This window comes from Thermoanaerobacterium sp. PSU-2 (genome assembly GCF_002102475.1).
Taxonomy (GTDB): Bacteria; Bacillota; Thermoanaerobacteria; order Thermoanaerobacterales; family Thermoanaerobacteraceae; genus Thermoanaerobacterium.
Genome location: NZ_MSQD01000010.1, coordinates 57672 through 114327 on the forward strand (window position 1 = coordinate 57672; position 56656 = coordinate 114327).

55 protein-coding genes (1 of these 55 running past the window's edge) are annotated in these 56656 nt (G+C 38.7%); 4 read left to right on the forward strand and 51 right to left on the reverse strand.

The genetic code is table 11. The annotated features are described in order from the left end of the window. Nucleotides 1–249, reverse strand: partial view of an NAD(P)/FAD-dependent oxidoreductase gene (locus BVF91_RS08990; RefSeq protein WP_085113083.1) — the start only. Its footprint begins 1560 nt before the window's first position; the window shows 249 of its 1809 coding nt (coding positions 1–249); the start codon lies at nucleotides 247–249; its stop codon lies off the left edge, out of view. A gap of 130 nt (nucleotides 250–379) precedes the next feature. Between BVF91_RS08990 and BVF91_RS08995 the strand changes: the two genes are divergently transcribed. Further along, nucleotides 380–1261 (forward strand): selenium metabolism-associated LysR family transcriptional regulator, encoded by an 882-nt coding sequence (locus BVF91_RS08995; RefSeq protein WP_085113084.1) that lies wholly within the window; start codon nucleotides 380–382, stop codon nucleotides 1259–1261. Between the two features lie 6 nt (nucleotides 1262–1267). On the opposite strand, the gene BVF91_RS09000 is transcribed toward BVF91_RS08995, so the two are convergent. The 6 genes from BVF91_RS09000 to BVF91_RS09025 form a co-directional block, all read right to left on the reverse strand. Then, nucleotides 1268–1990 (reverse strand): SGNH/GDSL hydrolase family protein, encoded by a 723-nt coding sequence (locus BVF91_RS09000; protein WP_085113085.1) that lies wholly within the window; start codon nucleotides 1988–1990, stop codon nucleotides 1268–1270. An 81-nt stretch (nucleotides 1991–2071) separates the two neighbouring features. Next, nucleotides 2072–3097, reverse strand: coding sequence for a hypothetical protein (locus BVF91_RS09005; RefSeq protein ID WP_045412178.1), 1026 nt, complete (start codon nucleotides 3095–3097; stop codon nucleotides 2072–2074). A gap of 12 nt (nucleotides 3098–3109) precedes the next feature. Further along, entirely contained in the window at nucleotides 3110–4063 is a 954-nt protein-coding gene (locus BVF91_RS09010) for a phosphodiester glycosidase family protein (RefSeq protein ID WP_045412181.1), read from the reverse strand. Between the two features lie 208 nt (nucleotides 4064–4271). Next, nucleotides 4272–4739 carry a PIN domain-containing protein gene (locus BVF91_RS09015; protein WP_045412184.1) on the reverse strand — a complete coding sequence of 156 codons (468 nt, stop codon included), beginning with the start codon at nucleotides 4737–4739 and terminating at the stop codon, nucleotides 4272–4274. After that, nucleotides 4732–4989, reverse strand: a complete 258-nt coding sequence (locus tag BVF91_RS09020) for a UPF0175 family protein (protein WP_085113086.1) — start codon at nucleotides 4987–4989, stop codon at nucleotides 4732–4734. Before BVF91_RS09020 ends, BVF91_RS09015 begins: the two co-directional genes overlap by 8 nt. A 150-nt stretch (nucleotides 4990–5139) precedes the next feature. Further along, nucleotides 5140–6309, reverse strand: coding sequence for an iron-containing alcohol dehydrogenase (locus BVF91_RS09025; protein ID WP_085113087.1), 1170 nt, complete (start codon nucleotides 6307–6309; stop codon nucleotides 5140–5142). A 177-nt stretch (nucleotides 6310–6486) separates the two neighbouring features. Between BVF91_RS09025 and BVF91_RS13160 the strand changes: the two genes are divergently transcribed. Together BVF91_RS13160 and BVF91_RS09035 are read left to right on the forward strand one after the other, a co-directional pair. After that, nucleotides 6487–7608 (forward strand): DNRLRE domain-containing protein, encoded by a 1122-nt coding sequence (locus BVF91_RS13160; protein WP_240495864.1) that lies wholly within the window; start codon nucleotides 6487–6489, stop codon nucleotides 7606–7608. Nucleotides 7609–7685: 77 nt separating this feature from the next. After that, the gene (locus tag BVF91_RS09035) at nucleotides 7686–8765 is read left to right on the forward strand and encodes a tetratricopeptide repeat-containing glycosyltransferase family 2 protein (protein ID WP_085113088.1); all 1080 of its coding nucleotides are present in this window, start codon (nucleotides 7686–7688) and stop codon (nucleotides 8763–8765) included. A 75-nt stretch (nucleotides 8766–8840) separates the two neighbouring features. On the opposite strand, the gene asnB is transcribed toward BVF91_RS09035, so the two are convergent. From asnB to BVF91_RS09115, 17 genes are all read right to left on the reverse strand, one after another. Further along, on the reverse strand, nucleotides 8841–10352 hold the full coding sequence (asnB, locus tag BVF91_RS09040; RefSeq protein WP_085113089.1) for an asparagine synthase B: 1512 nt from the start codon (nucleotides 10350–10352) through the stop codon (nucleotides 8841–8843). A 185-nt stretch (nucleotides 10353–10537) separates the two neighbouring features. Then, nucleotides 10538–12514 (reverse strand): methyl-accepting chemotaxis protein, encoded by a 1977-nt coding sequence (locus tag BVF91_RS09045; protein ID WP_085113090.1) that lies wholly within the window; start codon nucleotides 12512–12514, stop codon nucleotides 10538–10540. 87 nt (nucleotides 12515–12601) lie between these two features. Beyond that, nucleotides 12602–13417: a peptidoglycan editing factor PgeF gene (pgeF, locus tag BVF91_RS09050; RefSeq protein WP_085113091.1), complete on the reverse strand. Its 816-nt coding sequence runs from the start codon at nucleotides 13415–13417 to the stop codon at nucleotides 12602–12604. A 58-nt stretch (nucleotides 13418–13475) separates the two neighbouring features. Beyond that, the gene (locus BVF91_RS13290) at nucleotides 13476–13613 is read right to left on the reverse strand and encodes a hypothetical protein (protein ID WP_168170199.1); all 138 of its coding nucleotides are present in this window, start codon (nucleotides 13611–13613) and stop codon (nucleotides 13476–13478) included. 97 nt (nucleotides 13614–13710) lie between these two features. Then, nucleotides 13711–14829 carry a DUF362 domain-containing protein gene (locus BVF91_RS09055; RefSeq protein WP_085113092.1) on the reverse strand — a complete coding sequence of 373 codons (1119 nt, stop codon included), beginning with the start codon at nucleotides 14827–14829 and terminating at the stop codon, nucleotides 13711–13713. Between the two features lie 14 nt (nucleotides 14830–14843). Beyond that, on the reverse strand, nucleotides 14844–16400 hold the full coding sequence (gene murJ, locus BVF91_RS09060) for a murein biosynthesis integral membrane protein MurJ (protein ID WP_085113093.1): 1557 nt from the start codon (nucleotides 16398–16400) through the stop codon (nucleotides 14844–14846). 16 nt (nucleotides 16401–16416) lie between these two features. Beyond that, nucleotides 16417–16848 (reverse strand): 3-hydroxyacyl-ACP dehydratase FabZ, encoded by a 432-nt coding sequence (fabZ, locus tag BVF91_RS09065; protein WP_085113094.1) that lies wholly within the window; start codon nucleotides 16846–16848, stop codon nucleotides 16417–16419. Nucleotides 16849–16960: 112 nt separating this feature from the next. Further along, nucleotides 16961–17302 (reverse strand): rod-binding protein, encoded by a 342-nt coding sequence (locus BVF91_RS09070; RefSeq protein WP_045412205.1) that lies wholly within the window; start codon nucleotides 17300–17302, stop codon nucleotides 16961–16963. Between the two features lie 24 nt (nucleotides 17303–17326). After that, on the reverse strand, nucleotides 17327–18127 hold the full coding sequence (flgG, locus tag BVF91_RS09075) for a flagellar basal-body rod protein FlgG (RefSeq protein ID WP_085113095.1): 801 nt from the start codon (nucleotides 18125–18127) through the stop codon (nucleotides 17327–17329). A gap of 16 nt (nucleotides 18128–18143) precedes the next feature. Then, complete coding sequence (flgF, locus tag BVF91_RS09080) at nucleotides 18144–18890, reverse strand: flagellar basal-body rod protein FlgF (RefSeq protein WP_085113096.1); 747 nt, start codon at nucleotides 18888–18890, stop codon at nucleotides 18144–18146. 12 nt (nucleotides 18891–18902) lie between these two features. Continuing rightward, a complete protein-coding gene (locus BVF91_RS09085; protein ID WP_045412214.1) occupies nucleotides 18903–19931 on the reverse strand; it encodes a rod shape-determining protein in 1029 nt (342 codons plus the stop codon). A gap of 128 nt (nucleotides 19932–20059) precedes the next feature. Further along, entirely contained in the window at nucleotides 20060–20311 is a 252-nt protein-coding gene (gene spoIIID, locus BVF91_RS09090) for a sporulation transcriptional regulator SpoIIID (protein ID WP_045412217.1), read from the reverse strand. A 135-nt stretch (nucleotides 20312–20446) separates the two neighbouring features. After that, entirely contained in the window at nucleotides 20447–21262 is an 816-nt protein-coding gene (locus tag BVF91_RS09095) for a M23 family metallopeptidase (RefSeq protein ID WP_085113097.1), read from the reverse strand. A gap of 79 nt (nucleotides 21263–21341) precedes the next feature. Then, nucleotides 21342–22409 carry a stage II sporulation protein D gene (gene spoIID / locus BVF91_RS09100; protein ID WP_085113098.1) on the reverse strand — a complete coding sequence of 356 codons (1068 nt, stop codon included), beginning with the start codon at nucleotides 22407–22409 and terminating at the stop codon, nucleotides 21342–21344. Nucleotides 22410–22467: 58 nt separating this feature from the next. Then, a complete protein-coding gene (locus tag BVF91_RS09105) occupies nucleotides 22468–23928 on the reverse strand; it encodes an S-layer homology domain-containing protein (RefSeq protein ID WP_085113099.1) in 1461 nt (486 codons plus the stop codon). A gap of 15 nt (nucleotides 23929–23943) precedes the next feature. Then, nucleotides 23944–26439, reverse strand: coding sequence for an S-layer homology domain-containing protein (locus tag BVF91_RS09110; protein ID WP_085113100.1), 2496 nt, complete (start codon nucleotides 26437–26439; stop codon nucleotides 23944–23946). Between the two features lie 13 nt (nucleotides 26440–26452). Beyond that, complete coding sequence (locus tag BVF91_RS09115; RefSeq protein WP_085113101.1) at nucleotides 26453–31705, reverse strand: IPT/TIG domain-containing protein; 5253 nt, start codon at nucleotides 31703–31705, stop codon at nucleotides 26453–26455. Between the two features lie 400 nt (nucleotides 31706–32105). Between BVF91_RS09115 and BVF91_RS09120 the strand changes: the two genes are divergently transcribed. Then, nucleotides 32106–32396, forward strand: a complete 291-nt coding sequence (locus BVF91_RS09120) for an MTH1187 family thiamine-binding protein (RefSeq protein ID WP_045413201.1) — start codon at nucleotides 32106–32108, stop codon at nucleotides 32394–32396. Nucleotides 32397–32416: 20 nt separating this feature from the next. Here BVF91_RS09120 and BVF91_RS09125 read toward each other — a convergent pair whose 3' ends face one another. The 27 genes from BVF91_RS09125 to BVF91_RS09255 all read right to left on the reverse strand — a co-directional run. Then, complete coding sequence (locus BVF91_RS09125; protein WP_014757257.1) at nucleotides 32417–32560, reverse strand: YvrJ family protein; 144 nt, start codon at nucleotides 32558–32560, stop codon at nucleotides 32417–32419. Nucleotides 32561–32661: 101 nt separating this feature from the next. Further along, the gene (locus BVF91_RS09130; RefSeq protein WP_045413198.1) at nucleotides 32662–32880 is read right to left on the reverse strand and encodes a DUF2922 domain-containing protein; all 219 of its coding nucleotides are present in this window, start codon (nucleotides 32878–32880) and stop codon (nucleotides 32662–32664) included. Between the two features lie 37 nt (nucleotides 32881–32917). Continuing rightward, nucleotides 32918–33142, reverse strand: a complete 225-nt coding sequence (locus BVF91_RS09135; protein WP_085113102.1) for a DUF1659 domain-containing protein — start codon at nucleotides 33140–33142, stop codon at nucleotides 32918–32920. A 110-nt stretch (nucleotides 33143–33252) separates the two neighbouring features. After that, the gene (pepV, locus tag BVF91_RS09140; RefSeq protein WP_085113103.1) at nucleotides 33253–34647 is read right to left on the reverse strand and encodes a dipeptidase PepV; all 1395 of its coding nucleotides are present in this window, start codon (nucleotides 34645–34647) and stop codon (nucleotides 33253–33255) included. Between the two features lie 94 nt (nucleotides 34648–34741). Further along, complete coding sequence (yjeM, locus tag BVF91_RS09145) at nucleotides 34742–36256, reverse strand: glutamate/gamma-aminobutyrate family transporter YjeM (protein ID WP_085113104.1); 1515 nt, start codon at nucleotides 36254–36256, stop codon at nucleotides 34742–34744. A 98-nt stretch (nucleotides 36257–36354) separates the two neighbouring features. Continuing rightward, nucleotides 36355–37182: a 5'-methylthioadenosine/S-adenosylhomocysteine nucleosidase family protein gene (locus BVF91_RS09150; RefSeq protein WP_085113105.1), complete on the reverse strand. Its 828-nt coding sequence runs from the start codon at nucleotides 37180–37182 to the stop codon at nucleotides 36355–36357. Nucleotides 37183–37343: 161 nt separating this feature from the next. Continuing rightward, the gene (murA, locus tag BVF91_RS09155) at nucleotides 37344–38597 is read right to left on the reverse strand and encodes a UDP-N-acetylglucosamine 1-carboxyvinyltransferase (protein WP_085113106.1); all 1254 of its coding nucleotides are present in this window, start codon (nucleotides 38595–38597) and stop codon (nucleotides 37344–37346) included. Nucleotides 38598–38606: 9 nt separating this feature from the next. Next, the gene (locus tag BVF91_RS09160) at nucleotides 38607–39359 is read right to left on the reverse strand and encodes a YwmB family TATA-box binding protein (protein ID WP_085113107.1); all 753 of its coding nucleotides are present in this window, start codon (nucleotides 39357–39359) and stop codon (nucleotides 38607–38609) included. Between the two features lie 199 nt (nucleotides 39360–39558). Further along, a complete protein-coding gene (gene wecB, locus BVF91_RS09165; RefSeq protein WP_085113108.1) occupies nucleotides 39559–40710 on the reverse strand; it encodes a non-hydrolyzing UDP-N-acetylglucosamine 2-epimerase in 1152 nt (383 codons plus the stop codon). Nucleotides 40711–40728: 18 nt separating this feature from the next. Further along, a complete protein-coding gene (locus tag BVF91_RS09170; RefSeq protein WP_085113109.1) occupies nucleotides 40729–41763 on the reverse strand; it encodes an MraY family glycosyltransferase in 1035 nt (344 codons plus the stop codon). A 65-nt stretch (nucleotides 41764–41828) separates the two neighbouring features. Then, the gene (locus tag BVF91_RS09175; protein WP_041592137.1) at nucleotides 41829–42275 is read right to left on the reverse strand and encodes a deoxycytidylate deaminase; all 447 of its coding nucleotides are present in this window, start codon (nucleotides 42273–42275) and stop codon (nucleotides 41829–41831) included. Nucleotides 42276–42287: 12 nt separating this feature from the next. Continuing rightward, nucleotides 42288–42920 carry a uracil phosphoribosyltransferase gene (upp, locus tag BVF91_RS09180; protein ID WP_085113110.1) on the reverse strand — a complete coding sequence of 211 codons (633 nt, stop codon included), beginning with the start codon at nucleotides 42918–42920 and terminating at the stop codon, nucleotides 42288–42290. Nucleotides 42921–42936: 16 nt separating this feature from the next. Continuing rightward, complete coding sequence (gene rpiB, locus BVF91_RS09185) at nucleotides 42937–43383, reverse strand: ribose 5-phosphate isomerase B (RefSeq protein ID WP_085113111.1); 447 nt, start codon at nucleotides 43381–43383, stop codon at nucleotides 42937–42939. Between the two features lie 14 nt (nucleotides 43384–43397). Continuing rightward, nucleotides 43398–43838: a low molecular weight protein arginine phosphatase gene (locus tag BVF91_RS09190; RefSeq protein WP_045413168.1), complete on the reverse strand. Its 441-nt coding sequence runs from the start codon at nucleotides 43836–43838 to the stop codon at nucleotides 43398–43400. A 17-nt stretch (nucleotides 43839–43855) separates the two neighbouring features. Further along, entirely contained in the window at nucleotides 43856–44905 is a 1050-nt protein-coding gene (locus BVF91_RS09195) for an L-threonylcarbamoyladenylate synthase (RefSeq protein WP_085113112.1), read from the reverse strand. Nucleotides 44906–44928: 23 nt separating this feature from the next. Then, the gene (locus BVF91_RS09200; RefSeq protein ID WP_085113113.1) at nucleotides 44929–45648 is read right to left on the reverse strand and encodes a ZIP family metal transporter; all 720 of its coding nucleotides are present in this window, start codon (nucleotides 45646–45648) and stop codon (nucleotides 44929–44931) included. Nucleotides 45649–45957: 309 nt separating this feature from the next. Then, the gene (prfA, locus tag BVF91_RS09205; protein WP_085113114.1) at nucleotides 45958–47019 is read right to left on the reverse strand and encodes a peptide chain release factor 1; all 1062 of its coding nucleotides are present in this window, start codon (nucleotides 47017–47019) and stop codon (nucleotides 45958–45960) included. A gap of 51 nt (nucleotides 47020–47070) precedes the next feature. Then, entirely contained in the window at nucleotides 47071–47910 is an 840-nt protein-coding gene (gene prmC / locus BVF91_RS09210; RefSeq protein WP_085113115.1) for a peptide chain release factor N(5)-glutamine methyltransferase, read from the reverse strand. Continuing rightward, on the reverse strand, nucleotides 47897–48826 hold the full coding sequence (locus BVF91_RS09215; RefSeq protein ID WP_085113116.1) for a DUF1385 domain-containing protein: 930 nt from the start codon (nucleotides 48824–48826) through the stop codon (nucleotides 47897–47899). Before BVF91_RS09215 ends, prmC begins: the two co-directional genes overlap by 14 nt. 24 nt (nucleotides 48827–48850) lie before the next feature. After that, the gene (locus BVF91_RS09220) at nucleotides 48851–49432 is read right to left on the reverse strand and encodes a thymidine kinase (protein WP_085113117.1); all 582 of its coding nucleotides are present in this window, start codon (nucleotides 49430–49432) and stop codon (nucleotides 48851–48853) included. A gap of 87 nt (nucleotides 49433–49519) precedes the next feature. Beyond that, a complete protein-coding gene (rpmE, locus tag BVF91_RS09225; RefSeq protein ID WP_045413159.1) occupies nucleotides 49520–49729 on the reverse strand; it encodes a 50S ribosomal protein L31 in 210 nt (69 codons plus the stop codon). A gap of 63 nt (nucleotides 49730–49792) precedes the next feature. Then, nucleotides 49793–51631, reverse strand: coding sequence for a transcription termination factor Rho (gene rho, locus BVF91_RS09230; RefSeq protein ID WP_085113118.1), 1839 nt, complete (start codon nucleotides 51629–51631; stop codon nucleotides 49793–49795). 350 nt (nucleotides 51632–51981) lie between these two features. Further along, nucleotides 51982–52629 (reverse strand): fructose-6-phosphate aldolase, encoded by a 648-nt coding sequence (fsa, locus tag BVF91_RS09235; protein ID WP_085113119.1) that lies wholly within the window; start codon nucleotides 52627–52629, stop codon nucleotides 51982–51984. A 66-nt stretch (nucleotides 52630–52695) separates the two neighbouring features. Then, nucleotides 52696–53547, reverse strand: a complete 852-nt coding sequence (locus BVF91_RS09240) for a class II fructose-1,6-bisphosphate aldolase (protein ID WP_045413153.1) — start codon at nucleotides 53545–53547, stop codon at nucleotides 52696–52698. A gap of 73 nt (nucleotides 53548–53620) precedes the next feature. Then, entirely contained in the window at nucleotides 53621–53974 is a 354-nt protein-coding gene (locus tag BVF91_RS09245; RefSeq protein ID WP_085113120.1) for a response regulator, read from the reverse strand. A gap of 187 nt (nucleotides 53975–54161) precedes the next feature. Continuing rightward, nucleotides 54162–55592 carry an N-acetylmuramoyl-L-alanine amidase gene (locus BVF91_RS09250; protein WP_085113121.1) on the reverse strand — a complete coding sequence of 477 codons (1431 nt, stop codon included), beginning with the start codon at nucleotides 55590–55592 and terminating at the stop codon, nucleotides 54162–54164. A gap of 207 nt (nucleotides 55593–55799) precedes the next feature. Continuing rightward, on the reverse strand, nucleotides 55800–56656 hold an 857-nt coding region (locus tag BVF91_RS09255), incomplete at its 5' end, for an FAD-dependent oxidoreductase (RefSeq protein WP_143588996.1).

The window sequence follows — 56656 nt, forward strand, 5'->3', positions numbered from 1 at the left end:
TGCTAATTTTTTAAGCCCATCAATCTTATCATCGTCGTCTATCCCTAACTGGTTTTTGAAAAACTTGCCAAACTTATTTACATACGATGCCTCAACTATGACTAAAGCAACATCTTTCGACCTTCTGTCGTAATAGCCTATCTCTTTTTCACTGACAAATCCATCATTTGATAAATTTGTGACAGTTGGCAGCATGACAAATCTGTTTTTCAATCTTACATTTCCTATTTTACCTTCTTTTAAAACCATGATAACGCACTTCCTTTTATCTTTTTAATGCCATTACATCTAAATCTTATTGTAATGCTTGCTTTTATATAAGTAAAATAATATAATATTATAAAATATATAAGTTATTGCTTATGGCTGGTGATTTATTATGAATTTTAGAGAATTGAATATATTCTTATCTGTATGTGAGTATGGCAGCATGTCTGAAGCCGCAAAACACCTTTACATGACACAGCCAGCTATAAGTCAGGCAATTTCCGAGCTGGAAGAAGAGTACAATGTGAAGCTTTTTGATAGGATAGGCAAAAAGCTTGTATTGACACATGCAGGCGAAATTTTAAGAGATTACGGAAAAAAAATCAATCTCTTGTTGATGGAAACTGAAAACACATTACAGAATATATCCGATACCAAGACAGGAAAGCTTAAGCTGGGTGCCAGCAGAACCGTCGGCACATACTTGTTGCCTAAAATAATCGGCAAATTTTTAAAACTATATGCAAATGTGGAATTGCCATTTTGCATAAACAATACCTCGGAAATAGTAAATATGATACTTAATAGCGAAATAGATCTTGGAATAGTAGAAGGTCCAATACACTCCAATAGTATCGAAAAAAAACATTTGTTAGATGATGAACTATACCTTATATGCTCAAAAGAACATCAATGGGCAAAAAAGAATATCATCCAGATGGATGATTTATCAAAAGCTGATTTCATCATGAGGGAAGTTGGCAGCGGCACCAGAGAAGTGTTTGAAAATACAATGAAATCCCACAACGTCGAATACGACATTAAACTGGAACTAAACAGCATCGAGGCAATAAAGAAGGCAGTCGAAGCAAACTTAGGTGTTTCAGTAATATCAAAGTTAGCTCTAAATGAAGAATTAAAAAGTTCGAAGCTTATAAAAATAGAAATAGAAGGAATAAAATTCACGAGAAAATTCAATATCATATATCATAAAGACAAATACTTGTCAGATCTTCATAAGAAGTTTATAGATTTCATTTGCAGTGTAAAATGAGGCATGTTATTTTAAAAGGAATTCGTAATATGTCATGACGTAGTCTTTTATCCTATCTGCAATCGCTTTGTGGCCCTCCTCATTCGGGTGTATTCCATCTTCACATAAAAGCTTTCTGTAATCAGGTCTATCTAAAAACGCGCTTCTCACATCTATTATCTTCGTATCGGTGCTTGAGGCTATGCTCAATATGGCAGAATTGTATCTTTCCTGCCACCAGTATATCTTTGTGACGCTTCCAAGCCACGTCAATATGTTTTTTGCCATTTCTTTATTGCCTTTGCTAATCCAGCTAAAGTATCTGTCTGCATCCAATGGAGGAAGCGTAAGCAAAACCGGTGCTATGTTGGCATTTTTAAGCGAATCTATGAGTTCTCTTAATGTCTCTTTAAACACATTGAAATCAGTGTTTGGCAGATGTTCTTTGTAAGGGTCTTTAGCTACCTCATCCCAATTAAAATCGCAATCATTCCCCCCAAACTCTAAAAGTACAATATCAGGACTTACCTTGTCTAACTCTTTTTTAAGCCTGTCTTTGCCTCTTAATATGGTGCTGCCAAACTTCGATATGTTTTCAACAGTTCCTTTTAAGCATCCATTTAAAAGATTTGCATAAGAATCCTTCAAAACCACATATTTGTTCCTAATTTTATCGAGAACCACGCCTTTGGATATGGAATCTCCGCACACAAGAAAGTTGTAATTTTCTTTTATGTTCAACATCTCCATCATTTAGCCTCCCTAACCTTTTAATCTATTATACCACAAATTAACATATTTATTAACAAAAAAATGCCGAAACATTCGGCATTATTCCAATTTCAATATTACATCATTATCCTTTTTGTAGATTATATAATTTGCGTTGATACCCAGTATATCGCCGCTTCCCGTTATGGTCTCACCTGTATTTACGTCAATCAAATCTTTACCGTCAAAAGTGACAGTCAAAGCATTGTCCTTAGGCAGTATATACACCTGATTTGGATCAATTGCATGATTCAGCTTTATGTGACTCCAGTTTTTGAAGCTTTTATCAATTGTTCCGTAGTATATTTCCACAACTTTATTGTCGCTGTCTAATTTACCTACGTACACATTGTCATTGTTGTCAGTGCCAATAAGCGAGAAGCCACCACTTAAAAATGTGTAGCCACTGCCATTCTTGATGACCCTTATTATCCCGTTTGATGACTCATATAAAAGGACATCTTTTCTCTGAAGCTCGTACATTCTTGTAATCCTCTTAACTGGCAGTCTAAAGTTTGTAATCTGGCCCATTATATCTACACGGTACAGATAGCTATAACCATTGGCATCAACCACATTTATATAGATCATGTTTGTAAGAGGCGACAATGTGACATTTTCTATACGGCTGTTTCTTGGAGCATATATAAGCTTGTCTATCTTTATCTTGTTGTTTATATCAAGGTCATAAGCCTCAAGCTGTATCGCTTCACTGCCACGGCTATACGTCTTATAAAAATATATGATTCTGTTTCTATCGTTAAGCCATGTGTAGTACTGTATATAGTTGCTGGCTGCGATTACCTTCTTTATGCCTTGCGTCTTAGTGTCGACGACTATTATCTGATGGTTTAAAAGATATGAAACGTAACTTCCGTCATAAGAAGCCTCCACACTTTCTCCATCGTTAGGTACCGCAACTTTCATGGTCTTTTGCATCGCGTTTGTATCTGACTCAGTATTGACTTTTTGTATGTGAAACGTAGTTGTTGTAGATAGATATACATTATTTATATAGAAAAGCACTCCCATCTCTATTATCAATGGAAACACTATCCACGTAAAAATTCTTCTTATAGCTTTCATAATACCTCCATCTTATTTTGCATAAAATATTGTAGGAACCATTCTCTCGCCTAAAGGATTTGACGGATTGTTTATGACTTTTCCTTTGTAGTACATGGTGGTTGAGGATCCTCCGTCAAGATTTGTGGCATTTACGGCACCATAATCCAGCATTATGTTTTGCACATCCTTTAACGTGGCTCCGACGCTGGATATTGCCCTTCCGTCTATGACTAAAAATATGACTGTACCATCGGCCCTCTGTCCTATTGCAGTCCTTGGGGCAATACCCCATCCACCGTCACCAGTCTTTATCATAGGCTTTCCATTGACTACGAGAGCAGGACCAAAGCTTACAGCTTCTTTTAAATTTAATTTTTTTATCTCGTCCAACGTGTATTTGCCCACCAGCAGTTTGCCGTCTGTTGTAAATCCTGCAAGGTCGATTTTACCGTCTTTGCTGTAGGCATTGTTGTATATTAGCTTTCCATTGTGTATGATGATTCCGCCTGGCGTTCCTCCACTTCCAGTCCACGCACCATCAACGTATCCAATAAAGCCTCCAGCGTTTATAGCAGCTATAGCCCCATTTTCTTTCGCTATCTCACTGACTGTCTCTCCTTCTTTAGGAAGCTTGCTTGATATGCCTACTTCAACTCTCGTAGGATCGTGAATTAAAATCACCTTTCCTTTGAATCTGCTGCTGCTTATGTCGTTCACTTCAATCGTCGTATCGTGGTTGTTTTTGAAATTCAATAGACTACTTTTGCTGCTGTCTGTAGATATATTTGTCATTTCCTTCATTATAGCGTCAATTTTGCTTTGAGGCAAAAATAATGTGGCAATGTACTTATGGCTAAATGTAGTCATAGCTGTCGCTACCAAAGTATTTCTGATATTTGTAAAAGGACCGTAAAATATGGACATCGGTATAACTATGACAGCCAAAAATACTTGAAATATTACATATGCTATTATCTTTTTCATACAATTTCTCTCTCCCATTTTAACACCTTATAATTTTACACATATTCTATTATACAAGAAAATTATTAATATTTTATTAAAAAAATCGCAAATATATAAAAAAATATATCCTGAATAGCTATTTTTATAGCATAATCAGGATATATTTACTTGTATTGGGTTATTTTGCAAGATTGTATATGTTTATTAGACATTTTTCTACGCAATTTTACTTTTCGCCACAAATATTTAAGATCTCATTATACAATTTTTTGTCGATGTAGAATCCCTTTCGTATCATATCGTCTACAACTGGCTTTACTCTTTTTATGATTCCTTTTTCCTTTGCCTTTACCAAAATCCCCAGCGTGCCACTTACAACAAGTCCTAAGCTTTTTGAATGCTGTCTTGCAAGGTAATCATCAATAATACACAAATCAGCATTAATCTCTTTAGCCAAAATCATCACTTCAACTTCACCCTTATGAAGGCTTGTAGGGAAAAATTGCTTTGCCTCTTCATTTTTTATCTTAACAATTTTTATAAAGTCTTCAATTTGGCAATTTTCAACAATATTCACTTCTTCATATACACCATAAGGGATATATACATTCTCGTAAAGCTGTTTTAAAAGATCCATTCGGCCTATATTTCGAAGAATTATAATCGGTGTAGAGTTTAAAACAACTTTACGCATTTCTTATATCCTCCGCAAGTTCTTCTCCGCCAACGTAAGAAAAAATGCTTATATTAAAACCAGATAAATACTTTATGAAATCTTCCTCACTTACACCAGCAAGTCCAGCACATTGACCTAATGAAAGCTTTTTCTCTTGATAATATCTAACTGCTAAAGTTTTTTTCATCTCATCTATAAGCTCTTCTCCACTTTTTCCAAGACTTAATAATATTTCTTCAGGAATTTCTATTTTCTCTGTAAACTTCATAAAATCACCTTCTGTTTTAAACCTTATGATTATATTATATCACATATAGCTTAAGTTAGTGGAAACATAATGAAAAAATAAATATATAAAAAAATATATCCTGAATAGCTATTTTTATAGCATAATCAGGATATATTTACATATATTGGGTTATTTTGCAAGATTGTATATGTTTATTATGTCATCTTTCGTAAGTTTAACAAACTGCCCGACAGTTGTCGCCCCATTTGACGTGCATTTATCTGCCATCTCCTCAAACCTGTCATAAGGTATATTAGCTTCCTTCAGTGTCACAGGAAGACCTATATTTTTGAAGAAATCCTCAAGTCTTTTTATACCTTCCAGCGCTATCGCTTCTCTGTCGGTAAATGTCAAGTCTACATCCCAAACTTTAACGGCAAACTGGACAAATCTATCCAAGTCGTGTTTATACACGTATTTCATCCATGCTGGGAATATTATAGCAAGACCTGCGCCGTGTGCTATATCGTAGATTGCGCTTAGTTCATGCTCAATCCTGTGTGATGCCCAATCACCGATTCTTCCCGTATCCAGCAATCCATTATGTGCAATAGTACCTACCCACATCACTTCAGCTCTCGCATCATAGTCTTCAGGATTTTCAATAAGCCTTGGAACATTGTTTATCATTGTCTTAAGCGTTGCTTCACAAAGCCTATCTGTAAGATCTACATTGCGGACATTTGTAAAGTACCTTTCCATTATATGAGCCATTATATCCGCTGCACCTGCAGCCGTCTGATACTGAGGAAGTGTGTACAAAAGCTCTGGATTCATTATGGCAAATTGAGGCCTTATGAGATCAGAATGTATACCTTTCTTGTACCAACCATCTTCATTCGTTATGACTGCACTGTCGCTGGCTTCACTTCCTGTTGCAGCCAACGTCAATATTACACCTACTGGCAATGCCTTTTCAATCTCAGCTTTGCCTACAAAGAAATCCCACACTTTGCCATCGTAAAGCGCACCAACAGCGATAGCCTTTGCAGTGTCTATGGCACTACCTCCACCTACAGCCAATATAAAGTCAATGCCGTTTTCTTTGCAAATCTTTATCCCTTCATAAACCAAGCTAAGCCTTGGATTTGGTTTTACTCCTGATAATTCTATGTAATCAACACCATTGTCTTTTAGCGATTTTACGACTTTGTCGTAAAGACCTGTCTTTTTTATGCTGCCACTGCCGTAGACAAACAATACTTTTTTTGAATATTTTTTTGTCTCTTGGCCTACTCTATTTTCAGTCCCTTTGCCAAAGATGATCTTTGTCGGACAAACAAAATCAAAATTGTTCATAAAATCACACCCTCTTTTTAATTTTTCTTTTGAAATAATTATACCACTGGTTTTTTGAAAAACATATTTTGATAGTACACTACGATAACATTTGATATGTAACAACTAATATACAACTTCATATATTAGTTTTAGAACACGATCATATTTAATCGTGCTCAAAATATTCCAAACGAGGTGGTTGTTTTGCCAACTATTCAAATTAACCCTACTGACGATGCTTATATATCGCAGTATTTTCCTACTCAAAATTTCGGCAATTCTATTTCACTATTTACTGGCGAATATTTAAGGTTTGGAAATATGCCAGATGCTTACAGAACTCTATTAAAGTTTGACTTATCAGGAGCTATACCGTCTGGTAATGTGATGACAGATGCTAAACTGTATCTTTATGTAAACAGAAAAGATATGCCTGACAGCGTACTGTATCCACAGAATATTACAATCTATGAAAACTTAAATGACTTCAGTCAATCGACGGTAACTTGGAATACGGCACCTTTTACCGTCGTAACTCCTTATAGTTTTACTGTTACCGACAGCATGGTAGGAAGCTATATAGGAATTGATATAACAAACTTAGCATATAAATGGGTCTTAACACCATCTTTAAACTTTGGCATAACCATAAAGGGAATAGAAAATGTAGTTGACACTATAATAGGATATGAATCAACTAACAATGTAAATAAGCCATATCTTGAAATAACTTATGAACCATGTCCTGTATGTCCTACCGGTCCAACCGGTCCGACTGGTCCTACTGGCCCTACCGGTCCGACTGGTCCTACTGGTCCTACCGGCCCGACTGGCCCGACTGGTCCTACTGGTCCTACCGGCCCGACTGGTCCTACCGGCCCGACTGGTCCTACTGGTCCTACTGGTCCTACCGGCCCGACTGGCGCAGGAATAGCAGCTTACGGATATATTTACAACACAACTGGTAACACCGTCATTCTTGGTGGAGATGTAACATTTGACAGCAATGGACCGTTAGTAGGCATCTCTCACACAGCAGGAACTGCACCTATAACATTTGATGTCGGCGGAACCTATAGAATTAGCTATACTGCGACAGCTTCAGTAGCTATTTTGAATTCGATGGTGTTGACATTAAACGGCACTCCATTACCTGAAACGCAGTATTCTACCATTATCAATGCAACTGAACTAGTAGGTGAAGCTATAATAACAGTATCCGCTGGAGACGTATTGACTTTGAGAAATACAGGCGTCGCCTTGACTTTAGCTTCTGGAGTCGTAAATGCTTCTATCACATTGCTAAAGCTTGACTGATATTAAAAGACATCTAAGGGTTTTGTTTTGCCAACCCTTAGATGTAAATTTATTGAAATCAGATAAGGAGAATGTCTATGTGCCAAAGTATAACTATAAGTCTGTGCATGATAGTAAAAAATGAAGAACTGACATTGGATAGGTGCTTAACATCCATAAAAGATGCGGTAGATGAAATAATCATAGTTGATACAGGTTCTACTGACTTAACAAAAAATATTGCAAAGAAATTTACTGATAAAATATTTGATTTTAAGTGGATAGACGATTTTAGCGCAGCAAGAAATTTTTCATTTAGCAAAGCGACAATGGATTATATATTATGGCTTGATGCAGATGATTATGTGGAACCAGGCGATTTAGAAAAACTTATAAATCTTAAAAACAATTTTGACCCATCTATTGACTCAGTGACGATGAAGTACGTATTGACTAAAACATCAAATGGCAATCCATCTTTCATAAGCATTAGAAATCGCCTTGTTAAAAGGACGAAGGATTTTAAATGGGTTGGCGCAGTGCATGAATACCTTGAGGTCTACGGAAAAATTTACAATAGCGATATACAAATTGTGCATGGTAAAATAAAAAATACGCCCAATAGAAACATTGAAATTTACGAAAAAATGATTGAAAGCAAAAAAGACTTTTCGCCAAGAGATATGTTTTACTATGCAAATGAATTAGCCGAACACAAAAGATATACTGAAGCCGTTCAATATTACAACATGTTTATAGACTCCAAGAAAGGATGGATGGAAGATATACTGTATTCTCTCGGAAAGCTTGCTGACTGCTATGAAGCTTTAGGAGACTTAGACAAAAGGGATAAAGTGCTTTTTAAATCTTTTGAGTACGACGTACCAAGGCCTGAATTCTGTTGCAGATTAGGTTATAAATTTTTGCAGGAAAACAAGATAAAACAATCTATTTTCTGGTATGAGCTTGCGACAAAAGTAGAAAAACCTAATCAAGGCTTTGTAAATATAGCATGTTCAACATGGCTTCCACATATTCAGTTGTGTATATGCTATTATAGATTAGGTGACATAAAAAAATCATATATGCATAATGAAGAAGCGAGAAAGTATGACCCAAATAATCCTATGGTGCTTCAAAACAAAGCATTTTTAGAAAGCTTATTAAATAACAAATGATTATAAGCATAACCTGGTATATTTATTATTGTTATATCAGGTTATGCTTATATAAACTATTTAAGTTATATTGACTTAAGCATATATTTGAAAATCATCAAGGCTTCGGCTCCTACCCATCTCATTAATAAAAGCGTCAACAGCAAATTGCTCTTTTAAAATATTGTAGTAGTACATCTCCTCTTTTGACTTTATCTCAAATCCATTAGCCAATTTCTTATTTTTAACAAAATATCTGTCACTTATCTCTGCCTCTCCCAATGAATTTAAAACTTCATTTGTGCCAGTACCAATCGAAAATTTTTCTTTCCTCCTCCAAACAATTGAATCAGGTAGATACTCTTCCGCAGTCTTTCTAAGAATCCACTTTTCTGTTTTATCTTTTTCGCTTATTTTATAAGATGGCTTTATTTTAAAAGCATAGTGAATCATTTCCGTATCTAAAAAAGGCACTCTTCCTTCTATTGAATTGGCCATTGTCATCCTGTCAACTCTTTGTAAATTACTGTTGTGCAAATTTCCTGTTATACTTCTAAGTTCTGTGTGCATTTCCCAATTATTTGAGTAATTTTTTAAATAATGATAACCACCAAATAGTTCATCTGCACCTTCACCAGATAAGACAACTTTTACATATTTGCTGGCAAGCTTAGATACAAAGTATGTCGCAACAGCACTCCGTACTAAAGCTGGATCACAGGATTCAAGATAATATATAACTTTTGGCAGTATTTTCTTTATATCGTCTTCTGTATAAATTAACTCATGGTGAATTGTACCAATATAGTCTGCAACAATCCTTGCGTTTTTTATATCATTACTGCCTTCCATGCCAACTGCAAAGGAATTTAAATTCTTCTTGTACTTTGCAGCAATGGCAGCTATAAGGCTGCTATCAAGACCACCACTAAGAAATACTCCAACTGGAACATCAGCAACTAATCTTTTCCTCACTGAATCCTCTAATCTAAGCCTTAGTCCATTTACTATATCATCTGCATTTTTTATATTTATTGGATCTTGTTCTATAGAAAAATATTTTGAAAATCCATTTTTTGTCGTATATGTTTGTCCATTAGGAAATTCATTTATATCGTCTGTGACAACTTGCAGCGCCTTAATCTCCGATGCAAAAGCCAAATAACCTTCTTCTGTATAACCGTAATACAATGGCTTTATTCCTAGTGGATCCCTAGCCATAAATATTGTTTTTTCAATAGAATCATAAATAACCAGCGAAAACATGCCATCCAAGTAATTAACACAGTCCTCTTTTAATTCTTCGTATAAATGAATTATCACCTCACTATCTGTATTTGTGGCAAAATTATGATTTTTTAACTCACTTCTTAATGACTTGTAATTGTAAATTTCACCATTAAATATCATCCAATATCTTCCGTCTTCATTTTTCATCGGTTGCCTACCATTATATAAGTCAATTATAGTCAACCTATTATGTCCTAATGTAATATTTGAGTCTGAAAATATACCATGATCGTCTGGTCCACGATGTACAATTTTCTCCAACATCATCTTAACTCTATTTGTGTCGTTCCCATGAAATATACCAGCTATCCCGCACAAAAGATAATCATCTCCTTATAATCAGAATTTTTTGATATAGAATAAAATTACATCAATACCATTATACAATATTATACAGTAAAAATCTAGCCAATGAAGATATTGGTTAGCATTTAATAGTTATAAAATTTAGATTTAAAGTGATAAAAAGAACAGGTCTATTTAATGCCTGTTCTTTTTTATACTTACTCTATTTTAAACATCTTAAGCGATTCCATAAGCTCTTCTGCATACATTTTAAGCTCATTTGCCGTGCTTGAAAGCTCCTCAATTATAGCTGTCTGCTCTTGTGATGATGCCGAAATCTCCTCAGTAGACGCCGCAGTTTCCTCAGATACAGCAGCTATATCCTGCACAGCATCAACGATCTTGTTCTTATTGGCTTCTATCTCTTTTAAAGAGTCGTTCAGGCTGTTTATCATGTCTGTCACAAACTTCAAGGCTTGTATAATGCCTTCAAATATCTCTTTCGTGTTATTGACGGAATTGCTTTGCTCCATGACGATATTATTGGCATTTTCCACCGTTGCCACCGTTTCATTTACGTCATTTTGTATCTCAGATATAAGCTCTGATATGCTTTTAGCAGCAAGGCTTGACTCATCAGCCAATTTTCTCACTTCATCAGCAACAACAGCAAAGCCTTTTCCAGCCTCTCCCGCTCTTGCAGCTTCTATAGCTGCATTTAAAGACAGCAAATTGGTCTGATCCGCTATCTGCCTTATTGTATCCACTATCTTTCCTATCTGGTTTGATTTATCTCTCAAGAAAAGTGTAGATTCTCTTACTTTGTTGTTGGATTCGATGCTTTGCTGCGTCTTAGCTAAAAGGCTTTCAATTATCTCATTGCTGCTTTCCGAAATCATGTTTATGTTTGTGACTTCGTCCAAAATATTGTTGGAGTCGTTCATAGCCGTATCTATAAGCTTTCCAAGCTCCAGTGTTGCTTTTGCGCTGCTTTGAGCGCTTTCAGCCTGATTCGATGAACCTTCAGCTATCTGCTCTATTGCCCTGGCCACATCTTGCATTGTGGACGAAACTTGCTCTGACGACGATGCAATGTTATTGGAAATATTGTTTACAGATTCAGCCACATTTTTTATCTTTATGACCAATGACCGTATTCCTTCAATCATGTCATTGTAGCTTTTAGAAAGCAGTCCTACTTCATCTCTTGATTTTATATCAGTGCTAAGCACAAGCTCACCTTTTGACGCTTTCTCCATCGTCTTTGATATTTTCCTGATGCCGCCTGTCAAAGTAGAAATAAAGATAAATGCCAAAATGAGCCCAAATATGAGGCAGATAATCATTACAGTGATCATCGTATTCCTTATGGAGCTTGTATCAACATTTAGCTCCTGAATAGTCGTCGAAACGACGCCGATCCATCCAAATTCGCTTAGCTTCTTGACGCTGGCAAACTTCAACTGGTTGTTAAAAGTGTACTCCATCGTCTTATTATTAAGGGACAAAAGCTGTTTGCCAAAGCTGTACTTTGTAATCTTTGTAAACATCATAGTTTTGTCAGGATGGGATATGACAGTGCCATCACTTGTCATCAAGTAAAAGTATCCTGAATTTCCTATCTTTATGCTGCTTATGGCATCCGAAAGCTTCGATAGGTCTATGTCTATTCCGACAACTCCTGCTAAGTTTTGGTTTTCATCAAATATGGCTTTTGACATGGTTATCTCAGGTTTGCCAGACAGGATGTCCTTGTAAGGCTCAGTAGAAGCAATAGCACCTCCTGCATCTAAAGCAGCTTGATACCAAGGCCTTTTAGTGAGATCTACTCCACTTACATCTTGAACAGGGTAGATGATGGTCTTACCGTCTTTAGCTGTAAAATAAGCGTTTAATATGATCGAATTGTTGTCTTCTACACCTTTTAATTTATCCAACAAGCTACTTGAATCGCCGGTTTTGATGTAGTTTTTAAGGTCGCTGGAATTGGCAATATCATTAAGTGAAATCTCCGCGTTTTGCTTCACCATTCCAACGTAATTGTCAAGCACTGAAAGAGCCGCTTGATTTGATTTGTCTATTCTGCTTTTTAAAATTGTCTGCGCTTCATTTACAGAAAAATAGCCTGTAATGAGAAGCGGTACGACGATAAACAGGGTAACCAATGAGAAAATCTTGATCCTTATGCTTTTCACTGCCTTATCACCTCATGTATTAATTTTGCTCGTAAATTGTTTATCGGCTATTTTAACAATAATCTTAAGCGTTTTTTGTATTTTTTCTCATATCAATTCCATAAATGCCGCCATGCTGCCTGTTATACCCTTGTCCCTTCTGTAAGAGTAAAACTCATCAATATTGCAAGATGTGCAAAGGCCTGATATAGTTATGTTCTCATCTTTTATCCCACAGTTTATAAGCTCATAGTAGTTTGTCATCTCAAGGTTTAACATCCACTTTCCATCGCCTTTGTCCAACAATACATCATCTATGTCGATATTTAATCTTGATATTTCATCTGCCACATCTTTACCTACCTCATAGCAGCAAAAGCCTATAGCTGGACCTATAGCTGCAAGTATATCTTTTTTATCAGAGCCAAAAGCAGTTACCATCGTCTCAACAGTCTTAGGGCCAATTTCTTTCACTGTGCCTCTCCATCCAGCATGCGCTAATGCTATGACGTTTTTTACAGGATCTAAGAAATAAAGAGGTGTGCAATCAGCATAAAATGTCACAATGGGTATGCCTCTTTCATTGGTCATCAAAGCATCCGCGTTTTTTATATCGCTTTCCCCAAAGTTTTTACCTTTGTCAGATTCATTGACAATTCTAATGCCATCTGAATGGATTTGATTTGAAAACACCATATCGTTGTAATTGATATTTGCAACATGGCATATACGATTAAAATTTTCATACACGCTTTCTTTATCATCGTACCTTGTAAGGCTTAAGTTAAGAGAGCTGTAAGGCCCACCACTTATGCCGCCTATTCTTGTGGAAAAAAGATGTTTTACCTTCCCGGTTTCTTCAAATGCAGGTATCGTATAAAAGACGAGGCCATCTTTTTCATTTCTTTTAAATCCTATATCCACCTTAATCAAACCTTTCTATATTATTATTGTATAAAAAAAGGACATCACTGTCCTCAATTCAGCTTGCCTTTTTCTTTTTTTCTTCTTTTTTATTTATGTACTTGTCAGAAAATTTGATCATTGAAAGCATTATTAAAAAAAGCAATGCTACCGTCAGCACCCCTGCAACCGGTATAATAATAATGTACTTTTCCATCATTGACCTCTCCCTTTTTAACCTTATATATACATTATACTATAATCGTATACAAATTTGTTGACTTTTTTAAAAAAAATAATGCAGAAAATCTGCATTATTTAAGTTCTACCAGCTCATAATCTGTAGTGCCCATTCCAAGTTCTTCACCGTACTTAAATTGTATGTCCCCTCTCGTCTCAGGATGAATAGCGGCAAATTTGTCATCACCTTCATTAAGCCCTCTGCCTACATCTCCTAATGCAGAATGTGGATTTCCTGCTTGCCTATTTACAAGGTCAAAACTGGCTTTATCTATTGCAACAGGGTCAAATGACGCCAATATTCCTATATCCTGCACAATCGGTGCATCGCTCCACGGTGTACAGTCACACAATGGCGTCACATTCATTACAAAGTTCATAAAGGCTATTTTGCCTTTTTTATTCATATAGGCTCCATAGGCGTACTCTGTCATCCTCTCCACAAACTCATCCATGTCTGTTCCCCATTGTGGATTTATGGCGTCGTACTGGCACATTGTAATACATTCTCCACATCCGATGCATTTTTCAGGATCTATGTAAGCCTTGCCATCTACCAGTGATATAGCGTCTTCTGGACAATTTTTGATGCATGTCTGACAAGCAGTGCATTTTTTACCTACTTTAGGGCTTACTGTAGAATGCTGCTGCTGCTTTCCTGCCCTTGGTGCACACCCCATCGCAAGGTTTTTTATAGCGCCACCAAATCCAGCAATCTCATGCGCTTTAAAATGCGAAAGCACAATCATGGAATTGGCATTGACTATGTTAGACGAAATTTTCACCGTCTTAAAGTGCTTCTTGTTTATCTCTACTTCATCTGAATCTTTGCTCAACAAGCCATCCGCTATTATAAGTGGTGCATTGACAACAGCGTAAGCGAAACCATTTTCTATTGCTGTAATCAAATGGTCTACTGCATTTGAGCGGCTTCCCTTGTAAAGTGTATTCGAATCAGTCAAAAACGGTTTACCGCCGTTGGCCTTAACCTTGTCTACCACTTGCCTTACAAATATGGGATTTATGTATGCATTATTTCCTCTTTCTCCAAAATGCAGTTTTATTGCCACCAAATCATCCTTTTTAAAAATGCTTTTAAATCCTGCTACATCGAAAAGCCTTGATACTTTTGATGTGATACTTCCTGACGGCTTTAAAGATCTCATGTTGTAATAGTATACCTTTGATTTCATGTAAAACCACTCCTTTAATCACCAGCTAATTTGCCTCTTATCATTTTTGCTCCTTTTTTAACATAACCCAACATAGAGTTGTCCAATATCATTATAATTGCAAGGTAGACGACAGAACCTGCAAAAATGGCAGTTCCCAATGATACAGCTTCGTAAATTTTTGTATCCGGCAAATATCTCACAACAAGATTGAATGTTAAATATGCAAATCCTCCCATTATAGCAGCGCCTATAACTGCTTTTAAAAAGGAGACTAAAATTTCATATCCACCAATAGCACCTATCTTCTTTTTCAAAGAATACATAAGCATCAACGATGTCAAAGTTGCTGCAACGGAAGTAGACAATGCAAGTCCTCCTAATCCAAGGTACCTTACGATGATTAGATTAAGTCCTATATTTACTAAAACAGCAATTGCACCATTTACCATCGGCGTCTTGGTATCTTTTAAAGAATAAAAGCCTCTGCTTAGGACATTTCTAAGCCCATTGGCTGTCATACCTAAACTTAAAAACATGAATGCGATGGATGTAAGATAAGTTGATCTTTCGTTAAAGGCCCCTCTCTCAAACAAGATCCTTATAATCGGGTACCTAAATATTATAGCACCTACCGTTACTGGAATCATGATGTAGAGTATCGCTTTAACTGCTATTTTTATGCCTTTTTTAAACTCATCTACGTTATTAGCCGCAAAGTGCCTTGAGAGCATCGGATATATTACAATTGCTATTGCCATCGAAAATATGTCAAAACCTATAAGTCTATTTGCATAGTTTAAGGCTGCAATGCTGCCAGATGGCAAGTATGACGCTATCATCCTGTCAACGTAAGTGTTTATCACCTGTATTGACGTTCCAATGAGAACAGGCATTGCCAATATGATTACTCTTTTTACCCCTTCATCTTTCAAATCCAGCACAAATCTGTACCTAAAGCCAAACTTGTAAAGGACCGGAAGCTGCATTATAACCTGAATGACAGAACCTGCCACAGTTGCCACAGCTACACCATATATGCCGTATTTAGCCCCATATAAAAGTGCTACACCTATTATGATTATGTTGTAGGGTATGCCTATCATGGCAGGTACAGAAAAATGGTCAAGTGATTGCAAAACACCTGTTATGATATTTGACACTAACACAAATACCATCACAGGCATCAAAATCATCGTAAGCTTCAGTGTAGCGTGGTAAACATCACCTTTAAATCCCGGCGCCATTATTTTGACTAAAATCGGCGCCATCACTATGCCTACTGACGCAAAGATAACCGTCAATAGAATCAAAGCATTTAAAAGGTTGTTTATAAAGTCAAAAGCCTTGTCTTTTCCCTTCTTTGCAAGGTATTCAGAAAAAAGAGGTATGACTGTGGTACCGATAGATGCTGCAATTGCAGCAAACAAAACCATCGGTATGTTCTGAGCCATGTTATAAGCATCCACGTATTTTGTTGTACCAAACTTTGACCCTATGACTACCTCTCTCAAAAAACCGGTTATTTTGCTTATCAATGTTATAACCATCACAAGTCCTGCAGCTTTAGCAGTTTTTTTGACTGTTGACATTTAACGCACCTTCAATTTAATTTTTCTCCACCAGCATAAACGATATCTCAGCTTCTGCTGCCAAGTCACCATCTACCGTCGCAACGCCTTTCGCCTTTATGAGATTTAATTTTGACGAGATTATCTCAACTTCAAGCTTTAACTGATCTCCAGGCACTACTACTCTTTTGAATTTGCACTTGTTGATGCCTGTAAAAAGCCCTATCATATTATTATTGTCTTTCCCGTGCATAACGGTTATTCCACCAAGCTGAGCCATAGCCTCTACAATAAGTACCCCCGGCATAATGGGATTTCCCGGAAAATGCCCTTGAAAATAAGGTTCATTTGCAGAGACGTTTTTTATGCCTACTGCTTTTTTACCATCTTCAATCTCCAACACTTTATCAATCATCAAAAACGGATACCTGTGGGGTATGACCTCCCTAATTTCTTTATTATCTAACATCTAATCAACTCCTAATTTTGCTTTTTACTATGATTATACCATATAGGATGAAAATATGAAAATTGCACAGCTAAAAAAATAACCGCCCTGTAAGCTTAGAGCGGTTATGGTTTCATATCTTCTTTGACAATTGGTTGTACATTTCATCTGCCAATCCGATCCCTGAGTTTTGCGCTATTGACTGTGCATAGTTGTCATACATCATCGTAGTAAACACATCTGTAGCAAAGTCATCGCCAGTCAGCGGGTCCTTTGGTATCGTGTTTCTCATCTCAGTAAGCATTTGGTTTACAAATACAGCTTCCAAGTCGATACATGCCTCTTTCAACTTTTGCTTATCCTTATTGTTTAAAGCATCTTGTATCGCCTTTTGAAAATCACCAGTATTAGTGTTGACATTAAGCTGGTTTACCTGGTTTACTTCATTTATGCTGCTTACAGGATCTATGTTCATCTAAGATTTCCCCCAATTAAAAATTTATCTCCTTAAATTATTGGCAATGTTAAGCATATCGTCTGCAGCTTGAATAGCCTTTGAATTTAATTCGTAAGCCCTTTGAGCCGCTATCATGTTTACCATCTCATTTACCACTTGCACATTTGAAGTTTCCAAAAATCCTTGGCGGACGTTTCCCATTCTGCCCTGAAAATCGTCCCTCGTGCCTGGATCTCCTGATGCTGCCGTTGCCTCATAAAGGTTGTCGCCTTTATCCAACAGTCCATCTGGGTTTTGAAAATTGTAGATTCCCAAAGTCGCTACATCCTGCTGAGTCCCATCAGAGTTTTTCACAGATATGACCCCTAAAGGAGATATTGATATATCCTTTTGGGTGCTATCAAACGTTATCGGATTTCCTCCATCGTCTAAAACAGGATAGCCATTAGCAGTTGTCAAAGTTGCTGTGTTTTGATCTACGCTTAACTTAAAGCTTCCATCCCTCGTGTAGTACGTATTTCCATCAGGGCCTAATACCGCGAAAAATCCTTCTCCATCCAACGCCACATCTAAAGGATTATCTGTCTCCTGCAAGCTTCCTTCGCTAAAGTCTTTGACAATGGCAGACGGCCTTACGCCAACACCTACCTGCATGTTTACAGGCTTTCCTTGCCCGCCATTTACGTCTTCAGTCTGAAGCGTCTGATATATGAGGTCCTGAAATTCTGCCCTATCCCTCTTAAATGCAGTCGTATTTACATTTGCAAGGTTGTTTGAAATCACATCAACATTAAGCTGCTGCGCATTCATGCCTGATGCAGCAGACCACAATGCTCTTATCACTTAATACCACCTCTTTTTATACTTTTCCAACTTCATTTACGCTTTTATCGAGTGTTTCATCAAATGCAGACACTGACTTTTGGTTTGCCTCATAAGTCCTCATTGCGCTTATCATTGTCACCATCTCATCTACTGGATTTACATTTGATCCCTCTAAGTAACCTTGCTTAACTTTTGAAGTCGCCGGTACAGCTTGTCCACCTGTCGTAAAAAACAGATTGTTGCCTTCTTTCCTGAGTGTATTGTAATTTGCAAAATCCACTATGTTTAACTTATCGACAGTTTGTCCATTTACGCTTATGTTTCCTGATTCATCGACAGATATATCACCGTTGCTAAGCTGTATAGGTCCATTCTGACCTAAAACGTAGTAACCATCTTTCGTCACAAGGTATCCATTGCTATTTAAAGTAAACGAGCCATCTCTCGTGTACCTTACGCCATTTGGCGTGCTTACAGTAAAAAATCCAGAACCATCTAATGCAAAATCCAGCTTTCCATCTGTCTTTTCAATATCCCCTTCAGAGAAATTGGTGTTAAATGTCTCAACTAAAACACCGTAATCCATGGTTCCAATATTGCCATTGTAGGGCACATTGTCGCCGCCGCTTCTTGTAACCATATAATCAGGAAAAGCCATCGTTGTCACAGTGTCCTTTTTGTAGCCTGTGGTATTTACATTGGCGATGTTATTTGAAAGCACATCTACTATCTTCTGCTGTGCTATCATTCCAGATGATGCTGTGTATAAACCTCTTAACATATAAACACCTTCTTACTTGATTTTAAAAGCGTCAATGACTGTCTCATGGTCTTCCATAAATGGCAAAGACTCTAATGCCTTTCCCGTTCCTAAAGCCACACATGATATTGGATCATTTGCCAGTATAACTGGCACATCCATCTTTTCCTCCAGCAATTTGTCAAGTCCATGCAGCAGCGAACCACCACCAGTAAGCACTATGCCTCTATCGCATATATCTGCTGCTAATTCTGGTGGAGTTTTTTCTAACACACTGTGGACCAAATCAACGATGTCGGCTAACGGCTCTTCCAATGCTTCCGCAACCTCGTCTGAGCTTATATCGAAGCTTTTCGGCAGCCCCGATATAAGGCTTCTTCCCTTCACAGTCATGTACTCTTTCTTGTCTTTTTTAAGAGCAGAACCTATGTTTATCTTTATTTCCTCAGCAGTCCTATCACCTATGATGATATTGTACTTTTTCCTTATGTACTTTATTATAGCGCTGTCAAAATTGTTTCCTGCAACTTTAATGCTTTTAGACACCACTGCGTTACCTAAGGAAATGACAGCAACATCAGTGGTGCCTCCCCCAATATCTACTACCATATTGCCACACGGCTTCTCTATGTCAAGACCTGCCCCTATAGCCGCGGCTATAGGTTCCTCAATCAAAAAAGCTCTTCTGGCACCTGCATGTACTGCAGCATCTATGACAGCCCTCTTTTGAACCTGTGTCACCTCACTGGGTATGCAGATCATTATTCTGGGCCTCATTATAATTCCCCCGCCGCAGGCCTTTTGAATAAAGTATCGCAGCATTTTTTCAGTTATGTCGTAATCCGAAATCACTCCAGCACTCATTGGCCTGACAGCTATTATATCCCCCGGCGTCCTGCCTACCATTCTTTTTGCCTCATCACCTATTGCAAGTACTTTGCCTGTATTTCTATCGATGGCTACAACAGATGGCTCGTTTAAAACGATCCCCTCATCCTTCATATAGACAAGTACAGATGCCGTGCCGAGGTCAATTCCAATATCTTTTGATAAAGCAAACATCTAAACACACCTTTCTTCTGTTTTTCGACATTGTATTGGCATCCATATTCTTTATCGACACTTAAAAATAAATATTTAATAAATAAATTCGACAAATATTTCATAATTCCTCTTTTTAATATTAAATTTTATTTAGCTGATTTGTACTTTATTTTAGTAGCATTACCGCCTCTTATATGTCTTTCAGCCTTATTTTTCTCCAACACTTCTTTGACTTCTTGGTAGAGCTTAGGGTTTATATTCTCAAGTCTTTCTGTTACATCTTTATGGACTGTGCTTTTGCTGACACCAAAAACTTTTGCAGCTTCTCTTACAGTCGATTTGTTTTTTATTATATATTTTCCTATCTCCAATGTCCTCTCTTCGATATAATCCTTCAATACAAAAACCCCCTTAAGTATAGACCTTTCAATATATTTATATGCGGGGATTGTATCAATAGAATAAAATGACAAGCTTCAACGCAAAAAAATAACAGGGTTTTTCCCTGTTATCATGATAATAATCACACTGTTTTATTTGCTGAAGTATTGCATAGGATCTATATAATTTCCGTCTTTTAGTAGCTCGAAATGGACATGTGGATCTTCCGCAATTTCAAACTTAGCAGTGTTTCCAACCTTTCCTATAACGCTTCCTTGTTGTACTGTCTGTCCCACTTTCACATTGACGTTATCCTCAAGATTGCTGTAGCGGGTTATATACGAACCATTTTTTATCTCTACAGTATTTCCAAGCCTACTATCATTGTACACTTTTGTCACAACACCGCTCATTGCTGCCACCACATCAGCGCCTAAATCAGCTTTTAAATCCACCCCTTTGTGTGTTGTCCATTCATCGAGAGTCTTTGAATATGTAAGCTTCGTCACAGCAAATTCCATTATCACATCGCCATTTACCGGTTTTATCAGCGAGAAGATAGTGCTGCTTTCACTCTTTGAATTATTACTTGCTGTAGTAATGTTTGACATGGTGTTTACAGCATTATTTGGTTGTACTTTTTCTTCCACTGCCTTCTGTGTTGTACTTGATGCATTAGTTTTCACAGGCGATGGTGCACTGGTGGAATTTGTGTTTTCAACTTTCACCTTATTTTCTTCTTTTGCCGTATTATTATTCTTGGTAGTAGGGTACTCCGAAACAGTATTCTTTGTGCTGGAGTCTGTCTTCACAGTATTTTGCGTTGTACTAAGCTCTGCCATCTTCTTTAAGTTATTGTCTGTAACGTAGACAGCAGTAACTGCTACGACAACTATGCACAAAAACAAAATTAAGTAGAATCCTTTTCTGTCAAAAAACCTTGCTAAATCGTCTCTATTTATCTTCACAAAAATTCACCTCCTTTTGGTATTTTAACCAATATAATTTAATTTATACCAAAGGAGGCTTCTCGACATTTATATGGGCTTAAGTTTTTCCATCCTTTAATTTCAAAAGATCATCTGTTTTCATTATTTCTACACCTGTGTAGTAATGCTTCAATATATCTTCAAAGTTTTTGCCGTCTTTCGCCATTGCATTTGCACCATATTGGCTCATTCCTACGCCATGTCCATATCCGATCACATTTATCACCACATTGCTTCCTTTCATGCTAAAGCTAAAATTTGTGGAATTTAACTGAAATAGCTCTTGTATGTCTGTTCCTGTAAAATCTACACCGCCTATGTTCAGCGATAAAACGTGTCCTGCTTCAGTCCTTTTTACATTTTTTATGTAGCTTAATACGTTTTTTGTGCTTATATTAGCTTTAGGCGCTTTGCTCTTTATGCGGTTTACAAATTCTTCTGATGATACTGTCACAGTCGTCTTAAATTTCTTGGCCACTTCTTCCCCTGGAGATGGCACGCTTTTTAAGTATGGAAGGTTCTCCTTCCACACGTTAATGGCATCTTCCGTTTCACCGCCGCTTATGGCATGGTATACAGGATCTATAAGCACATCATTGTACACTATCACAAGACCTTTTGTGTCATTTACCGCTTTTACTATCTTGTCGTGGTACAAATTGTAGTTGTTACCCCAGCGGGATTTCATTACATCATCCGATATCCATGCCTGACAGTGCTTTGAATCTGTACATATATCGCTGCCTGGATGAAGATCACAACCTTTACCACCTAAAGCTAATTCCTTGGAAAGGGCATACGTCCTTGCAGCAACTGCTTGAGCCTTTAACGCTTCCAATTCAAAATCCGCTGGCATCTCTGCTGCCACAACACCTACAAGGTAATCCTCCAAATTCATCTTTACATCTTTGTTTTCATCCACCACAAACACATTAATCGTATTGTAATCAGCAGGTGCTTCTTCTACATTGGTCTTTAAATCTTTAAGCCCTCCACTATTTATAAGCCTGACAGTGCTTCCATGGGACACAACACTTCTTGCAGGCGCCAATCCTATTACGATTACAGTTGGCAGTAAAATAGTCGCAAAGACAATTAAAATAACCCCGTACGCAATATGCTTCATCATATCCTCCTTAAAAATAGGCTAATAAAGTATATGCTACGGGGTAAAAATTTATGAATCAGTAATTTATAACCTTCTGCACATAATCAACCGTCAGATCTTTCATCATAAAATCTATCATGCGGGATATCATGGCTGCCGCTTCTTCCCTTGTCAATGTGTCATTGGCATCAATGTTGCCGTAGTTATCGCCTTCTAATAATCCAATCTCATTTGCAACGTAAATGTCCCTTTTAGCCCATGATGGAATGCTGCTGTCATCTCTAAAGCCTGTATTGAAATTGCCTGATGGAGCAAGGTTAGAAAGACCTAATGCTCTTATGAAGATGACTGCCGCTTCCGCTCTGGTAAGTGGCTTATCAGGGCTAAACTGATTTGGCGCTGTTCCTGATATAAGCCCGGCTTGACTTGCTGCTTTTATGTAGCCGTAATTGCTGTCAGATGTGGATACATCTACAAATGGTGATACTTCTGCAGTTTTAGCCTTTGAATACCCCATCGTCTTTGGAGCAGTGTACGGCGTCAAATTTATGGCTTTTGCAACTGCAACTGTAAAATCAGTCCTCGTTATAGGAAGTTTTGGTCCAAAATACTTTGATGTGTTTGGAAAAACCTCCATGCTCATAAGCTTCAATATGTCGTCATATCCCCATGTGCCGTTTATATCCCGTACATCCGGCACCACAAGCCTCTTTTCTTGCGGCACTTCGTCTAAACTTGCGCTACTTGATCCTGTATTTCTTCCTATTACATTACCACTTCCATCAAACTCTGGCAAATCGTATGTGTACGTCATGACGTCTTGTCCAGCCTGACTTAAAAGATAGCCGCCTCTAAAGCTTATGTAGTTAGGATCATTTGTCACATATTGAAGGTCAGAGCTTACAGTAAATGATACATTCACATCGGCAGTACCGCTCCACGATATATTCGTATTGTTAGAGACGGTATTGCCTTCTATGGTGTAATTAATCTGCTGTGTCTTTACACTGCCGTAAACGTGGCTATACCCTACTGTTTTGTCAGTTATGTCTACAACAATTGTTCCGCCGTTATTGTTTAGGGTGTACACCTTTCTGCCTGCAAAATTGCCTGCAAAATAATTTACACCCGGATTTAGCGATTTAATGTCAGAGCCATTGAAATCATAAGATGACAGCCTGTAAACTTTGCCGCCTTCTGTTATGGTCTCTGAAAACCGGCTTAAAGTGGTGTTTGACTGCACTTGATTGTACTGATCCTTTGGCGTGTCCACAGTAGTAAACGTCAATGTCCTTGTAAGTTTACCGCCATCACTGGATGACAATTGATACCTATACGTTGACGTGGTGGTTCCAGATCTTGTAGACTGTGATACAGTAAGTTTTCCATCAAATACGACAGGGCTACCTGTTATAAACACTACTTCTTTGTACTCATATTCATTGGCAATACCGCCTTCATATCCGGCATCATTGGCAAAGGCGTATACTGGAATAGCCATAAACAATAGTATCAATATAATCATAATCTTCTTCATGCTGCATCTCCCCATTTACTGCTGTACAGTGACTATTATCCCTGAAGCGCCATCTCTCACTATGTAAAGACTGTCGCCACTCTTTAAGTCATTGACAGATATTACTTTGTTGTTCTTAACTATGACTGCCTTAGTGACATCTATAGAGTCTAAAGACGTATTAAGCTCCCAATTGTTGTTGAGTCCATTCCAATCCATCACATCATCTAAAGTCAAGACATTGCCATTAATGCTGCTTAACACTGCTTTAGTCACCCTGTCTGTACTCACTAAAGGCCTTAAGTTTACAGCTATTGCATTGCCGTTACTTGAAACGACGTACGCAGAATAATACGTAGAACCGCTGTACTTCTGATTTAAAAATTGACTGTACGGTACATTTGAAGGGCTGTTACCAGTATTGTCTACAATATATGTTTCATCGCCGACATAAAAAGTTTCATCGCCATTGGCAACCCACTCGTTGTTGCTTAAAGATTCATCGCCGTAATCATTGCCGCTATAATAGTAATAGTTGCCAAGCGTTATGGAGTCTGACGTGACAGTTATAATATTTCCTTTAGCGTAGTAATATCCTGATGGAGCATTTGTATCCAATATTGATATGAAGTTTGCCCCGCCACCTCTTGCAAACGAAATATAAGCTTGGCTTACCTTAGACAACTGGTCTTTTGGCACCAAAATCCCATCATCCAGTATGATAGTGCCGTCATTGACGCTTACCTGACGATTGTCACTTAGTGTCACTGTCAAAGTGTTTCCATCGTACGATATGTTGCCAACGTAGCTCATATTAAATCCATTTTGTATAGATACGAGTGTTGCAGTATCTGTGCCATAATGGTCTTCCACCATTATGTATGCATCATATCCTTTGTACTTGCTAATATCGCTTACAGGTATCTTTAGACCATTAAGGTAGACTGACGCACCATCAATGCTGTACATAGAATAGTCAGATGATGTATTCCACTGGCCTTGCCTATATATTTGGACATTTTTAAGCTGTATTTTGGGGTTAAATCCAGAAACCCCTGATATGGTCCCTCTTATGACTGCAACAGCTTTATTGTAGTCCCCTTCTAAAAACACCTCATCAGGTGTATTGGAACTTATGCTGCTGAAATAAAGCTTTATATACTCTCCGACTTTCAAATCTCCTACGCTTAGGGACCCACTTCCACCTTCAACAAGCATATCAACATTTGCCGTATACGTATTTCCATTGTCCAATGTTATTGAAACTTGGCTGTTATTCGTCTCTATGTCGGCTATTTTTCCGCTGTCTTGCTTATCACCAAGATTGACCTGACCATTTCCGCTTAAATCGGTGTACGCAACATCTATTCTTGTGGCTGTGCTGCCTGAAACAGTCACTTTAACCGTCTCCCCGTACTTTAAGTCGCTTATAGATGCATCCACCGAATTCATGGTAAGTTGTGTATTGTTGTTGTAGTATATTATATAGCTATTTCCACTGTCGTCTATGAGCCTAAAGCTTCCTTGCCAAACAGCATCGATGGTACCGCTTAAAACCGATGAAGACGTGCTTTCTGTCTCTGCAAATACCACATTGCTGCCATTTGTGTAATATGTGATTCTGTCGCCACTTGTGATTAATGAAGATAATCCTGCAACACCGTTTTTCAAAACTGCGAAGTCGTAATTTGCACTTTGAGAGTTTTCAGAAACCAATGCAATATCTTGTCCACTGTCATTTTTGATTTCGTAAGTGTACCTCATGCCTCCATTTACACTGTCTTTTTGTACGCTTTCAACATACCCCATATCCTTTGTGTACCCCATCATTGTATATGAAACATTGAAAGCCCTGCTTAGCACAGCAGTCATCTGTTCCCTCGTGATATAATCATTTGGACCAAAATAGCCATTTGAATAGCCCGACATTATTTTCGACTCAATCGCCGCTTCTATGTACGGCAATTTGTCTGCATCGAATAGGCTGCTGTCTTTGTATGAGTAAACGTACTGTGCGTCTTTTCCATAGACAGGCGTCAGATTTATGCCTTTAGCGATCCAATTGGCTATCTCCTGCCTTGTGGCATTTTTCGTGAAATCCAAAGACTGCTCCTGCTTTGACAGAAGCCCTGTATTTTTAGCAACGGTTATCACACCTTGCGCCCAGCTATCTACCGTACCGCTGGAAGTAGTTCCAGCAGCACCCGGTACTCCGCCAGATGCACTGTTTTGAGCCACTTGCACATCTTTCTCTTTCCCCATAAGCCTTAATATCATGGCAAGTGCTTCTTCTCTTTTTAACTTGTTTTTTGGATAATAAAGTCCACTTCCATTGCCTCGTACTACAGACAATGCTGTCATTCTCATTATATCGCCTTTTGCAAAGCTACTATATATATCGCTGTAAGACATGTTTTCAAAAGTAGCTGTTGCGTTGTTTACTCCAGTATAAACCGTTGAACCATAAACGGAAGCAAACATCAAGATGGATAAAATTGAAATCACTGTGATTGTTTTAATTAGCCTCTTCATACCACATACCTCATCATAAATTAGAATCAACTACCGCATATCTTCCAGTGTATAAAACATACCCTGAAACGTAATGCAAAACAGGATCTACGTATTGGTAGTAAGTCGTGCTGCCATCAAAGTTTTTTAGTGACAGTGAACTACTTTTTGCTCTATTGCTGTAATAATTCATCGCTATATTTACAGCCTGTCTAAAGTTAGTCATATGTGTCACAAGGCTACTGCTTATCTCATCATAATTTATCTGATATACATCAGATACAATCCCACTGGATTTTCCAAGGCTTTTGTTTAAATCATCTATCACTTTGCCATCCAGCAATTTGACAGTAATCCTGTCTATGTCGGATGTAAGGTTTAAAGCCTGAGGTGAAAAGTTTATGCTGAAATTTGGAGTCCTTACAACGATGCTGCCACTTTTGCCGCTAAAACTTTTTGGGACATTCACAATCCAAGTATCTGTATTTTTGTATTTATATCCCGTCAAATCTACAGTGTATGTGCTGGAACTTGCAGCATCATTTCCAAGCACAATGTAGACTACACTGCCTGACGCGTTTATAGATGTATTGCCTATGACATCCGGCACACCAGTATCGTACTTTGAGTTAGTTGAAGAATCAGTGTATGCAGATGCATAAGCAAAGCCGCTGTTGCCTTTATCGTTGATAGGCCTTAACTCAAAATTGTAAAGAGTGTTAGGGCTTAAACCATCGACGTAATACTCCAGCTTGTCTGTTGATGCGATAAATGAATAATTTGTGTCAGTGCTTCTTTTACCGTATATTTCATATAAATTTGCGCCATTTACAGCATTCCAGTACAAATGTATCGCGTGATCATTTCCGTAAATCGTCTGGGCGTAAAATCCGGATGGATTGTCTGGCGCTGTCTGAACATACGTAAATCCCCCTGACAGCACAGCATCTGCGTAATCCGGATTCAATATCCTTACATCTACCTTTCCAGCAGTATGCTGTGGCGTGACTACAGTTATAGTGGTGTAATTATTGACAACCACTGACTGCGCCAATGCATCTCCAAAGTAAACGAGAAGTCCTGTTTTAAAATTGTCACCGACAATCGTTACGGTATCTCCTCCTCTTGTAGATCCTGTATTAGGAGTTATAGATGTTATAACAGGGTTTGCACCTGTCTTCACATAAGTAAATGCACCTTGCATTGTGGTACTTGCTCCGTCATCTACGTTGTACACCGTGACATCTATCGGCACATTAAGTAGACTCGGATCGCCTGCCGGCGTCTTGACAACTATTTCTGTACTACTGTTTGATACGACAGTAGCTTTATTGCCTTCAAAGTACACCGACACATTGCTTCTAAAGTCGCTGCCAGTTATTGTGACAGTTGTACCACCTGCAATACTTCCTTTAGATGGGTCTACTTTAGTTATGGCAGGATTTGAAACAGGTGAAACATACTCAATATTTGCTGTAGCCGTACCACCATCCGGATTTACAATCTTTAATGTCTTTATACCTATATCGCTCATCGCTGGTGCTACAAATTTTATTTCACTGCCGCTTACTACAGTAACATTTGTCACTTCTACATCATCAATGTAAACTTTCGAGCCAGGTCTTACAAGAGTGTTGCCATCATATATAGGTACAGCAAAATTAGAGCCTACGACAATAACGTGCGTCGTACCATTTACGTTGACTTTTGGAGGTACAATACCGTTTATTGTAGGTTTAGATTGAACGTATGTAAAACCATTGTCAAGATATCCTATGCCTGTGTCGTAGTTTACGACAGATACCCTTACAGGTCCCGGCACATTTGGAGGCGTCACAACCTTCAACGTGCCATAGTCTACGTATATTACCTTTGTGGCTTTCACATTGCCAAAGTACACGTCAGGCCCTATAGGGTTCCCATCGCTGTCTTTTAGGATATTGCCATTTTGATCTTTTGCTATCCTAAAATCTTGACCTGTTATAGTGACGGTGTCGCCGCCATACGTAGAACCTGTATTGGGATCTATCTTCGTTATGACAGGCAAGCTATTTGGAACGACGTAAGTAAATCCAGCCTCACCACTGTGAAGACCATAAGTATAGTTACCACCATCGTAGTTTATGACTGTGACGTAAGTCATTCCCGGATTCCCTGGAGGCGTCATAGCCTGTATGGTGGTGCCGTCAGAACTTACAGTAATGTTCGTGGCAAGTTTTCCACCGATGTAGACTTGTGCTCCACGCCTAAAATCGCTTCCCGTTATTGTTATTGCAGTGCCGCCGTTTACAGTACCTTGATCTGGCGTTATGGACGTTATGACGGGACTTGATTCAGGAACAAGGTAGTGGAACTTCTGCGGCGATTTTGCTGTAGCCGTATCAGGGTTTACTACGGTTATGTCGTACAGTCCTGTGTACTGCAGATCTGGCACAACTGCGGTTATGGTATTCTGATCTATTACGTACACATCATCCATAACTGTATTGCCTATATAAACTGTTGCGCCATCGCTGTCGCCTATTTTTCTTGAAAAATCACTGCCAAAGATGTACACAAGTGTCCCTTTACCACCGTAATTGGGAGATACACTGGTTATCTTTGGGTTCGTTTCAATAAGCAAGTATTCAAATCCATTCTGCAATGATGCCGTACCACCATCCGATGGATTTATCACCTGCACTATCTTTTGCCCCAATGTGCCTGCAGGTGTCACAGCATTTATTACAGTATTTCCCGATGTGACGCTTGTAACATTAGCCTGTACGCCATCGATGGTGACAATGCTTCCCGTTTCAAAATTGCTGCCTGTAATAGTAATCTGTGTACCGCCTTTTGTGGGACCTTTATTAGGATTGACAGAAGTAATCGTTGGGGTCTTCTGAGTATCTTTTATTTCAAAGCCGTTTTTAAGGGTAACCGTGCCGCCTGCTGTGCCATTTTCCCCATCGTAGTTGGTAACCGTCACATCCTGCCATCCTATCGGATAAGGACTTGTCGTGACAGGCACTATCGCCTTTATCTGTGTCCCTATGTTTAACTTCTTGCCATCTATGATGTTGCCGCTATTGTCCGTAACACTTATCACTTGCAAATTTATGTTTCCTATCGTCACCGTAGGGTACACTGGAACGTATACGCCATTTTGCACAGTTTGCCCCACGTAGAAGTCTGTCCCTGTTAGTGTTATTAAATTTCCTCCATACTTAGAGCCAAAATTTGTAAACACATTTGTGATAGTAGGTGCGGTATAGTAATAATAGCCATTTGTCATCGTCGTAAACCCGCGATTTTGATCCGCATCTTTATTTACGACTTTCACATCTACATAGCCAAGAGCGCTGCTTTTTGGCGTTACAACAGTTACTATCGACCTATTGCTGGAATCAATAGTCAAATCTTTTACAGTAGCCAAGACGCCACCAAAGTACACGCTGACACCTGGCCTTATGTCAAATCCTTGTATTGTGACAGTATCGCCGCCTGCTCTACTGCCGCTATTTGGGGATATGCTTAATATTTGAGGATTTGAAGGAAGCGGATTGTACGTAAACTTCTTAGCCGGTGAGCTTTGCTCGGAGTACTGCATAACGACATTTCCATTAGAATCCATAATCGTGGTTTCAACTGTCACTACTACATCAACAGACATAGGCTGTCCTGGCGGGTTTAAAGTAATACTTGGAGATAATACTTTCAAAATCTCCTGTCCACCAGATGGAGCAGAAACGCCTTCTATCACAGCTTTATTGCCACCAAATGTCACATAAAGCTTCCTTACCCTTGTGCCTACTACATTTTGCCCTGTCACAGGATCTGTGTAGGTGTAGCTGCTGTTAGTGTATGTTATCTCCGTATTATCTGGATTTGCGGTGTATGTGGACGGATCGTCGCTTCTCTGGAAGTTGTATCCCCAGATAGTCACATCTGTACTGCCATTTTCATATCCGCTGTATGGATTCATGTCTATTGCCACAAGGCTGTCTTGAACAGCAAGGTAGAAGTACCCGTTTTGCTCTGTCACAGTGTATCCTGTAATAGGGTCTACTATGTCTACATTCACAGGCCCTGACTTTGAGTAAGGTGGAGTTGTAACCTGTATTGCGTCCATGTTGTTTGTAAGGCCAGGCAAACTTACCATTTGAACGTTTTGCCCTTGAACACCACCAAACTTGACAATAAGGTCCTGCCTTAAGTTTTGACCGACTATGATGACCTTCGTGCCGCCGGATACTGTGCCAGCATTTGGAGTTATGCTGTCAATAGTTATGATAGAAGGCGTAGGAATTATTTGGAGTGCGTTTACCAATGTGACTGTCGCACCATTTGATGCAATGATGTCGATGTTTTGATATGGCAATGTGGTATCCTTTGGAGCAGGCACTACTACGCTCATCTCGGTATCGCTTACCACCGTAACATTGCCGCTATTTACAAGGTTTTCTCCAACGTAAACCCTCATGCCACTTCCCAATGTGGAAAAGCCATGGCCGTATATCGTTATAGTATCGCCTACAATGGCTGTATACTTTGATAAACTTGTTATGTCTTGATTGACTGCAGATAGATTTGTACTGTATGTATTTGATTGACCGCCGTATACATTTGTAACGTTAATGTTATATGTTGTGTAAGGATCGATCCTTATGCTGGAAGGTATATCTGAAATCAAGACAGAGCCACTTTGGGACACCACATTTGACGTCTCACCGTTTATATTGCCTACAGCTATATCGCTTAAATTGCTGCCTTCCATTCTTATGTACGACTGTGGCTGCGATATACCTGTCACATTGCCACTGGAGTCCCTCGTCACAGTCTTATAGTTATCCAATGCTGCACTTTGTATATTAGGATTGTCGATGTATGTGAATCCGTTAGGTATTGCTGCACTTTGCCCATCGCTTCTATGGGCGATAATCATGTAAGGCTTATTCAATAAAAGGCCTGCAGTACTCATTGTAGGAACCTTTGCGTATATCTTGCTTTCATTTACACTAAGTATGGTAAGCTTCGTGTTGTCCGAAATAGAATCGATGTAAACCGCATCAATTTGAGATGTCATGTTTCCTGAGCTGTCAAATGTCATAAAAGCACTGCCATCTATCTCTATGGCTGTTGATACATCATAAGGACCTTTGGCAGGGGATGCCATAGTGCCATTATACCGCAATGACTCTACAGAAGTTATATTAGGTGGATTTGAAGCATAAGCTTTCGACATATTTCCTGGGAAAAATGAAAACAAAATGACAAATATCAACAATAGCGACACAAATCTCTTCATCACACACGCCCTCATTTCATCAGATACTTTATGTAAATAAATCTATTACAAATGAAAAACTATATAATCCAATATTTATATCGGCACTTTTCTTTGAAATTTTATAGTTGAAAGCATAAAAAAAACGCTGCAATAAATGCAGCACACCATATTGGGTTGGGGGTGCAGAATATAAATTTAATTATGGGGAAAAGGGGAATCATTCTTACATGTCATATTATATTACAACAATTTGTCGAAATAAATAGGTCTTAAGACCCAATTAATCCAAAATTTAATCAATTATTTGTAGTTTTTTTCTTCAAATCGGCTTATTTTCAGCATTCTGTAAAAGCGGATAAAAAAATATTTTTCGACAAAATATATTAACATACAACAAAATAACAAAGGAGGCAGTGAAATGTCAATATTAGAAATAAACTTTGTCCCTGTAGGAACAGGAAGCGCTTCTTACTCAAGTTTTGTCCAAGAGGCTGTAGAACTTTTAAACACGAGAGGCCTTAAATACACCGTTACACCTACATCGACAGTAATCGAAGGAAATACAAAAGAACTTATGAAAGTAGCAGAGGAAATTCACAACATACCATTTAAAGATGGGGCAATGAGGGTTGTGACAAACATCATGATTGACGAAAGGCGAGATAAACCGGATAACATGGAAAAGAGAGTAAGTGAAGTAATCAGTTGATAGAATAAGCGCAGAAGCGCTTATTCTATCTTTGTTATGGCTTTTGTCAACTCATTTATAGAATTGGTCAAATTATCTATCTTGCCTTCTATTCTAACTAATAGGTAAATGCTTACTACTATTGGAAACCCAAGATTGGCGATACCTGCAAAGATCTCATTCATGATAACCCTCCTTTACATATTTACAATTTTACAATGCCATACTTGCATAAAAGCCATGGAATTGTTCAATAAATATTAAAAGCGGGGTTGCCCCCGCCGTATTATTTGACTGCAAATTCTTTTTCGGTTGTAGATACAAGGCTGGCGCTAACTGCTTCTACCAGTTCACCGCCATTTGTGTCAAATATGTTTTTTGAGATTATAGTATCCATAGCTGCTTTAACTTGCCCATCGGTAAGCGTTTCAAGTGCGTTATCCACATTTATTCTGAAATTGCTGCCAAGCTTATTTTTGAAGTTCATCTGAAGCTGTACCGCCACACTAAAACCTCCTTTCCTCAATAATCAGTTTAAATTATTACTCTTGCGCCAGGTCTACTTGGTTTATGCGTGTCACAGATTTCACAGGATATGTTTGAAGGCCACTTAAAACTGATGCCACATCCATCACATCCTGATCAAGGGCAGAACTTTTAATGTTGTTGTAAGTCCTGCTTCTTATGACATCGACGCCTCTCTCGTCTTTTCCAGTGATGTATGATATGGAAAGCCTTGAGGCCTGTGGTGTAGATATAACTGCCATTTTAACACCTCCTTTTAGTTTTTACACTTATAATATAGAAAAAGCGAAAAAATCTTACCCATAAAAAAACAGGAAATTATCATAAAGATAAGTTCCTGTTTTTAATGTATTTACTTTGCCAGCTCGTATATGGCACGGGCGTATATCTTAGCGTTTAAGACGAGATCGTCTATCTCAATGTACTCATTTGCCTGATGGTCAAGGTCTGGTTTGCCTGGGAAAATCGGTCCAAATGCCACCATATTTTTCATCTCTTTAGCGTAGGTTCCACCGCCAATCGACAATGGCTCATCTTTTCTTCCTGTCACATCCTCATAGACTTTCATAAGGGTCTTTATGAGGAAATGATCTTTAGGGAAATAAAGCGGCGGCTGATGCATCATGTTTTCTACTCTCATGCCGTGTTCACTTATCTTCGCATTAAATGGATTCATCAAGTCTTCGTACTTATATGTCACAGGATACCTTATATTTAAACCTATTGAGCCTTTCTCCTCGTCAAAATTGATAGTGCCTACGTTAAACGAAAGCTCACCTGTATCATCCTTTAGGTAAACTCCAAATGTCTTGCCATCTGTCTCAAGTCCGACGTTTTTAGCGAAAAAGTCTATGAAATCTTTCACATCGTCTTCAGCTTGATATATGACATTTAAAAACATCAAAAGCTGCATTATCGCATTCTTCCCAAGGTGCGGAAGACTGCCATGAGCTGATACGCCGCGGGATTTTACTATAAGCATGTCACCTTCTACTTCGCTGTCTAAATCAAATCCTGAAACATCCTTAAACCTCTTAGCTTCATCATGAATAGCTTTTCTCTTGTCTTCATATTTTACATAAATACCGCATTCACAGTAGTCTGGCACCATATTAGGTCTATTGCCGCCTTTTATATACTTAATAACCATATCTTGAGACTTCTTTTTAAAATCCTTTACTACTTCAAACATGGTGATGCCTTTTTCTGCGTATATGACTGGATAATTGGCATCTGGCGTAAAGCCGATTGACGGTGATTCATCATGTTTAAGGTAGTGCTCTATCTCTTTAGAGCCTGTCTCCTCATTCGTGCCAAAAAGTATCCTTACTCTCTTGTTTAATTTAAGCCCAGAATCTTTTATGGCTTTTAATGCGTAAAGAGCAGCCATTATAGGTCCTTTATCGTCTGTTGCCCCCCTGCCGTATATTTTGCCATCATGGATTTCGCCGCCATAAGGTGGATAATCCCAGCCGTCCCCTTCAGGCACTACATCCAGATGCCCTAAGACGCCTACCATCTCATCGCCTTCACCGTATTCTGCATACCCTACATATCCGTCTACATTTTTCGTCTTGAAGCCCAGGCTTTTAGCTATGTCTAAAGCTAATTCCAATGCCTTTGCAACTCCTTCGCCATAAGGCATCCCCGGCTTCACGTCCCCCTCAGTGCTTTTTATCTTGATGATTTCTTGCGTCGACTTGACTAAGTCGTCTTTTAAAGCATCTACATACTGATCTAATACCATAAAAAGCCCTCCTATTTATTTACTTTAATTACATTATAGTCCCTTTTTAAAAAGAAATAAAGCAATACGAGTTAAACTCGCATTGCCTCAAAAGTCATTCGTCATCCCTTAAAGCTCTTAAATATTTATTTGCATACCTTCTGTAAAGAAGGAGAGCTGTCGCTGAGAAAAATACAGGCCCAATTATCATCCATATAGTGGACGTATAGTCACCTGATGTCATAGGCTCTATAATGGTGAAGAAATTAGCAAAACCTACCGTAGCCGCACTTAATATAGTGACAGTCATCACCATTCCTTTGCTTTTAAACACTTGATATCCTTTCTTTATGCTGCTTTTGCCTTTAAAATAAGGATATGCGATGATTAGGAACATATAAGGCAGCGTCATAGCAACATTAGCCATCAAAACAAGCCTTGTGAAGAATACCTTCGCAATATCTCCACCAAATGACACCAAAAATATCATAGCCACCACGATGCCACACTGAACCCATATAGCTACCTTTGGTATTCCATCCTCAACGTAACCTATGTTGGATGGCCACAGCTCTTTTGGAGTACCTTCTACAAGCTGTTTAAGTGGCGCATAAGCAAGTGTGAAAAACGCTCCTGTAAGCGCTAAAAACATGGATATGCCTACGATCCTGGCAACCCAATTTCCCAATGAAATAGATGCTGCTTGTCCCATGCCTAAACTTGTCCCTAACTGATAGCCAAGATTGTTCATTATCACGTACGCAACATTGGCTAAGTTTATCTTGTCAGAAGACAAAACGTCTTTCCAATTTGTAAAAATGCCGATTAAGAAAATGCCTAATGAATAACCTACAGCTATTATTGAAGCGGCTATCATCATACCTCTCGGGAATGTCTTTTCAGCATTTTCCGTCTGATCTACAACACCACCCACCACTTCTGTGCCGCCGTAAGCGAAAATCGCGAACACCACGAACGACAAGACAGAAAGCGGTGTTGCATAAGAAGGATTTGGCGATGTCACAAACGAACTAATTCCCGTAATCGGCTCTTTAAACTTTCCACCTGTAGCAATAAACACTATCAAAGAACCAAGTAGAAGAACAACGTTTAGCAAAAGCACAGCCGTACCACCTACAGATGCAACTTTTGAAACGCCGCTTAACCCTTTGCTGGCTACAAAAGTTATGACGATGATAAGGATAATTCCCAACATTCCCAGCGTCTGTGTAGAATTAAGCCCTAAAAAGTGAAGCTCAGATGTCTTATCGCTCCCAAATATGGCATTTGAAAGCGGAATCCAAATCGTAGAGCATATGTTTACAAGCCATACAACATACGATGCGTACCACATAAAAGTGCCTGTAAACGCAAAAAGTGGCCCTACGGATTTCTCCATCCATGTATAAATACCACCGCTTTCTTCTTTGAAAGCAGCGCCATACTCAGCCATCATAAATGCAAATGGGATGAAAAATGTAATGCCTGATAAAATATACCAAGGAATAGCGCCGTATCCCATAAGGTAAAACGATCTGGGCATGTTTGTAAAACCAAAGACAGATGTAAATATCATTAAAATCAATGATAATTGGGATAACTTCTTTCTAGCATTTTCTTTTGTTGTCATCTGATTCCTCCTTTTGTTTAATTATTAAATTATTTTAATACATTTATTATAATTTAAACTTGCGATTTTTGCAATATTTAAGCATTTTCCAGCATTTCTCATATTTCTTTCTCTAAATATGAGATGATTAAATCAAAATACTTTTTTCTTTCTCTTTTATTGTTGACATCTGAAAGCCCAATATTCTCTAAAAACAAAATATCATCGCCTGTTCTCACCTTGTAGTGTAGACATGATTTATAAAGGATTTCTTTTAAACTTTTTGTAAGTTTCAAAGAAGAAAAAATCTTTTCCATCAGCTCAAGTTCTTCTTTTTTGAAAAAACTGCCGTCAACTTTTGCAAACTCCTCAGCGCTTTTTATAAAAGCATCAATCTTCTCCACATTGTTTTGAATAAGCTTCAAAACATCATCTTTAGAAACCGTATCAATACCAACTCTATCTGAAACCACCTTAATCAAAAAAATCCTGTGCTGCTCTACATACTTTGATGCAGAAACATAAAAACCGCTGGACTCCATATCGCACAGTTCTTCCTCTAAAAGCTCTTGACTTGAAAGAGGCTTATCAAAGGTCTCTATAGAGCATTCTTTAAGATCGTGATTCAAAAGGATGTCTGGATAATAGTCTCTCCCTGTTGAAGCATCTTTTATCTTATTGATAAGATAAGGTGTCCCAATTTGAAATCCATCTTTCGCACCACAAATGCCCACATTCACCACAATATCACCATCATCAGGCGGTATCTTAGCTAAAAGGTGTGATGTTGCTGCAGCACAATTAACCTTGCCAACGCCTGTTATTATCAATCTCATATTATCGCTTTTAAAAACTTGATAATATCTTTCGTCCACGTCCTTCTTCAAATTGTAATAATCTATAATAGGCTTTGCCTCCACATACATAGATGCAGATATGTAAACCATGATTTCTAAGCTCCTTTTCTAACTTTTCAAAATGCCTATAATATTATAATTCTTTTGCTGTGACTTAACAAATAAATTCTGATTTTATGCGGGAGGTGCATTCCCGTCTTTTTCATTTATTCAAAAATACTACAACAAAAAAGTGTACATAAGTACACCTTTCAATCGACTCTGTATATGATTGCCCCAAGACTTCTAAGCTTATCCTCGATGTTTACATAACCTCTGTCTATATGGTACACATCGTTTATAATGGTCTTTCCATCTGCTATAAGTCCTGCTAATATGAGTGCAGCTCCAGCTCTTAAATCTGTTGCCTTCACTTCTGCACCTGATAAATGATCGATGCCTGTTACGACTGCGGTTCTTCCTTCGATCTTTATATCCGCGCCCATCCTTTTTAATTCATCTACATGCATAAATCTGTTTTCAAACACTGTCTCTATGATTACACTGGTACCTTTTGCTCCAGCCATCATTGCCATCATCTGAGCCTGCATGTCTGTGGGAAAGCCCGGATACGGCAGTGTCTTTATGTCAACTGCTTTATAGCTTTCACAACCTCTTACCCTGACGCCTGTGCCTTCCTCATACACTTCGATGCCACACTCAGTCAACTTGGCAATTATAGGCTTGACGTGATCGACTATGACATTTTCGATAAGTACATCACCGCCAGTCATGGCAGATGCAACCATGTACGTGCCAGCTTCAATCCTATCTGGTATGACAGTATGCTCTGTAGCTTTAAGCTCTTTCACGCCTTCTATCCTTATGGTGTCTGTGCCAGCACCTTTTATGTTAGCTCCCATCTTATTGAGAAAATTGGCAAGATCCACTACTTCCGGTTCTTCGGCTGCATTTTCAATGGTAGTAAGCCCATCTGCAAATACAGCAGCCATCATGATATTTTCCGTAGCGCCGACGCTTGGAAAGTCCAGATAAACCTTTTTGCCTACAAGCTTTTTAGCTTTTGCTTCCACATACCCATGACCTATGTCTATCTCTGCACCCAGCGTCTGAAATCCCTTTAAGTGTAAGTCTATAGGTCTTGTCCCTATGGCACAGCCACCCGGCAGCGATATCTTTGCATGACCCAATCTTGCCAGAATAGGCCCCATCACAAGGAAAGATGCTCTCATCTTTTTAACCAGTTCATACGGTGCCTCCACATCTTTTATGTCCACATTTATCTTAAGCTTTCCATCCTGAAATGTACATTTGGCACCTAAAAACTTTATAAGCTCTATCATCACATTCACATCTTTAAGCTCTGGCACGTCATCTATAATTACTTCTCCTTCTGAAAGCAAAGATGCTGCGATGATAGGCAAAACAGAATTTTTCGCTCCACTTACCTTTACAGTGCCCTTTAGCGCAGGGCTACTTTCAACGATAATCTTCGTGTATACCACCCTCTATTGTTAATATTCCATTGCTATGACAGGTGTTGCCAGCCAAATATATGTTTTGTCATCGTAACTGCTATACCTTACTGCAACGTTCAAATTTATTTTTTCACTGCCCATCTCAATATATTCCTTAATTTTATTTGTGTGAGCAGAAATACTGACTAAATTTTCATCATTTAATCCTTCTATTTTCGAAGCATCCGTATCCTTCATCACTTCTTCTAATATACTACTTATTTTGTCCTTATTCAACTTTCCATCGTATGTACCGACTAAGCACGTAGCAATCTCTGGAGTAAGACTTAAACTTGAATACGCCTTTTTGATTTTTTCATTCTCATTGACAACATCCTTGTTTCCATTAAGCAAGTATTCGTCTATTAAAATGTACGTTTCATTTGCCCCACTGTTTTTGACGCTTTGTACGACAATCGAAATTTTTTTGTCTTTAGCGTCGTATTCCGCATCGTACTGTCTGAAATTGGACTGATCAAGTTTCGAAACTTTAACCATTTTATCGTCAATTTGCAACGATTTTATAACATTTTCTACAGTTTTATTCATTTGGCTCAAAGGCGTAAAATCGGAACTCAACTTAGCCCACCCGTTGATATTTGCGTACTGGTACGATGCTCCGCTTTTTGCAAAAGCTTCTTCTATAACTGAAACATCATTGCCTTTTGCAGAAAACGCATCCATCTGAGAGTTCAACATAAAAAACACCACTATTACTGTAACAGCAATCAATGATAACTTATTAAACATATTCATTCCTCCAAAATCGAAATAAAAGTGGGCGGTATCATACGGTAAATTCACAAGGGGGATAATAAATTCACCATACGTTCCGCCCAACCTAATATAATTATTGACAATTTTAATGTATTTATACATAAAAACATCTATCAATTTAAAGATGGATGTTTAAACTCCTTAAAGCACTTTATAATTTTTAAAGGCAGCTTCATAAGCTGCCTCTAAATTCATCTACTTTTTCATCTGTCATGCCAAATGCGTATTTTATGGCTTGCACAATGCGCCTTGATGCATTGCCATCCCCATATGGATTTACTGCATTTGCCATCTTGTCGTATTCATTTTTGTCTGTAAGCAGAAGTTTTGCTTCACTGTACACTCTTTCAAAATCCGTCCCTATTATCTTTACAGTACCTGCTTTAACCGCTTCAGGCCTTTCTGTAACATCCCGTAAAACCAAGACAGGTTTCCCCAATGATGGCACTTCTTCCTGAAGTCCTCCTGAGTCTGTCATAACCATGTAACACCTTTTTAGAAGGTTGTGCATCTCGTCTGTATCGATTGGATTAAGCAACAAAACATTGTCAAGGTTGTCAAGGATGCTAAGTACCGTATCCCTTACGACGGGATTTTTGTGAACTGGGTATATGATGTACGTATCCTTAAAGTCAATGGCTATTTTTCTCAATGCATTACATATATTTTCTAATGGCAAACCCCAATTTTCTCTGCGATGTGCCGTAACAACGATGACTTTCTTGTTTCTGTAGTCAACCTCATTTAACCTGTCATCCCGAAAGATGTAATTTTCCTTTACAGTGTATTTCATGGCATCTATGACGGTATTGCCTGTAACAAATATGCTGCTTTCATCTACGCCTTCTTTTAAGAGATTCTCTTTTGCAGTCTGTGTCGGTGCAAAGTGCAAATCTGACAATACTCCTGTAAGCTTTCTATTCATCTCCTCAGGATACGGAAACCACTTATCGAAAGACCTTAACCCTGCCTCCACATGGCCTATCTTTATCTTTTTGTAAAAAGCCGACAAAGCAGCAACAAAAGTCGTAGTGGTATCGCCGTGAACCAAAATCAAATCAGGTTTTTCCTGCCCTAAGACATCGTCAAGCCCTCTTAAGACAGATGATGTTATGTCAGATAATGATTGGCTTTCTTTCATAACGTCAAGGTCATACTTAGGAATGACATTAAAAAGCCTCAGCACCTGATCAAGCATGTCCCGGTGCTGAGCTGTAACGCACACGACTGTCTCTATTCCATCGGCACACTGAAGCTCTTTTACAAGCGGTGCCATCTTAATAGCCTCAGGCCTTGTGCCGAAAATAGGCATTACTTTTAGCATGTCTTCAGCTCCTTATATTTACACATTCATGTTTTTAGCTTTGTGCCCATAAAGTCCCATCTTGTCTGCTCCCCACAAAACAGCTAAGATGGCAACAATCAATATGATGTAGCCTTTTGCACCATTTGTGGAGGATATAAGTATCGCGCTTAAACCTAAGAACAAACTTACACCATACATGACAAAAACTGCCTGTCTCTGCGAAAGGCCCAGCGCTAAAAGTCTATGGTGCAAATGCCCTTTGTCTGCCTCCATGATAGGCTTTTTATTGGCTAACCGCCTTATTATTGCAAATATCGTGTCAAACACCGGAACGCCTAACGCTAATATGGGAACTGCAATCGCAATGGCGGCAGCAGATTTTACTGCACCTTGGATAGATACCGCCGACAGGATGAAGCCTAAAAACATGGCGCCAGTATCTCCCATGAATATCTTAGCAGGATTGAAATTGTACGGCAAAAATCCCAGTGCCGCTCCAGTGACAGCAACAGTAATAAGTGCAGTAGCATACCGCCCATTTAGCAACGACACCACAAACAGTGAACCTGACGATATGGATGCTATGCCTGCAGCAAGTCCATCAAGACCATCAATAAGGTTCATGGCATTTGTAATACCTACGATCCAAAATATGCTAAGAGGGATGGCAAAAACGCCTATGTTTATCATGCCATCGCCAAATGGATTTGTAAGCCAATCGATCCTTACACCGCTTAGGACAACCACAAATGCTGCTAAAAGCTGTCCTAATAGCTTCACTTTAGCTTTTAATTCGTATTTATCGTCAAATATGCCTAAAACCACTATTATCGTGCTTCCGGCTATTATTCCAAGGTTAGTCTCTGATTTTGGTAAAAACAGAAGCATACTTAAAACTGTACCAAGGTATATGGCCAATCCGCCTATAAGCGGTACAGGCTTATTGTGAACACGTCTTTTATCCTTTGGTATGTCGATGGCTCCGATTTTATAAGCCAACTTCTTTGCCGCTGGTGTAGCCATAAGTGCAGCCACAAAAGCCACAACAAACGACAAAACGTATATTTTCATTTTAACACTCCCCTGAACTTATCATAATTATATAATATTCCACCAACGCCATTATTGTCAACTATTTATCGTCTTTCCATCTTCACAACTTCTACAGAAGCTTCCTTCAAATACTCAAATGAAAGGTTATCAGGGTAATCCCCTTCATAGACAACTCTTTTTATGCCTGCATTTATGATCATTTTTGCACACATAGAGCATGGGCTTGCACTTACATAGATGGTGGCATCTTTAGTGCTTACACCGTTTAATGCGGCTTGTATTATGGCATTCTGCTCGGCATGAGTGCCCCTACAAAGCTCATGCCTTTCGCCTGATGGTATGTTTAAGCTTTCCCTCATACATCCTACTTCTTCACAGTGTTTAAGCCCTGTGGGTGCACCATTGTATCCTGTGGATATGATATGCTTGTCCTTCACAATGACAGCACCAACCTGCCTTCTTAAACAGGTAGATCGTGTCTTCACCACATCTACCACCATCATAAAATACTCATCCCACGACGGTCTCATCTTTCATTCCTCTTACTTCGTTCCGAAAAGCCTATCCCCTGCATCGCCAAGACCTGGCACGATGTATCCATGCTCATTTAGCCTTTCATCGATACAAGCTAAATAGATAGGCACTTCAGGGTGATCCTTGTGAACAGCTTCTATCCCTTCAGGTGCAGCTATGAGGTTGACAAGCTTTATGCTTTGTGCACCTCTCTCTTTCAAAAAGTGTATGGCAGCAGATGCGGAGCCACCTGTCGCCAGCATAGGATCTACTACAATGAGATCCCTCTCATTTATATCAGAAGGCAACTTACAGTAGTATTCAACAGGCTTTAATGTCTCAGGATCCCTGTACAAACCTATGTGTCCAACCTTCGCTGCAGGTATAAGCTTCATCATGCCATCTACCATGCCAAGTCCTGCTCTTAAGATTGGAATTATGCCTAACTTTTTGCCAGCTATGACTTTCGTCTTGGCAATGGCTATAGGTGTCTTTACTTCGATCTCCTCCAATGGAAGATCTCTCGTCACTTCATACGCCATAAGCATAGATATCTCTTCTACAAGCTCTCTAAATTCCTTTGACCCTGTATTTTCGTCTCTTATCAAACTGATTTTGTGCTGTATCAATGGATGATCTAATACATAAACATTATCGTACATTCATTTACCTCCTATGTCATCTCGAGTATTTTTTTTCAATCTCAGAAATCTTGTCAATCCTCTTTTGATGCCTTCCGCCTTGAAATTCTGCGTCAAGCCATTCATCTACCAAAAGGGTTGCAAGACCTGGCCCTACAACTCTTCCCCCCATGCAAAGCACGTTTGCATTGTTGTGCTCTTTTGAGTACCTTGCCGAAAAGGCATCAGATACGTGTGCTGCCCTTATGCCAGGCACTTTATTGGCAGCAATCGATATACCAACGCCTGTTCCACACAAAAGTATGCCTTTCTCAAACTGTCCGCTGGCTACAGCCTCTGCCACTTCTCTGGCGTAATCAGGATAGTCTACAGACTCCTCACTAAATGTGCCAAAATCCTTGTATTCTATCCCTCTTTCCTCAAGATGCTTCTTTATGGCTTCTTTAAGCTCATATCCACCGTGATCAGAACCTATCGCAATCATTGAAAAGCTCCTTTCTACAATTTTTCTATTATACGCATTATAGATGCATATATTTCTTCTGCAGTCTTTTTGTATACATCTAAACCTCTTCCAAACGGATCCTCAATATCTCCACTTTTATCTGCGAACTCATTTAACGTAAAGACTTTATCGGCAAATTCAGGATGTCTTTTTAAGATGAATTCCCGCTGCGAAGCTGTCATAGTCAAGACTAAATCGGCATTTTCCAAGTGCTCTTTTTTTATGCTTCTGGATTTGTGATTTGATATATCAATGCTGTACTGATCTTTCAAAACCTTAATAGCCTCATCTGTAGCCGGCAATCCGTCATACGTCATGGTCCCTGCTGATTCCGCCACATGAGAAATGCCTTTTTCTTTCGCTATATGGTTAAATATACCTTCAGCCATGCTGCTTCTGCATGTATTTCCTGTGCAAACGAATAATACCTTCATAAAATACCATTTTCTCCTTACGCATCGATTTCCTTGTATCCAGCGGCTTTTTCAAGCCTATTCATAATAGCCAGTCCAATTTCATCGTAGTCAAATCCTTCTGCATAAACTACGTCAACGCCTTTTTTGTCGAATTCTCTAAGACATCTAAAAAGATTTTTGGCGATAGTTTCAGGCTTTTCCCTACTTCCTACTACTAAAACTTCCCCGTTTCGATATTTTTCGCATGTTTGCTCTGTTGCCATTATACCAACTTTTTTGCCATTATTCAATTGAAATTCTGTCAACTCTTGTATTTTTTTTATAACATCGCCTATATTTCCCTTGACTATGTAAACTTCTGCATCCGGAGAATAGTGTTTGTACTTCATTCCTGGTGATTTAGGCTTTACATCCATAGAAGGCTTTTTATATACTATAGGATCTACATCTACACTGCCGACTACTTCCATTATCATCTCTTTCGTAATGCCGCCAGGCCTTAAAATGGTAGGAATCTCTCCTGTCATGTCTACCACTGTAGACTCCACCCCTACATCACAGCTTCCGCCATCTATTATCATGTCTACTCTGCCATAAAGGTCGCTAATCACGTGTGAAGCATCTGTAGGGCTTGGCTTACCAGATAGATTGGCGCTTGGAGCAGACACAGGCACCCCAGCTCTTTTTATGAGTGTATGCGCGATCTTATTAGATGGCATTCTAATGGCTACAGTATTCATTCCGGCTGTATTTATAGGCGGAACTATATCAGACTTTTCAAATATCATGGTCAATGGTCCCGGCCAAAACTGATGCGCCAGCTTTAACGCATCATTTGGGACATTTTTAGCGTATTTAAAGAGATCTTGAAACTCTGCTATGTGCAAAATAAGGGGATTGTCTTGAGGTCTACCTTTGGCTATGAATATCTTCGCAACCGCATCTGGATTAAGTGAATTGGCACCAATGCCGTAAACCGTCTCTGTGGGAAAAGCCACAAGTCCTCCATTTAGAAGTATAGTTGCCGCCTCGTCAATTAAAGTCATATCCGGATTATCTCTATCAAGCTTAACTATCTTTGTCATTTGTCACAACCCTTTCAATCATTTCATAAAACTCTCGTAATTATTATACCACTAATGATTCCCGCAATCATACCAAATACAGAAATCCTTCCCCTGTACAAGTCCCTTGATTCCGGTATCATCTCTCCGCAAGTCACATAAAGCATGGCACCGCCAGCAATGCCCAGATTTAAAGCTATGAAAAAAGGGGATACCTCGCCCATATAGACGCCAGCAATAGCCCCTAATCCTGTAGGTATACCTGCCAGTATGGCGTACATCATGTTTTTAAATGGCGTTACGCCACCTATCGATAGCGGTGTGGCCATTGCTATTCCTTCAGGTATGTCGTGAAGGGCAATGACGAGTGCAATGCTTAAGCCGAAACTACTGGATGACATAAATCCAGAGCCTACAGCAAGTCCTTCAGGAAAATTATGTATTGCAATGGCAAATCCCATTATTATTCCCTCTTTTAAATAATTGTTTATTTTCTCCTTATCAGGCAGTATATCTTCAAAAAACACCACGATTAAGACGCCTGCTATAAGTCCCAACATGCCCACATTCAATCCGCCTGTCTCAAAGGCGTGTGGAAGCAAATCAAATGTGACTACAGACAGCATGAGGCCGCCTGCAAAACCTAATATCGTGCTTAAAAATCGCTTCGATGGTTTCCTCAAAAAAAACGTCATGGCACCACCTATGCCAGTGCCTATTATGCCTATAACAAACCCCAACACAACAACATGAAAATTGCTCACAATATCACCTCATCTAAGTAAAATTTATTCTGCAAAAAAGCATAATATGATATGTGGCAAAATAAAATCTACCCGGATGGTAGGAGGTCCATCCGGGTAGAAAAGCGCCCTCAATGAGGACAGCTGGGGGGCAATATTTATATTTTCATAATGTGAATCATTAAAGTGTTTTCTTTATTATAAATGAGAAATCAATAGTGGGTCAAGTTAAAAAAATTTAACAATTTAAAAAAATATATAAGTTGTGTAAGTAGCAATAATCTCTTTCAGATAATTCATTTAATGCTAAAAGAAAAGGCTTTTTAAGCATCACTGCATGCTTTCAAGCCTTTCTGCCTGGTCTTCTGCCAAAAGGGCATCGATTATCTCGTCTAAATCGCCATCTAAAACCATCTGCAGTTTGTAAAGCGTAAGCCCTATCCTGTGATCTGTAACTCTGCCTTGCGGGAAGTTATAAGTCCTTATTCTTTCGCTTCTGTCCCCTGTGCCAACCTGCAGCTTCCTCGTCATAGAAATTTCTCTTTCTTTTTCTTCTCTGGCCATCTCATAAAGTTTAGCCCTAAGTATCTTCATGGCTCTTTCCCTGTTTTGAAGCTGTGATCTTTCATCTTGACATGATATGACTATACCTGTAGGTATGTGGGTAAGCCTTACAGCCGAGTCAGTTGTGTTTACGCTTTGCCCGCCGTGGCCACCAGACCTAAACACATCTATCTTTATGTCATTTGGGTTTATCTCGACGTCAACATCTTCTACTTCCGGCAATACCGCAACCGTAGCAGTAGATGTGTGTATCCTTCCGCCAGCTTCTGTCGTAGGTATCCTTTGAACCCTGTGAACGCCGCTTTCAAATTTAAGCCTGCTATACGCTCCTTTGCCTGCTATGCTGAATATGACTTCCTTAAATCCTCCAAGCTCCGTAGCATTGGAGCTCATTATCTCATACTTCCAGCGCTTTTTCTCTGCGTACATGGTGTACATCCTAAAAAGGTCGTAGGCAAAAAGTGCAGCTTCTTCGCCACCAGCTCCTGCCCTTATCTCCATTATGACATCTTTCTCATCGTTGGGGTCTTTAGGAAGCAGCAAAAGTTTTATCTCGTTTAGGAGGCTCTCCTCTTTCTCCTCCAGGCTTTTAAGCTCCTCCTCCGCCATGTCTTTTAGCTCATCATCCACCTCGATTAGCTCTTTAGTGGACTCTATGTCATCTTTCACCTTTTTGTACTCCCGATACTTTTGGACGATTTCCTCTAATCCAGCCTGCTCTTTCGCCATTTTCTTCCATTCATCCATGTCTTTCATGGCTTCAGGATCGCTTAATTTCTGGCTAAGCTCAACATATCTATCTTCAATTGCCTTAAGTTTATCTATCATCATCTCACCTCAAAAGCTGATTATATCATATAAATAACATTTTTAAAAGTATCAAGAACCAAGCCATTTTCCTAAAACTACCCTGTCTATTCCTTGAAGGTCTTTTACGATTTCTATATTGCCATATCCACCATCTAAAAGTATCTGTGATACGTCAAGCGCCTCATCGTATCCTACCTCAAATGCTATTATACCACTGCTTTTAATATATCCTTTAGAATCTCTGACTATATTTCTGTAAAATAAAAGGCCGTCCTCTCCTCCGTCGAGAGCTATCTTAGGCTCTTTTTTCACTTCTTTCTGCAATTTATCCATATCACCGCTTCTAATATACGGCGGATTTGACACAATTACATCAAACTTCACATCTTTCGGCACCAAGGAAAATAAATCGCTTTTTAAAAAGACGATCTTATCTAAAACGCCGTTCTCACAAGCATTATCTCTCGCAACAGACAAAGCATCGTCGCTTATATCAACTGCGTATACTTTCACATCTTTGTATTTCGCTATGCTTACGGCAATAGCACCGCTTCCAGTGCCTATATCCAATACCACATCGTCTTTCTGAAGCCTTTTTAAGACTTCCTCTACCAATACCTCTGTGTCGTTTCTCGGTATTAAAACATTAGGACTTACTTTAAATATAAGTCCCATAAAATGCTTTTTCCCAACTATATATTGATAAGGCATACCTTCTTTTCGTAAGTCCAACAAACCTTTGTATCTTTCAAAAATATCTTCGCTTAACTCTTTATTTCTATTTACAATTATGTATTCCCTTTCTGCACTTAATACAAAAGATAAAAGCCCTTCCGCTTCAAGTCGCGGTTCTGATACATAATTCTTAAGATACTGTGTCCCAAAATTTAAAGCATCAAATATCTTCAAAAGCTTTTCCTCCCTCATCTTCTAAGACACTTTTTAAAGATGCTATAGCTACCTCCAACTGACTGTCATCAGGTTCTTTCGTCGTCAGCTTTTGAAGAATGAGCCCCGGATACACCAATGCAGCTATGACTTTATTATCGCTATGACCAGCTATCTTTATCACTTCATACGATATGCCAGCAACAACAGGTAAAAGCAGTATTCTGGATATTATCCTTACGTATAATGAGGGCCATCTCAAAAACGAAAATACGATAATTGACACAATCATGACTATAAACAAAAAGTTTGTACCACACCTTGGATGAAGCGTCGTATACTTTCTGGCATTTTCAACGGTAAGCTCCTCTTCATGTTCGAAGCAATGTATCGTCTTATGCTCAGCACCGTGGTATTCAAAAACTCTTTTTATGTCTTCCATCCGCGATATGAGAGCAAGATAAGCGATAAATATTGCAACCCTAAGTACACCTTCAAAAAGATTTATGAGAAACGTATTTTCGGTGTACCACTTTAAAAAGCCTGCCACATAAGTTGGCCCTATGAAAAATACGATTATAGATATAGCCAACGACAAAGCCACCGAAAGATACATTATGGCATCATCCAGTTTGTCTCCAAAGACCTTCTTCAAAAATAGTTCAAATTTAGAAGGTTCTTCCTCTTGGCTTTCACCTTCTACCAACTCAGCAGAATAGCTTAATGTCCTGATTCCAATTATCAAAGAATCTATAAGTGCAACAGTCCCTCTTATAAATGGCAATGATAATATCTTATACCTTCTTGTCAAAGGCTTTACCATATCCTTTTTTACAACAATATCATTTCCACACCTTACAGCGGTAGCTATGCTGTTGTGTCCTCTCATCATTACGCCTTCTATTACCGCTTGTCCGCCGATATCCGTCTTCTTCATTGCTGCACCTCCTTAAAAATCCGCTTAAGCCCGCGGGACTTCGTGGCACTTTCTGCACCTTGCTTCATAAGACTCCTTTGCACCAACCATTATAATAGGATCGTCGTAATTGGCAGGCTTGCCATTTATAAGCCTTTGTGTGCGAGTGGCAGGATTGCCGCATTTCATGCATATAGCAGTAAGCTTGTCGACAAATTCAGCTATGGCCATCAATTCCGGAGTTGGACCAAATGGCTCGCCTCTAAAGTCCATGTCAAGCCCTGCACATATGACCCTTTTCCCACTATCGGCAATCTCTTTTACGATGTCCACTATTTCAGAATCAAAAAACTGAACTTCATCTATAGCAAATACATCCGTATCTTCTTCGGCGTATTTCAATATATCAGATGCCTTTACTATGGCAATGGCGTGCATGTTATCACCGTTATGAGATACGACTTTGTCTATGGAATACCTGTCATCTATAGCTGGTTTAAAGACTTGAACTTTCTGCTTGGCAATCTTGGCTCTCTTTATTCTTCTTATAAGCTCCTCACTTTTACCGCTAAACATAGGACCAGTTACAACTTCTATGTACCCGTGGTCTTTAGGCCCGTACATCATAATCCACCTCTTAAGACAAATAGTTTAAAACAACAAAAAATGCATTTTATACAATAAAAGGTTAGAGCAACAACTCTAACCACTTCATTATTTTGCATCCAGATTGTATTTTTTCTTAAACCTTTCTACCCTTCCACCTGTATCAATCAACTTCTGCTGACCAGTAAAAAGTGGATGGCACTTTGAGCATATTTCAACTCTAAGTTCTTTCTTTGTAGAGCCTGTCACAAATGTATTTCCACATGCACACCTTACAACTGCATCGTGATAATAAGTTGGATGTATTCCTTCTTTCATCGCCTTCACCTCTTTCAAACCGAAATTACACTTAAATGATTATATCACACATAATATATAATATCAAGATTTATAAAGTTGGGATCTTATGGCCTCTATAAACTCTGCATTAGTCCTTGTCCTCATAAGCCTATCTATCAACACCTCAGTGACTTCATTAGGCGCAATGCTGCTCATGGCCTTTCTTATCATCCACATTGCTTCCAGCTCTTTTTGTGAAAGCAGTAATTCTTCTTTCCTTGTGCCTGATTTGTATATATCAATTGCAGGGAATATACGCCTTTCTTGCAGTTTTCTGTCAAGGTGAAGCTCCATGTTGCCTGTTCCCTTAAACTCCTCAAATATGACATCATCCATGCGGCTTCCCGTCTCGATTAAAGCTGTAGCTAAGATTGTCAAACTTCCACCCTCCTCAATATTTCTGGCGGCACCAAAAAATCTCTTAGGTGGGTGAAGTGCTGACGGATCAAGACCACCAGATAGAGTCCTGCCAGATGGCGGCGTCACAAGATTGTATGCCCTTGCAAGCCTTGTTATGCTGTCCATGAGAATTACAACATCCTTGCCATATTCTACCAGTCTTTTCGCATATTCCAATACCATCTCTGCCACTTTTGTGTGATGCTCTGGAAGTTCATCAAAAGTGGAATAGACAACTTCGCCTTTTATAGACCTTTTCATGTCTGTGACTTCTTCAGGTCTTTCATCGATGAGAAGCACAATAAGGTGAACTTCAGGATGATTTATGGAAATGCTATTGGCTATCTTCTTTAAAAGAGTAGTCTTGCCAGCTTTCGGCGGAGCCACGATCATTCCTCTTTGGCCTTTTCCAATAGGAGCTATTATGTCCACAAGCCTCATAGCAAGCTCTGTTGGAATCGTTTCAAGCCTCAGTTTTTCATCTGGAAAAATAGGTGTAAGCTCATCGAATGGAATTCTCTTCTTGGCAAGATCCGGACTTTCGCCATTTATAGACTCCACATAAAGAATTGCGGAATATTTTTCTCCTTCCCTCGGAATCCTTGTAATTCCTTTTACCTTATCGCCAACTTTAAGCCCAAACCTTCTAATCTGCGATTGTGATATATAAATATCTTTATTGCCTTGTATAAAATTTTCAACCCTTAAAAATCCATATCCATCAGGCATTATGTCAAGGACGCCTTCTGCAACCACATCACCCTGCGTCTCTATAAGCTCTTTCAATGGTTCAGATACATCGCTTATCAGTGGAAGCCCTTCTTTTATAAATATGCTGTTATTTTTTCTTGGCTCTTTTTCCTTCTCTTTTTCATCTTCTTTTTCTTCAATTTTCTCGTTTTCTGTATCTAAAGATACATCTTCCTTGACATTTTCTTCATCTTCGTATGCTTCGTCTTCATGCTTAACCTTTATTGCCTCATCTATATCCTTTTTGGCTTCCTCCACATTTTCTGTGATATTTTCTTTGCTTCTTAGGCGCATCCTAAGCTTTCTTCTAAGCTCTTCATAATCTGCATCTGATTTTTCAAGCTCCTCCACCGGTATGCTTATCTTCCCTATGGTCTTTTTCTCTTCATCTTTACCAGCTTCTTCTGATTTTACATCATTGACTTCTGATGCAGTTTCTATGACTTTTTCAGTATCAGATGATTTTTCTTCTTTTTCATTTTCAGAATCCTTTTCATCTTCTTGTCCTTCTAATCTTGCTTTCTCATCAAGATTTTCTTCTAAAGACAAATTCTCTACATCATTTTTTGCTTCTTCATCTGTCTTTTCTTCAAGCTTAATCTGCTTTGACTTCTCTACGATAAGCTCTTTTAACTGTTGCTTCCTGTACTTCGTAATGCTTTTTACGCCATATCTTTTGGCTATATCCCTAAGTTCTGCAAGGGATTTCCCTTCTAAATCATTAAAATCCAAAAAAAGGCACCTCCTGAACAAAATAATTATTTAAATTGTAAAATGGGATTTTATTAAAAAATTTTTAAATAATATTTTTAATAAAAAAGAATTGTTTTAGACTGGTCTTAGAATACACGGTTATAATATTATTTACAAATAGGCAATGATGTATTCTTGAGCCCTCAAACGTTATACACTATTTATATTTTATTATACCTTTTAAAAAAGTCAAGTAACAAAGCATAATTTTAATAATTTTTTAACATCCTGTTAATATTATCGACACATTTTATAAAAATATTCAGCTTATGCAATTTTTTCTTAAAATAATAATTAAAAAGTCAGAGGAAATATCCCCTGACTTAAAATCATTTCTTAGGAACTGTCTCCCAATCTTTTAAGAATCTTTCAATGCCTATATCCGTCAATGGATGTTTTATCATCTGCATGATCACTTTATACGGCACTGTAGCTATATGTGCTCCTACTTTAGCCGCTTCCAATACGTGCATTGGATGTCTTATGCTTGCCGCTATAACTTCTGTTTCAATTCCGTATATGTCAAATATCTGGACGATGTCAGACACCAACTGCAATCCATCTGTGGAAATATCGTCAAGTCTGCCTACGAAAGGACTTACGTATGTAGCACCTGCTCTTGCTGCAAGAAGTGCTTGTGTCGCTGAAAAAACCAGTGTGACATTGGTCTTTATGCCTTTTTCGGTGAGTATTTTGACTGCCTTTAGACCCTCGGCCGTCATAGGTATCTTTATGACGATATTTTTGTGAATCTTAGCCAGCTCTAATGCTTCTTTCACCATGCCGTCGTGATCTTCTGAAACGACTTCTGCGCTGATAGGACCGTCTACAATTGTGGTTATCTCTTTTACTACCTCTATGAAGTCTCTGCCTTCTTTAGCTATAAGAGAAGGATTTGTGGTAACACCGCATATTACGCCAAGCTCATTTGCTTCCCTTATCTCATCGGCATTGGCAGTATCAATAAAAAACTTCATATTGCACACTCCTTTAAAACAAATTTATCCCATAGGGGCGGAAACCGTCCCTTATGAATCTAAAACTCAAGCTCTTCCTTCTGAGCCAAACATCCTCATCTTGTTTTTTATTACTTCTTTCATAGCTTCTTTGCATGGACCTAAAATCTTCCTTGGATCGTACACTTCTTCATCGTTTTTCAATAGCTCTCTAAGCCTTGCAGCAAAAGCTTGTCTTATGTCTGTGTCGATATTTATCTTATTTACACCTAAGCTTACTGCCTTCCTTATATCAGCTTCTGGAACTCCTGATGCACCATGGAGAACTATAGGCATCTTAAGCATCTCTTTAATCTTTACAAGCCTGTCAAAGTCAAGTTTAGGTTCACCTTTGTATGGACCGTGTGCAGTACCGATGGATATTGCCAAGTAGTCAACACCTGTCTCTTTTGCAAACTTGTAAGCTTCATCAGGATCTGTCATAGATGCTTCCCTTTCATCAACAGTTACATTGTCTTCTGTACCGCCGATTTTGCCTATCTCTGCTTCTACAGATACACCCATGCCGTGTGCAATAGTTACAACGTTTTTCGTCACTTCAATGTTTTTCTCGAGAGGTAACTTTGATGCGTCCATCATTACGGAAGTCCAACCATTTCTAAGACATTTCATGACATTGTTGAAATCTGTACCGTGATCTAAGTGTAATGCGATGGGAACTGATGCTTTAGTTGCCAATGTCCTTACGATTGCAGAAATTGTCTCTATGCCAGCATATTTTAAACCGCCTTCACTAACCTGAATTATGGCAGGAGATCTCATTTCTTCTGCAGCCTCAACAATGGCTTGTGTTATCTCAAGATTACTCGTATTAAAAGCACCTACTGCATAGCCTTCTTCATTGGCCTTTTTTAATAATTCTATACCTGTTACTAACATCATAACACCTCCTTACTATATTTTAACCAATTAACGTATATAAATCAAGAAAAAAGGTACCTATGCGGTACCTTTACACTGCTACTCTTTCCAGCAAAATTTTATTTACGTATTCCTTGACTTTGAAAATGTCGAAAGGCTTTTTTATAAACCTCTCCCCTTTAAAACATTCATCGGGATCATCAGCAGACATGAAAATGATTTCCATGTCTGGGTGTCGCATTTTTAAACTTTTTGTAAACTCTAAAACGTCACACTTCCCAATATGTATATCGAAAATGCTAACGTCAGGCTTAAAATTCTCCAATTTTTCGTGGACTCTTTCAATTTCACTGCATGTTTTTGCAAGGTGTCCCTCCATCGTAAAAAGCTCTTTTAAGAGAGAACAGACACCTTTGTTATCATCGACAATCAAAATCCTCCCCAACTACAAGAACCTCCCTACTGCTTACTTACTCATAAATTAATTTTTCAACAAATTCAAACGTTTTTCTACCAACGCACACACAAATATATATATTCTACAAAAATTTTAATATTCCTTTAATCTAAAAAAAAATTTTTAAAAAAAGAGCGGATGTTTTTCCGCCCTTTTTAACGATGGTTCTTATATATTATGAAATAGTAGATTTGATAGTGCCACTCTTTAATTCGTTGAAATACTGTACTATGCCATTGTATATGCCTTGTGCTACTTTCCACTGGAAATTGTCATCTGTTAGAAGTTGAGCATCCGTAGGGCTCGTAACGAATCCCGTCTCCACTAAGACAGCAACCATCTTAGTCTGGTTTAATACCACCAAATTAGGCCTCTCTGATAAACCTCTATCCGTCGTATTTATTTCCTGCATTAAGTTGTCGTGTATTATTTGCGCAAACGTCTTGTCATCCCTCGTGTCGCCATTGTATCCATTTGGATAGTAAAGAACTGTCGTCCCATTTGCAGATGGTGAATCAAAAGCATCGCAGTGAATGCTTACAAACGCATCTGCACCTGCACTATTTGCCTGATCAGGTCTATCATAAAGTCCTACATACGTATCTGTGGTGCGAGACATCATTGTGCGAAATCCACCGTTGTCAAGTAGTGTCTTTAGCTTAAGCCCGATTGCCAATGCTATATCTGCTTCATGTATGCCGCCAACTCCTATTGCCCCTGGGTCAGAGCCTCCATGTCCTGGATCTATGTATATTAATGGACCGTTATTGGAAGTCTGGCTGGGACTGCCAATATTAAATGAAATGTCGAATTCCTTTTTGTCTTGTGACTGTGTTATCGTATATGGAAGGCTTGAAGACATACTTACAACAAACCTTGTTATGGGAGGCTGAAGTTGGTTCTGTCCAATATAAGCCATGTTAAGTCCACCTTGATTTATAGAGATCTGCTTATTAGTAACTGCATTTATAGCATTGTCAAAGTCGAAGTACACTCTTACGCCAGAGCTGTCAGTCAGAATCCCTTTTTGGTACACCAATGGGCCATCCGCCTTCAAAGTCACTGTGTAAACGCCATTTGCATAAGTTGAGCTAAAGCTTGTGATATTTACATTGTTTGATGTTTGTGGATCCGGTGTTTTTGATGTAACCTGTATTAAATACTTATCGCCTATCCATTTCACATCATATCCTAAACTTTCAAACAAAAATCTCATAGGAACATACGATGTATTGTAATTTATAAGTCTTGCAGGCGCTGGAAGTTGTACTTGGCTTCCGTCGACAGTGGCGTAATTTTTGCCTATGAAAAATTTAAAGACTTTTCCCTTTACTATAGTTATCGTCTGAGTTGTCCCATCCCAGTTTACACTGGCACCTAATCCTTGTGCAATCGACCTTAATGGCACTATGGTGTTCCCGTCCAATATAAGAGGCGGATTGCTGCCTGTATTAAATGGATTTCCATCTACAGTTATGCTGACGTCAGGCACGTTGTAATTTACAACTTTGCCGTCTACAACGATATTTCCGTTTAATGCGTACGAAGTAGCGTGAAGTACCAAAATAAAAAGCAAAATGGATAGAATCCCGATGGCTTTTCTCAATTCTCTACCCCCTTTCGACAAAAATTCTATTATTTATAAACATATTTACATGATAGCCTATTTTTATTACAGATAAGTTACAGACACATTACAATTTATTAACTTATTATGGATAACCAGCACTTCTTGATTTTCAATATTCCATTAATAGACTTTTTTCGCCACCGTATTACAAAAAAATACCTGTCTCCAGGTATTTTTTATAGCTTATCTATTAATATAATTATACAATGTCAGTGTCATGTCATAGGCATCCTGCCATTTAACATATCCAGTTTTCAAAACGTCCATATACGCTTCTTTAGATACAAGCCCTTTCTCATAAGCCAATTTAAAAAGATCTCCACTATTGCCATTAGCCTCATTTCTGTATCCAGCATACGTCAATAGTATATCCGCAGCTTCTTCTTTCGTAAGAGGCTTGTCTACAATGTATTTTTGCAAATACTGACTATCTTCGCTTAATAGCTGTTGCTTACTGGGGATAGACCTTTCTATCATTTTGTACGTCATATAGTAAAATGATATGCTTTTTATGCTTTCATTAAGCTTAAAATCATTTGTGTAGCCAGGTACTATAAGCCCCCAATGAAGGGCAAATTTTAGCCCGTCAAAGGCCCAACTTTTCTCTACAGCTTCTTCTACTTTAAACGGTTTAAGGTACGCTCCTTGGCTTACTAATATGGACTGTATGTTCTTTATATCTTCTTCATTCTTTGCGATGGCTTCAAATGATTTGTCTTTGGCTATGGAGTACGCTGACGCTACGCCTGCTGCATCTCCTTCTGCCATCCCTATTGGTATCGTTCTGGCAGACCCTGCTGCTAAGTGGCTGTAGGATGCTGACCGCCCTACTACTAAGAGGTTGTCTACCTTTTCTGGCACTATGCACCTAAATGGCACTGCATACTCTACAGGCTTCCCGTACACATACCCTGTGTCTTCTGGTGATGTGGCTTGTATGTCTACTGGATATGAGCCTATGGCTATCCTGTCGTAAAAGTCCCTATTGAATACAACATCGTTTATGTCAAGTGTGTAGTATCCTTTTATGTGCCTCGTCT

Bases quoted from the DNA above. Each gene is read 5' to 3' on its own strand.
- BVF91_RS09085 (WP_045412214.1), bottom strand. From the start codon at position 19,931: ATGTTTGCTTTATCAAAAGATATTGGAATTGACCTCGGCACGGCATCT.
- prfA (WP_085113114.1), bottom strand. From the start codon at position 47,019: ATGATAGATAAACTTAAGGCAATTGAAGATAGATATGTTGAGCTTAGC.
- BVF91_RS09070 (WP_045412205.1), bottom strand. From the start codon at position 17,302: ATGAACATAGATCCTGTAAGCAGCATAAATGAAGTAAACCAGGTAAAC.
- BVF91_RS09020 (WP_085113086.1), bottom strand. From the start codon at position 4,989: ATGAAGTTTACAGAGAAAATAGAAATTCCTGAAGAAATATTATTAAGT.
- rpiB (WP_085113111.1), bottom strand. From the start codon at position 43,383: ATGATTGCGATAGGTTCTGATCACGGTGGATATGAGCTTAAAGAAGCC.
- BVF91_RS08995 (WP_085113084.1), top strand. From the start codon at position 380: ATGAATTTTAGAGAATTGAATATATTCTTATCTGTATGTGAGTATGGC.
- BVF91_RS09010 (WP_045412181.1), bottom strand. From the start codon at position 4,063: ATGAAAAAGATAATAGCATATGTAATATTTCAAGTATTTTTGGCTGTC.
- BVF91_RS09160 (WP_085113107.1), bottom strand. From the start codon at position 39,359: ATGTTTAATAAGTTATCATTGATTGCTGTTACAGTAATAGTGGTGTTT.
- flgF (WP_085113096.1), bottom strand. From the start codon at position 18,890: ATGTTAAGAGGTTTATACACAGCATCATCTGGAATGATAGCACAGCAG.
- BVF91_RS09220 (WP_085113117.1), bottom strand. From the start codon at position 49,432: ATGATGTACGGGCCTAAAGACCACGGGTACATAGAAGTTGTAACTGGT.
- BVF91_RS09055 (WP_085113092.1), bottom strand. From the start codon at position 14,829: ATGAAATCAAAGGTATACTATTACAACATGAGATCTTTAAAGCCGTCA.
- BVF91_RS09015 (WP_045412184.1), bottom strand. From the start codon at position 4,739: ATGCGTAAAGTTGTTTTAAACTCTACACCGATTATAATTCTTCGAAAT.
- BVF91_RS09125 (WP_014757257.1), bottom strand. From the start codon at position 32,560: ATGAATGAGATCTTTGCAGGTATCGCCAATCTTGGGTTTCCAATAGTA.
- BVF91_RS09240 (WP_045413153.1), bottom strand. From the start codon at position 53,547: ATGTTAGTAACAGGTATAGAATTATTAAAAAAGGCCAATGAAGAAGGC.
- fabZ (WP_085113094.1), bottom strand. From the start codon at position 16,848: ATGTTAGATAATAAAGAAATTAGGGAGGTCATACCCCACAGGTATCCG.
- murJ (WP_085113093.1), bottom strand. From the start codon at position 16,400: ATGTCAACAGTCAAAAAAACTGCTAAAGCTGCAGGACTTGTGATGGTT.
- BVF91_RS09025 (WP_085113087.1), bottom strand. From the start codon at position 6,309: ATGAACAATTTTGATTTTGTTTGTCCGACAAAGATCATCTTTGGCAAA.
- BVF91_RS09135 (WP_085113102.1), bottom strand. From the start codon at position 33,142: ATGGCAGTTATATCTACACCACAGGCCTCAAGGCTTTCCATATCATAC.
- BVF91_RS09190 (WP_045413168.1), bottom strand. From the start codon at position 43,838: ATGAAGGTATTATTCGTTTGCACAGGAAATACATGCAGAAGCAGCATG.
- rpmE (WP_045413159.1), bottom strand. From the start codon at position 49,729: ATGAAAGAAGGAATACATCCAACTTATTATCACGATGCAGTTGTAAGG.
- pepV (WP_085113103.1), bottom strand. From the start codon at position 34,647: ATGGTATTAGATCAGTATGTAGATGCTTTAAAAGACGACTTAGTCAAG.
- BVF91_RS09195 (WP_085113112.1), bottom strand. From the start codon at position 44,905: ATGACAAAGATAGTTAAGCTTGATAGAGATAATCCGGATATGACTTTA.
- BVF91_RS09115 (WP_085113101.1), bottom strand. From the start codon at position 31,705: ATGAAGAGATTTGTGTCGCTATTGTTGATATTTGTCATTTTGTTTTCA.
- BVF91_RS09175 (WP_041592137.1), bottom strand. From the start codon at position 42,275: ATGAGACCGTCGTGGGATGAGTATTTTATGATGGTGGTAGATGTGGTG.
- BVF91_RS09170 (WP_085113109.1), bottom strand. From the start codon at position 41,763: ATGAAAATATACGTTTTGTCGTTTGTTGTGGCTTTTGTGGCTGCACTT.
- upp (WP_085113110.1), bottom strand. From the start codon at position 42,920: ATGTACGATAATGTTTATGTATTAGATCATCCATTGATACAGCACAAA.
- BVF91_RS09215 (WP_085113116.1), bottom strand. From the start codon at position 48,826: ATGAAGAAGACGGATATCGGCGGACAAGCGGTAATAGAAGGCGTAATG.
- BVF91_RS13290 (WP_168170199.1), bottom strand. From the start codon at position 13,613: ATGGAAAAGTACATTATTATTATACCGGTTGCAGGGGTGCTGACGGTA.
- BVF91_RS09150 (WP_085113105.1), bottom strand. From the start codon at position 37,182: ATGGTTTACATATCTGCATCTATGTATGTGGAGGCAAAGCCTATTATA.
- BVF91_RS09110 (WP_085113100.1), bottom strand. From the start codon at position 26,439: ATGAAGAGGCTAATTAAAACAATCACAGTGATTTCAATTTTATCCATC.
- yjeM (WP_085113104.1), bottom strand. From the start codon at position 36,256: ATGACAACAAAAGAAAATGCTAGAAAGAAGTTATCCCAATTATCATTG.
- BVF91_RS09000 (WP_085113085.1), bottom strand. From the start codon at position 1,990: ATGGAGATGTTGAACATAAAAGAAAATTACAACTTTCTTGTGTGCGGA.
- BVF91_RS09035 (WP_085113088.1), top strand. From the start codon at position 7,686: ATGTGCCAAAGTATAACTATAAGTCTGTGCATGATAGTAAAAAATGAA.
- wecB (WP_085113108.1), bottom strand. From the start codon at position 40,710: ATGCTAAAAGTAATGCCTATTTTCGGCACAAGGCCTGAGGCTATTAAG.
- BVF91_RS09120 (WP_045413201.1), top strand. From the start codon at position 32,106: ATGTCAATATTAGAAATAAACTTTGTCCCTGTAGGAACAGGAAGCGCT.
- BVF91_RS09005 (WP_045412178.1), bottom strand. From the start codon at position 3,097: ATGAAAGCTATAAGAAGAATTTTTACGTGGATAGTGTTTCCATTGATA.
- fsa (WP_085113119.1), bottom strand. From the start codon at position 52,629: ATGAAGTTTTTTATTGATACTGCCAATGCCGATGAGATAAGGGAAGCA.
- BVF91_RS09105 (WP_085113099.1), bottom strand. From the start codon at position 23,928: ATGAAGAAGATTATGATTATATTGATACTATTGTTTATGGCTATTCCA.
- spoIID (WP_085113098.1), bottom strand. From the start codon at position 22,409: ATGAAGCATATTGCGTACGGGGTTATTTTAATTGTCTTTGCGACTATT.